Annotated in this window: 52 protein-coding genes and 5 pseudogenes (1 of these 57 only partly in view); 34 read left to right on the top strand and 23 right to left on the bottom strand. The window is 66.4% G+C overall.

The window, feature by feature from the left end:
• Positions 1-112: 112 nt before the first annotated feature.
• Positions 113-1,177: an FUSC family protein gene (locus OUO20_RS16845; protein ID WP_134164882.1), complete on the top strand. Its 1,065-nt coding sequence runs from the start codon at positions 113-115 to the stop codon at positions 1,175-1,177.
• A gap of 52 nt (positions 1,178-1,229) precedes the next feature.
• On the opposite strand, the gene OUO20_RS16840 is transcribed toward OUO20_RS16845, so the two are convergent.
• Positions 1,230-2,399 (bottom strand): MFS transporter, encoded by a 1,170-nt coding sequence (locus OUO20_RS16840; RefSeq protein ID WP_018769778.1) that lies wholly within the window; start codon positions 2,397-2,399, stop codon positions 1,230-1,232.
• A gap of 215 nt (positions 2,400-2,614) precedes the next feature.
• Between OUO20_RS16840 and OUO20_RS16835 the strand changes: the two genes are divergently transcribed.
• Positions 2,615-3,358, top strand: coding sequence for an IclR family transcriptional regulator (locus tag OUO20_RS16835; RefSeq protein WP_268003456.1), 744 nt, complete (start codon positions 2,615-2,617; stop codon positions 3,356-3,358).
• A 113-nt stretch (positions 3,359-3,471) separates the two neighbouring features.
• Entirely contained in the window at positions 3,472-4,659 is a 1,188-nt protein-coding gene (locus OUO20_RS16830) for a 4-hydroxybenzoate 3-monooxygenase (protein WP_268002217.1), read from the top strand.
• Positions 4,660-4,699: 40 nt separating this feature from the next.
• Here the strand turns inward: OUO20_RS16830 and OUO20_RS16825 are convergent, their stop codons facing one another.
• The gene (locus OUO20_RS16825; protein ID WP_223993116.1) at positions 4,700-5,239 is read right to left on the bottom strand and encodes a TetR/AcrR family transcriptional regulator; all 540 of its coding nucleotides are present in this window, start codon (positions 5,237-5,239) and stop codon (positions 4,700-4,702) included.
• Positions 5,240-5,296: 57 nt separating this feature from the next.
• Between OUO20_RS16825 and OUO20_RS16820 the strand changes: the two genes are divergently transcribed.
• Positions 5,297-6,352: an FAD-dependent monooxygenase gene (locus OUO20_RS16820; protein ID WP_268002216.1), complete on the top strand. Its 1,056-nt coding sequence runs from the start codon at positions 5,297-5,299 to the stop codon at positions 6,350-6,352.
• 1 nt (position 6,353) lies between these two features.
• Here OUO20_RS16820 and OUO20_RS16815 read toward each other — a convergent pair whose 3' ends face one another.
• The 5 genes and pseudogenes from OUO20_RS16815 to OUO20_RS16795 form a co-directional block, all read right to left on the bottom strand.
• Entirely contained in the window at positions 6,354-8,174 is a 1,821-nt protein-coding gene (locus OUO20_RS16815) for an ABC transporter permease (RefSeq protein ID WP_268002215.1), read from the bottom strand.
• On the bottom strand, positions 8,171-9,235 hold the full coding sequence (locus OUO20_RS16810; RefSeq protein ID WP_018769772.1) for an ABC transporter ATP-binding protein: 1,065 nt from the start codon (positions 9,233-9,235) through the stop codon (positions 8,171-8,173). Before OUO20_RS16810 ends, OUO20_RS16815 begins: the two co-directional genes overlap by 4 nt.
• A 45-nt stretch (positions 9,236-9,280) precedes the next feature.
• Positions 9,281-10,356, bottom strand: a pseudogene (locus tag OUO20_RS16805) (extracellular solute-binding protein).
• Positions 10,357-10,524: 168 nt separating this feature from the next.
• Entirely contained in the window at positions 10,525-10,959 is a 435-nt protein-coding gene (locus tag OUO20_RS16800) for an acyl-CoA thioesterase (protein ID WP_018769770.1), read from the bottom strand.
• 77 nt (positions 10,960-11,036) lie between these two features.
• Positions 11,037-11,540, bottom strand: a complete 504-nt coding sequence (locus tag OUO20_RS16795) for a GNAT family N-acetyltransferase (RefSeq protein WP_268002213.1) — start codon at positions 11,538-11,540, stop codon at positions 11,037-11,039.
• A gap of 156 nt (positions 11,541-11,696) precedes the next feature.
• Between OUO20_RS16795 and OUO20_RS16790 the strand changes: the two genes are divergently transcribed.
• The 3 genes from OUO20_RS16790 (at position 11,697) to OUO20_RS16780 (ending at position 13,592) form a co-directional block, all read left to right on the top strand.
• Entirely contained in the window at positions 11,697-12,212 is a 516-nt protein-coding gene (locus OUO20_RS16790; protein WP_043425008.1) for a MarR family winged helix-turn-helix transcriptional regulator, read from the top strand.
• A gap of 76 nt (positions 12,213-12,288) precedes the next feature.
• Positions 12,289-12,603, top strand: a complete 315-nt coding sequence (locus OUO20_RS16785) for a hypothetical protein (RefSeq protein WP_268002212.1) — start codon at positions 12,289-12,291, stop codon at positions 12,601-12,603.
• Positions 12,600-13,592 carry a serine/threonine-protein kinase gene (locus OUO20_RS16780; protein WP_268002211.1) on the top strand — a complete coding sequence of 331 codons (993 nt, stop codon included), beginning with the start codon at positions 12,600-12,602 and terminating at the stop codon, positions 13,590-13,592. The genes OUO20_RS16785 and OUO20_RS16780 overlap by 4 nt, the downstream gene beginning before the upstream one ends.
• Here the strand turns inward: OUO20_RS16780 and OUO20_RS16775 are convergent.
• Together OUO20_RS16775 and purB are read right to left on the bottom strand one after the other, a co-directional pair.
• Positions 13,589-14,266 (bottom strand): histidine phosphatase family protein, encoded by a 678-nt coding sequence (locus OUO20_RS16775; protein WP_268002210.1) that lies wholly within the window; start codon positions 14,264-14,266, stop codon positions 13,589-13,591. The two genes, OUO20_RS16780 and OUO20_RS16775, sit on opposite strands and share 4 nt — an antisense overlap.
• Positions 14,267-14,399: 133 nt before the next feature.
• Positions 14,400-15,841: pseudogene (purB, locus tag OUO20_RS16770) on the bottom strand (adenylosuccinate lyase).
• Between the two features lie 167 nt (positions 15,842-16,008).
• Between purB and OUO20_RS16765 the strand changes: the two are divergent.
• The 3 genes from OUO20_RS16765 (at position 16,009) to OUO20_RS16755 (ending at position 17,654) form a co-directional block, all read left to right on the top strand.
• Positions 16,009-16,311, top strand: coding sequence for a hypothetical protein (locus tag OUO20_RS16765; RefSeq protein WP_268002209.1), 303 nt, complete (start codon positions 16,009-16,011; stop codon positions 16,309-16,311).
• Entirely contained in the window at positions 16,311-17,201 is an 891-nt protein-coding gene (locus OUO20_RS16760) for a hypothetical protein (protein WP_268002208.1), read from the top strand. The genes OUO20_RS16765 and OUO20_RS16760 overlap by 1 nt, the downstream gene beginning before the upstream one ends.
• A 228-nt stretch (positions 17,202-17,429) precedes the next feature.
• On the top strand, positions 17,430-17,654 hold the full coding sequence (locus OUO20_RS16755) for a hypothetical protein (RefSeq protein WP_268002207.1): 225 nt from the start codon (positions 17,430-17,432) through the stop codon (positions 17,652-17,654).
• Positions 17,655-17,834: 180 nt separating this feature from the next.
• On the opposite strand, the gene OUO20_RS16750 is transcribed toward OUO20_RS16755, so the two are convergent.
• Together OUO20_RS16750 and OUO20_RS16745 are read right to left on the bottom strand one after the other, a co-directional pair.
• Complete coding sequence (locus tag OUO20_RS16750; protein WP_268002206.1) at positions 17,835-18,584, bottom strand: hypothetical protein; 750 nt, start codon at positions 18,582-18,584, stop codon at positions 17,835-17,837.
• A gap of 203 nt (positions 18,585-18,787) precedes the next feature.
• A complete protein-coding gene (locus tag OUO20_RS16745; RefSeq protein ID WP_018769761.1) occupies positions 18,788-19,213 on the bottom strand; it encodes a phage holin family protein in 426 nt (141 codons plus the stop codon).
• A gap of 105 nt (positions 19,214-19,318) precedes the next feature.
• Here OUO20_RS16745 and OUO20_RS16740 point away from each other — a divergent pair, with 105 nt between their 5' ends.
• From OUO20_RS16740 to OUO20_RS16720, 5 genes are all read left to right on the top strand, one after another.
• Entirely contained in the window at positions 19,319-20,437 is a 1,119-nt protein-coding gene (locus OUO20_RS16740; RefSeq protein ID WP_268002205.1) for a histidinol-phosphate transaminase, read from the top strand.
• Positions 20,438-20,587: 150 nt separating this feature from the next.
• Complete coding sequence (pdhA, locus tag OUO20_RS16735) at positions 20,588-21,820, top strand: pyruvate dehydrogenase (acetyl-transferring) E1 component subunit alpha (RefSeq protein WP_018769759.1); 1,233 nt, start codon at positions 20,588-20,590, stop codon at positions 21,818-21,820.
• The gene (locus tag OUO20_RS16730) at positions 21,820-22,800 is read left to right on the top strand and encodes an alpha-ketoacid dehydrogenase subunit beta (protein ID WP_018769758.1); all 981 of its coding nucleotides are present in this window, start codon (positions 21,820-21,822) and stop codon (positions 22,798-22,800) included. The genes pdhA and OUO20_RS16730 overlap by 1 nt, the downstream gene beginning before the upstream one ends.
• 7 nt (positions 22,801-22,807) lie before the next feature.
• Positions 22,808-24,277, top strand: coding sequence for a dihydrolipoamide acetyltransferase family protein (locus OUO20_RS16725; protein ID WP_056392469.1), 1,470 nt, complete (start codon positions 22,808-22,810; stop codon positions 24,275-24,277).
• A gap of 15 nt (positions 24,278-24,292) precedes the next feature.
• Positions 24,293-24,910 (top strand): phosphatase PAP2 family protein, encoded by a 618-nt coding sequence (locus tag OUO20_RS16720; protein WP_026265843.1) that lies wholly within the window; start codon positions 24,293-24,295, stop codon positions 24,908-24,910.
• Between the two features lie 4 nt (positions 24,911-24,914).
• Here the strand turns inward: OUO20_RS16720 and OUO20_RS16715 are convergent, their stop codons facing one another.
• From OUO20_RS16715 to OUO20_RS16695, 5 genes and pseudogenes are all read right to left on the bottom strand, one after another.
• Complete coding sequence (locus OUO20_RS16715) at positions 24,915-25,250, bottom strand: hypothetical protein (protein WP_018769754.1); 336 nt, start codon at positions 25,248-25,250, stop codon at positions 24,915-24,917.
• A 178-nt stretch (positions 25,251-25,428) separates the two neighbouring features.
• On the bottom strand, positions 25,429-25,857 hold the full coding sequence (locus OUO20_RS16710; protein ID WP_268002204.1) for a universal stress protein: 429 nt from the start codon (positions 25,855-25,857) through the stop codon (positions 25,429-25,431).
• 43 nt (positions 25,858-25,900) lie between these two features.
• Positions 25,901-27,192 (bottom strand): annotated as a pseudogene (locus tag OUO20_RS16705) (aminotransferase-like domain-containing protein).
• A gap of 69 nt (positions 27,193-27,261) precedes the next feature.
• Positions 27,262-27,864, bottom strand: coding sequence for a GerMN domain-containing protein (locus tag OUO20_RS16700; protein WP_268002203.1), 603 nt, complete (start codon positions 27,862-27,864; stop codon positions 27,262-27,264).
• A gap of 278 nt (positions 27,865-28,142) precedes the next feature.
• Positions 28,143-28,700 carry an NAD(P)H-dependent oxidoreductase gene (locus OUO20_RS16695; RefSeq protein ID WP_018769750.1) on the bottom strand — a complete coding sequence of 186 codons (558 nt, stop codon included), beginning with the start codon at positions 28,698-28,700 and terminating at the stop codon, positions 28,143-28,145.
• A gap of 119 nt (positions 28,701-28,819) precedes the next feature.
• Between OUO20_RS16695 and OUO20_RS16690 the strand changes: the two genes are divergently transcribed.
• The 7 genes from OUO20_RS16690 to OUO20_RS16660 all read left to right on the top strand — a co-directional run bounded on the left by OUO20_RS16690 (position 28,820) and on the right by OUO20_RS16660 (position 36,906).
• Entirely contained in the window at positions 28,820-29,431 is a 612-nt protein-coding gene (locus OUO20_RS16690) for a TetR/AcrR family transcriptional regulator (protein WP_442781094.1), read from the top strand.
• A 136-nt stretch (positions 29,432-29,567) separates the two neighbouring features.
• A complete protein-coding gene (locus OUO20_RS16685) occupies positions 29,568-29,696 on the top strand; it encodes a hypothetical protein (RefSeq protein ID WP_018769748.1) in 129 nt (42 codons plus the stop codon).
• A gap of 90 nt (positions 29,697-29,786) precedes the next feature.
• Positions 29,787-30,770: an ABC transporter permease gene (locus tag OUO20_RS16680; protein WP_268002202.1), complete on the top strand. Its 984-nt coding sequence runs from the start codon at positions 29,787-29,789 to the stop codon at positions 30,768-30,770.
• 2 nt (positions 30,771-30,772) lie between these two features.
• On the top strand, positions 30,773-31,762 hold the full coding sequence (locus OUO20_RS16675) for an ABC transporter permease (RefSeq protein WP_018769746.1): 990 nt from the start codon (positions 30,773-30,775) through the stop codon (positions 31,760-31,762).
• The gene (locus OUO20_RS16670; protein ID WP_268002201.1) at positions 31,759-33,957 is read left to right on the top strand and encodes an ABC transporter ATP-binding protein; all 2,199 of its coding nucleotides are present in this window, start codon (positions 31,759-31,761) and stop codon (positions 33,955-33,957) included. Before OUO20_RS16675 ends, OUO20_RS16670 begins: the two co-directional genes overlap by 4 nt.
• Before the next feature lie 49 nt (positions 33,958-34,006).
• Positions 34,007-35,722: an ABC transporter family substrate-binding protein gene (locus tag OUO20_RS16665; protein WP_268002200.1), complete on the top strand. Its 1,716-nt coding sequence runs from the start codon at positions 34,007-34,009 to the stop codon at positions 35,720-35,722.
• A gap of 122 nt (positions 35,723-35,844) precedes the next feature.
• Positions 35,845-36,906 carry a Gfo/Idh/MocA family protein gene (locus OUO20_RS16660; protein WP_268002199.1) on the top strand — a complete coding sequence of 354 codons (1,062 nt, stop codon included), beginning with the start codon at positions 35,845-35,847 and terminating at the stop codon, positions 36,904-36,906.
• A gap of 84 nt (positions 36,907-36,990) precedes the next feature.
• Here OUO20_RS16660 and ald read toward each other — a convergent pair whose 3' ends face one another.
• A complete protein-coding gene (gene ald, locus OUO20_RS16655; RefSeq protein ID WP_268002198.1) occupies positions 36,991-38,109 on the bottom strand; it encodes an alanine dehydrogenase in 1,119 nt (372 codons plus the stop codon).
• A gap of 234 nt (positions 38,110-38,343) precedes the next feature.
• Between ald and OUO20_RS16650 the strand changes: the two genes are divergently transcribed.
• Positions 38,344-39,564: a PucR family transcriptional regulator gene (locus OUO20_RS16650; RefSeq protein WP_442781093.1), complete on the top strand. Its 1,221-nt coding sequence runs from the start codon at positions 38,344-38,346 to the stop codon at positions 39,562-39,564.
• Between the two features lie 16 nt (positions 39,565-39,580).
• Here OUO20_RS16650 and OUO20_RS16645 read toward each other — a convergent pair whose 3' ends face one another.
• From OUO20_RS16645 to ptsP, 3 genes and pseudogenes are all read right to left on the bottom strand, one after another.
• Entirely contained in the window at positions 39,581-40,390 is an 810-nt protein-coding gene (locus tag OUO20_RS16645; RefSeq protein WP_268002197.1) for an alpha/beta fold hydrolase, read from the bottom strand.
• 5 nt (positions 40,391-40,395) lie between these two features.
• Positions 40,396-40,812, bottom strand: coding sequence for a helix-turn-helix domain-containing protein (locus tag OUO20_RS16640; RefSeq protein ID WP_268003454.1), 417 nt, complete (start codon positions 40,810-40,812; stop codon positions 40,396-40,398).
• Between the two features lie 49 nt (positions 40,813-40,861).
• Positions 40,862-42,546: pseudogene (gene ptsP / locus OUO20_RS16635) on the bottom strand (phosphoenolpyruvate--protein phosphotransferase).
• Between the two features lie 190 nt (positions 42,547-42,736).
• On the opposite strand from ptsP, the gene OUO20_RS16630 reads away from it, so the two are divergent.
• The 7 genes from OUO20_RS16630 to OUO20_RS21575 all read left to right on the top strand — a co-directional run bounded on the left by OUO20_RS16630 (position 42,737) and on the right by OUO20_RS21575 (position 49,150).
• Positions 42,737-43,435 (top strand): TetR/AcrR family transcriptional regulator, encoded by a 699-nt coding sequence (locus OUO20_RS16630; RefSeq protein ID WP_018769737.1) that lies wholly within the window; start codon positions 42,737-42,739, stop codon positions 43,433-43,435.
• An 87-nt stretch (positions 43,436-43,522) separates the two neighbouring features.
• Entirely contained in the window at positions 43,523-45,580 is a 2,058-nt protein-coding gene (locus tag OUO20_RS16625) for a PTS mannitol transporter subunit IICBA (protein WP_268002196.1), read from the top strand.
• Positions 45,580-46,743: a mannitol-1-phosphate 5-dehydrogenase gene (locus tag OUO20_RS16620; RefSeq protein ID WP_018769735.1), complete on the top strand. Its 1,164-nt coding sequence runs from the start codon at positions 45,580-45,582 to the stop codon at positions 46,741-46,743. The genes OUO20_RS16625 and OUO20_RS16620 overlap by 1 nt, the downstream gene beginning before the upstream one ends.
• Before the next feature lie 179 nt (positions 46,744-46,922).
• Positions 46,923-47,414 carry a GNAT family N-acetyltransferase gene (locus OUO20_RS16615; RefSeq protein ID WP_018769734.1) on the top strand — a complete coding sequence of 164 codons (492 nt, stop codon included), beginning with the start codon at positions 46,923-46,925 and terminating at the stop codon, positions 47,412-47,414.
• 41 nt (positions 47,415-47,455) lie between these two features.
• Positions 47,456-47,896 carry a MarR family winged helix-turn-helix transcriptional regulator gene (locus OUO20_RS16610; RefSeq protein ID WP_134164900.1) on the top strand — a complete coding sequence of 147 codons (441 nt, stop codon included), beginning with the start codon at positions 47,456-47,458 and terminating at the stop codon, positions 47,894-47,896.
• Positions 47,897-47,924: 28 nt separating this feature from the next.
• Positions 47,925-48,782: an MFS transporter gene (locus OUO20_RS16605; protein ID WP_326498046.1), complete on the top strand. Its 858-nt coding sequence runs from the start codon at positions 47,925-47,927 to the stop codon at positions 48,780-48,782.
• Positions 48,668-49,150 (top strand): hypothetical protein, encoded by a 483-nt coding sequence (locus tag OUO20_RS21575; protein WP_326498097.1) that lies wholly within the window; start codon positions 48,668-48,670, stop codon positions 49,148-49,150. Before OUO20_RS16605 ends, OUO20_RS21575 begins: the two co-directional genes overlap by 115 nt.
• Before the next feature lie 120 nt (positions 49,151-49,270).
• On the opposite strand, the gene OUO20_RS16600 is transcribed toward OUO20_RS21575, so the two are convergent.
• The 3 genes from OUO20_RS16600 to rraA form a co-directional block, all read right to left on the bottom strand.
• Positions 49,271-50,710, bottom strand: coding sequence for a sugar porter family MFS transporter (locus OUO20_RS16600; protein ID WP_026265837.1), 1,440 nt, complete (start codon positions 50,708-50,710; stop codon positions 49,271-49,273).
• Positions 50,711-50,910: 200 nt separating this feature from the next.
• Entirely contained in the window at positions 50,911-52,575 is a 1,665-nt protein-coding gene (locus OUO20_RS16595; protein ID WP_268002195.1) for an MDR family MFS transporter, read from the bottom strand.
• Positions 52,576-52,646: 71 nt separating this feature from the next.
• Entirely contained in the window at positions 52,647-53,168 is a 522-nt protein-coding gene (gene rraA / locus OUO20_RS16590) for a ribonuclease E activity regulator RraA (RefSeq protein WP_268002194.1), read from the bottom strand.
• Between the two features lie 143 nt (positions 53,169-53,311).
• Between rraA and OUO20_RS16585 the strand changes: the two are divergent.
• The 4 genes and pseudogenes from OUO20_RS16585 to OUO20_RS16570 form a co-directional block, all read left to right on the top strand.
• A pseudogene (locus OUO20_RS16585) lies at positions 53,312-54,594 on the top strand (MFS transporter).
• Between the two features lie 137 nt (positions 54,595-54,731).
• Positions 54,732-55,340 carry a TetR/AcrR family transcriptional regulator gene (locus OUO20_RS16580; protein ID WP_134164906.1) on the top strand — a complete coding sequence of 203 codons (609 nt, stop codon included), beginning with the start codon at positions 54,732-54,734 and terminating at the stop codon, positions 55,338-55,340.
• Between the two features lie 288 nt (positions 55,341-55,628).
• Positions 55,629-56,828, top strand: a complete 1,200-nt coding sequence (locus OUO20_RS16575) for an NAD(P)-dependent malic enzyme (protein ID WP_142070184.1) — start codon at positions 55,629-55,631, stop codon at positions 56,826-56,828.
• 94 nt (positions 56,829-56,922) lie between these two features.
• Positions 56,923-56,925: the 5' end (the start) of a DUF456 domain-containing protein gene (locus OUO20_RS16570; protein ID WP_018769725.1), read on the top strand. The gene runs 501 nt beyond the window's last position; the window shows 3 of its 504 coding nt (coding positions 1-3); the start codon lies at positions 56,923-56,925; the stop codon falls past the right edge of the window.

The raw sequence follows: 56,925 nt of genomic DNA, 5'->3' as shown, positions 1-56,925 counted from the left end.
CCGATTCCATTCATGGGAACGCGCCGGGGGCCTTCCGGGTCCCGCACCGTAGGATTTATCAGGAACGTCAGCGCGGCCGCCCGTCAGAATCCACCCCAGGAAGGCGCTGCCCGTGAAGTTGTTTGCTGAAATGTTCAGCATTGCCCCCGGCAACAAGGACCACCACCCCGCGTTCAGGTGCGCCGTGGGCGTCTTCGTTCCACTGATCACGCTGGTGCTGCTCGGCAGGCTGGACCTGGCAATTTTCGCGTCCTTCGGCGCCTTCACCGGAATCTACGGCCGCGGCGAACCCCACGCCGTCCGGTTTATCCTGCAGCTGCGCGCCGGTCTGCTGATGCTGCTCGTCATGCTCCTGGCGGCGCTGGCGGCGCGCATGGGTCCCGCCTGGGGCCTGGACGCCCCCACCCACACGTGGCTGCTGGTCCTGGCCACCACGCTGGTGGCCGGCGCCTGTTCGGTTGCCATTTCCTGGCTCAGGCTGCGCCCCGGCGGCTCGCTCTTCCATATCTTCGCCTTCGCCGCCATCGCATCCATTCCCAACCAGCCGCCGCTCTGGCAAGGCATGCTGGTGGCCGTCCTGACCACGGTGTTCGCCCTGCTGGTCGGCTTCTCGTCCCGCATCCTTCCCAGCCACAGGACTCCCTGGGCCAGGCCTCCCCGCATCCGCCGCACTCCCGCGGAGAAGCGCGCGGCCTGGGTTGAAGGGCTCGGCTACCTGGTGGCCGCAGGCCTTGCCGGCACGCTGGCAACGTGGGCGGGGGAGCGCCTGGGGTTCGGGCACAACTACTGGGCCATGGTTGCTGCCGTGGTGCCGCTGGTGGGCCACACCACCAGGCACCGGGTGCGCCGCGGCATACAAAGGATCATCGGCACGGTCCTGGGCCTGCTGGTCCTCGCGGCCGTGCTGCTGGTGGGCCTGCAGCCGTGGCAAACCGTGCTGGTGATGGCGCTGTGCCAGTTCGGGGCCGAGATGTTCATCATCCGCCAGTACCTTCTGGCCCAGGTTTTCGTGACACCCCTCGCGCTGGTCTCAACACTGCTGGTGGTCCCGGCGTCACCCTCCATCCTGCTGCGCGACCGCATCATCGAGACCGTGATCGGCGCCGCCGTCGGCATTGCCGTGGTGCTGGCGCCCGGCGCATGGCGCCGGATCAGGCAAAGGACGACGGCGGCCTGACCGCCTTGTGCCCGCCCCTGCAACACCAGGGGCAGGGGCGGGTGGTGACCCGTTACGGACGTTCCGCGGCTGATGCTTCCCGGACCGCAGCGATGGTGTGCGGCACCGTCACCAGCGCTACCACGGCAATCGCGGCAGCGGCCGCAAAGACGTAGAAGCCCCAGGGGTAGGCGATGTTGGCAGCGACCAGCGTGCCGGTGACGGCGGGGCCCATGATCGCGCCGAGCCGGCCCACCCCGGCGGCGAAGCCGAGGGCTGTAGCACGGAGGGTTGCCGGGAACAGCTGGCTGACCCATGCGTAAACCAGGACCTGTGCGCTGAAGACGAACACGCCGGTGACAAAGACTGCCGCGTTGAGCAGCAGTTCATTCTGGATCTTGACGCTCAGGACAGCCAGGAAAACCGCGGAGAGTCCGAACCACAGCAGCACCACACGCTTGGTGCCGTGTTTGTCGGCCAGGATCCCCGCGATCACCAGGCCCACCACGGCCCCTACGTTGAGGACCAGCAGGAGAACCAGGCCGGTGCTGACGGTGTACCCGGCGCCGGCCATCAGCTGCGGAAGCCAGGTGTTCAGGCCGTAGACCAGGAGCAACCCCATGAAGGACGCGGCCGCGATGGCCAGCGCCACCAAGGGGTAAGGCTTCCGTGCCAGGTCCCGGAAGCCCGTGCGGGCTGCGGCAGGTTCTGTTCCTGCCGCCGCCGGGGGAAGGGTTTCGGGGAGCTTGAACCACAGGAAGGGTGCCAGGGCGAAGCCTGCCAGCCCGCCCACGATGAACATCATCCGCCAGTCCGGGATCAGCAGCAGGGCAAGGAAGGCCGTGGCCACAGCGCCGGCGTGGTAGCCGGTCATGGTCCGGGTGGTCGACTTTCCGGCGGTACCTGCCGGAGCGTAGTCGTTCATGTAGGCCAGGGCGGCCGGGAGGCAGGCGCCCAGTCCCAGCCCGGCAAGAAGCCGGAAGGCGCAGAACACCGCCACGTTGGGTGCGAACACCACGGCGATGGTGAAGATCGAAAACCACAGGACGCAGGCCACCAGGAGGCGGCGCCGGCCAAAGCGGTCGGACAGCGGGGCGATGAACAGGGCACCGGCGCCAACGCCCACCAGTGAAATTGTGGCGGCCAAGGTGGCACCCACCGCGTCGAAGCCAAGCTCATGGGTCTTGATCAGTGTGGGAATGACGGTGCCCAAAACCACCAGGTCAAAACCGTCAAGAACCATAGCCAGCCAGCAAAGCCAGACTGGCCACTTGGAACGGTGCTGGGATGGCGCAAATGACATAGAAATACCTCGGTGTATCTTCCAGGAGTTTTGAGCGGCAGTCTGCTTTGCCGGTAATGGGTGGGCAGCATTGCCCACATCCCCAGTGAGGTTTGTATCACTATCGGGTGTAATCTGGGACAACTTTTCCCATTCAACGGAAGCAGGTGTTCACGCTGGCCAACTCCCCGTCCGGCGACTCCGTGGTGGACCGGATCGTGCGGCTGATCTCCGCGTTTCCCCAGGACGTCAATGCCCTCCAGTTGTCTGACCTTGCCGGGCGGGCAGGCCTTCCGCTGACCACCACCCACCGGCTGGTGGGCCAGCTGGCAGGTCACGGACTGCTGGAGACTGCTCCCGGCGGGATGGTGCGGCCTGGACTCAGGCTGTGGGAACTGGTGAACCGTGCCTCGCCGGCGCTGGCGCTCCGGCAGGCAGCCATGCCCTTTATGGAGGACATCCAGCAGGTCCTGAACCAAAACGTGAACCTCGCGGTGCTGGATGGCTGGGAGGCGCTCTTTGTGGAACGGCTGTCCCGCCGGGGCTCGGTGGCCAACCGGGCGCAGGTAGCGGGCAGGATGCCCATCCATATCTCGTCCGCTGGACTGGCGCTGATGGCCCACCAGGACAAGGCCATGCAGCAGGAGTACCTGGGCCAGTTCACCGATCCCGAAGGAAGGCTGGCTCCGGCCGACGTCCGGGCGCTGCTGGCAGAGACCGCCCATCAGGGCTTTGCGCAACTGAAAGGCGTGGTGGATGCGGGCACCTGGGGGATCGCGGTGCCCGTGCTGGACCGCCGGCAGCGGGCCGTAGCCTCACTGGGCGTCGTGGTGCCCCTGCAGGAGATGCGCCTGCAGGCACTGGTTCCGGCACTGCAAACCGCCGCCCGGGGCATTGCCCGGCAACTTGCGGACGCCTGAACCATTCAACGGAATTTCTGTAACGCCGGTCACCCGGCTTCCCCCACACTGATGGCAGACAAACCGATCCGGTGCCGCCCGTGGCGGGACCCGCAACGAAGCGAGACGCAGTCATGGCACGAAAAACCATCACCACCCAGGTGGCCATCATGGGAGGCGGCCCGGCAGGGCTGATGCTGTCCCATCTCCTGGCGAAGGCAGGCATCGAGTCAACGGTCATCGAGGTCCGCAGCCACGAGGAGATCGCCCACACCGTCCGCGCCGGCATCCTGGAGCACGGGACGGTCAACCTGCTGGTGGACAGCGGTGTCTCGGACCGTGTGCTGCGCGAGGGCGACCGGCACGATGGCATCGAACTGCGGTTCAACGGCGAGAGCCACCGCATCGACTTCAAGGACCTCGTGGGCGAGTCCGTCTGGCTGTACCCGCAGACGGACGTCTTCCTGGACCTCGCCGCGCGGAGGAAGGACGACGGCGGCGACGTCCGCTACAGCGTCACCGACACCACTGTCCACGACCTGGAAGGCAGCCCGAAAGTCCGGTTTACCGACTCCGAAGGCGTTGAGTTCGAGATCCAGGCGGATTTCCTGGTGGGTGCCGACGGCTCCCGCAGCCACTGCCGGTTCCAGATCCCGGAAGCCCGCCGCAAGTGGTACTTCCACGAGTACCCCTTCGCCTGGTTCGGCATCCTGGCCGAGGCCCCGCGCAGCTCCGATGAACTGATCTACGCCAACTCGGCCAACGGATTCGCCCTGATCAGCCAGCGCACGGAGACAGTCCAGCGGATGTATTTCCAGTGCGACCCCAAGGAGAACGTGGCCGACTGGGACGACGAGAGGATCTGGGCCGAATTCCGGAGCCGCGTCAACGGCAACGGCTTCGAGCTCAAGGAAGGGCCCGTCCTGGAAAAGATGGTGCTGCCGTTCCGCAGCTTCGTCCACACCCCCGTGCGCCACGGCAACCTCTTCCTCGCCGGCGACGCCGCGCACACCGTGCCGCCCACCGGTGCCAAGGGCCTGAACCTTGCCATCAACGACGTCAAGGTCCTCTTCGAGGGGCTGGACAGCCACTACAACTCCGGTTCCGGCCGCCTGCTGGAAACCTACAGCGACCGGGCCCTGGAGCGTGTCTGGAAGGCGCAGCAGTTCTCGTACTGGATGACCACCATGCTGCACACCCCCGCCGACGCGGACGATTTCTCCCGCGCCCGCCAGCTCGGCGAGCTGAACTCGGTGGTCTCCTCCCGCCACGGCATGGCCTACCTGGCCGAGGCCTACACGGGCTGGCCCGGCGGCGCCTAAAGCCGCGGGAGAAGGACGACGGCGGTCGGCCGGGGTGGGTTCAGGGGCCTGCCAGTCGCCGGACGGCCGCCGCGATGGCGGCAGCGTCAGGCTGCTCGTCGCGCCTGACGGTAAGCAGGTGCAACAGCACCCCGTCGCCGTAGTCCGCGATATCCCGGGCGCGTGCTGCTGCGTCAGCCACCCCCAGGGTTGCAAGAGCCTGTTCCAGCCTGCCCACCAGCAGGTGGTGCCCGCCGGTCACCGCCTCCGGATGGTCCAGGGACAGGGCCAGCCGGGCCCTGGTGAGGCCGGCATGCTGCCGGGCCAGCGCGAGAACCATCGCGGCCAGTTGCCCGGCCAGCTGGTCGACGTCCCGTGGGGGACCGGCCGGGCCAACGTGCTGCAGGAGCTCTGCGTCCAGCTGCAGCAAACGGTCCAGGACGCCTTCCACCAGTGCTGACCGGTTGCGGTAATAGTTTGACGTCGTGCCTTCGGACACGTCGGCGGCGGCATCCACGGCCCGGTGCGTGAGGCCTTTCAGCCCCTTGTTTGCCACCACGGACAGCGCGGCATCAAGGAGCTGGGTACGTCTGTCGCGCATGGCCACAGTCTAGTGGGACTCCTTTCAATTCACTACAAAAGTAGTAGAATCCTGCGTATGGAGACGATCACCATCGTGGGCGGCGGCATCTCCGGGCTTGCCCTCGCGGCGGCGTTGGACCCCAACCGCTTCCACGTGACGGTGTACGAGAAGCGTCCGGAACTGCCCGCCGTCGGCAACGCTCTCGGGATGTGGCCCAACGCCCAACGCGCCCTGGCCCGGCTGGGGATACTGGACCAAGCGCGGGCGGTGAGCCCGGTGCTCGGGAGCGGGTCGGTACGTAACGCCCAGGGGGAGCCCTGGGTTACGGTCGATGCCGGGGAAATGTTCGGCATTTCCCGGACCGACCTGCTGCGGCTCCTGGACACGGCCGTCCCGGGGAGCGTCCGCCGGGCCACCAGCCAGATACGGGGGCTGCCCGCGGACGGGGGACTGGTGGTTGGCGCCGATGGCGTCCACAGCGTTGTCCGCAGCACGGCCTGGCGTCCCGGCGCGGACGCACGTCTGACGCCCTACCTCGCCCTCCGCGGGACCCTGCCTACTCCAGTTGCCCCGGACGAGGTGGGCGAGTACTGGGGCCGCGGGGACCTGTTCGGCATGGCCGCCGCCCGGGGCGGGTCCTTCTGGTACGCCAGTTACCGGTCCGGACTTGGCCCCTACGGGATCGACGTTCCGTCAGCGCTGGAACAGGCCAGGGAGCGCTATGCGGGCCACGCACCTGCCATCCGGCGCGCCCTTGCTGCAGCCACGCCGGAGGAATGCCTGGTCCAGCGCCTGTGGACGGTTCCGCGCCTGGGCTCCTACGTCAGTGGCAGGATTGCGCTCATCGGTGATGCGGCCCATGCCATGATGCCCACACTTGGCCGCGGCGCCTGCGAGTCGCTGGTTGACGCGGTGACACTTGCGGACCTGCTTAACACGCTGCCCGAAGACCAGGCACTGCGCGCCTACGACCGGCAGCGGAGGTTCCGGACCCGCGCGGTGAGCCTGGCGTCCTCGGCGCTGGGCCGCGTCGCGCTCACCGAACGCGGCCAGCCGCTGCGTGACGGCCTGCTCAACCTGGCCCGGCGGCGCAACAAACGCGCCGCCGTCGGCAGCAGTTCCGGCAGGTGATTCAGCGCACGGCCGCGGCAGGCCGTGTTGCGTCGTCCCCGCCCGGGGCCTGGGCGCCGGGGAGTCCTCCAGGAGCCTGCTGGACGGGCGGTACCGCGGGCAGTCGTTTCCTGGTCCGCCTCCGCCCCGACCTGCCGTAGACCAGGTACATCGTCACGCCGGTGATGATCATGAGGAGCACCGTGTAGACGAACGTGTTGGCAATACCCTCGGTGCCTTCTGCGCCATCGGTGTTGGCCTTGATCACCAGGCCCAGCGGCTGTACCAGAGGGTGGGCCAGGAAGATGGCTGTGTCATAGTCGTCCAACAGGCTGTTGAAGTTCAGGGCGGTTATGGCTGCTGCCGCCGGGAGTACCAACGGCAGGAGGATGCGCCGAAAGACGTACAGCGTCTTGGCGCCCATGATGGATGCAGCCTCCTCCAGCGATGAATTCACGGAGGCAAAGGACGCTTTGAGCATCCGGAGGGTGAACGGAATCTTCACCGTGACGAATGCGATGAGCAGGATCACCGTTGTTCCGGTGAGCACGGCACCGCCCACCAGCGGGCTGGGGTGGTCGTAGCTGACGATCAGGCCCAAAGCCAGCAGCGCAGACGGCAGGATCCAGGGAATGTGCAGCAGGTACTCGAAGGCCGAGGCCACCCAGTTTTTGTATTTCTGCAGCAGCCGGGCCACGAAGAGCAGTCCGCCGACGGCAATAACGGCCGCCAAGGCGCTGTACACAACACTGACGACAAATGGACGGAGCCCGGACTGCTGGGTGAGGACGCGCACGTAGTTGTCCAGCGTGAGGTTGGCCGGCGACAGCTGCCCCGTCTGGATGGCCGCGCCGTCGGCAAACGAGTAGAGCACGATCAGGGCCACCGGGAGCGTGTAGATGGCAAAGAGGAGATATGCCACGGCGTGGACGGCCATGTTGGCTGCGGGGTTGGTGATGTCCTGCTTCTGCAGCTCGGAGGACACCTTGGACACCGAGAAGTAGGTGCCGCCCTTCTCAAGCCGGGACATGACGGCGAGCATCAGCATGGTGGCCAGGCCCAGGATCACTGCCAGCAGCGCTGCCAGGTCCCTGGACGTGGGGCTGTTGGTGAAGGTCAGGATCATCGGGGTAATGGTCTGGAATTCGCGGCCGCCCAGCACCTGCGGTGCGCTCAAAGCCCCCAGACCGGTCAGGAACGACAGGATGGTGACGGCGAACAGCGTGGGCTTGAGCATTGGCAGGACGATGCGCCGAAGAATCGTCCAGGGGGATGCGCCAAGGTTCCGGGCGGCCTCGATGGTTTGGTAGTCGATCCCCTTGAGTGCGTTGGCCACGAAGAGCATGTGGTTGGTGGTGGTGGCAAAGGTCATGACCACCAGGACGGCGAAAAACCCGGAGAACCATCCCGGGTCCATTCCGGGGATCAGCTTGACCAGCAGCGAGGTGACGATGCCCTTGTCCCCATAAATGAATTTGTATCCCGCAGCCAGCACGATGCCGCCATAGATGAAGGTGGATGCGTAGCCAAGGAAGAGGATGCGCGAGCCGCGGATCCGGAAATAGTGCGTCACCAGGACGATGAAGACCCCCACCAGGTTGACGGTGACGGAAAGGGCCACGGCCAGGAGGAAGCTGTTGCCGAGTGCCTTCATGGCCCGCTGCGACGAGAACAGCTTCTCCGCGGCGCGCCCCGAGAAGCTGCCGTCAGGAAAGAAGGTGGCAATCAGGATATTGACGTTGGGCCAGACCAAAAACGCGGTGATGAACCAGGTGAGGACGACGCCCACCACCAGGACGAAGGGTGAACGGCCCATGCTGCGCACAGTGGCGTTGGCGCTCATGGCAGGGCAACTGCCCGGTCCCGGCGCAGCGACGCACCGGTTTCCGGATGGTACTGGAGGATGTGTTCAGGCTGGACATAGACGGTGGTGTTCGTGCCCGCCTCCGGGTGCGTGCCTCCGTTCTCCCTGACAAGGAGGCGGATGTCCGCGCCGTGGCTGCGCACAACGTAGCGGCTGTGGAGGCCATGATAGGTGCGGGAGACCACAGTGGCCGGAAGCCCGACGGCGGTGCCTCCGCCGGAGGGCCGGTCCAGTGAAGCCTTTTCCACGCGGAGGTAGGATCTGGCGTCGGTGCTGAGGCCGGCCCCCGAAAGTTGGTTCACCTCGGAGACAAAGTCCGGAGTCAGGGTTGAGCTGTCGCCGATGAAGTTACAGACGAACTCCGTGGCGGCATGGTCATAGATGTCCTGGGGTGTCCCCACTTGCTCGATGACGCCCTTGTTGAACACCGCGACGCGGTCACTCATGGCGAGTGCCTCATCCTGGTCGTGAGTGACATAGACGGTGGTGATGCCAAATTCACTCTGCAGGTCCTTGAGCTGCTGGCGCAGCTGGTGGCGGAGCTTGGCATCGAGATTCGACAGCGGCTCATCCAGCAGCAGGATCTTGGGCCGCAGCACCAGGGCGCGGGCCACGGCAACGCGCTGCTGCTGGCCACCGGACAGCTCCGCCACGTTCTTCGCCAGCTGCTCATCACTGAGCTCAACGCGCCGCGCGATATCCCGCACAAGTCGGTCGCTCTCGGCAGGTTTTTCTTTCCGGACACGGAGCCCGAAGGCGATGTTTTCCCACACGCTCATGCTGGGGAACAGGGCGTAATTCTGGAACACCATCCCCACCTGCCGCTTGTCGCTGGGAAGCCGGGTCACGTCCTTCCCATCCACCCGGACCGTACCCTTGGCCGGCTGGATGAAGCCGGCCAAGGTGCGCAGCGCCGTCGTCTTTCCACAGCCCGAGGGCCCCAGGAGGGTGAAGAACTCGCCGGGGCGCACATGCAGGTCCAGCTGCGGAATGGCGGTGAAATCGCCAAAGGTAACTTCGATGTTTTCCAAGCGGATCATGGCATACCTGTCTGATGGAAAGCGGAACGGTGACTGGCAGGACGGTTACGTCATGTACTCGAGCTCGATCTTCTCCACCCAGGCACCCATGTTCTTCTGGACGAAGTCCCAGTCGATGTCCTGCTGCTTAAGATCCGCGAAGAAGCCCACCACCTCGGGATTGGCCTTTGCCTGGGCGCCCTTGTTGACCGGCATGGAGTTGAACTTCTGGGCGAACTCGCCTTGGACCTCGGCGCTGCCAAACCAGTCGATGAACTTCTGCGCCTGGTCCTTTTTCTTGGTCCCCTTCACCAGCGCGATCTGCTCTACCGCCAGCGGGACGCCAACCGCAGGGATCACCGTGTCGACGTTCACCTTGAAGGACTTTTCGCGATCGGCAATGATCGAGGACGGCATCTGCCCCATGTCCACTTCACCGGATGCGATGCGGGCGAACAGGTCGGTTTTCGCCACGGCGGGACTTCCGTTCTTGAAGTACTGCTCAACCTGCTTCCAACCGTCATCGGAGATTCCCAAATCCCCTGAGTCGTCCCGGTAGCGCGAGAGGATGCCGGCAAAGACCAGCTGGGCTGTGGCGGTGCCCAGGCCGGTGACCCTTTCATAGCGGCTCTTGAACTCATCCTTGGCCCACAGGTCAGTCCAGTCCTTCGGTGCTGCATCCTTGGCGAACTTGTCAGAGTTGTAGCCAAGGAGGATCGCCTGCTTCACGAGGGGCCAGTACGTCTCGCCGTCACCGAGTCCCTTGTCTACGTCACCTGCCCACGCCGGCTGATAGGCCTCCAATGCGCCCTCGTTCTTGATCTGCGAGAAGTACATGTTGTTCAAGCCGAATGCGACGTCCGCGATCGGGTTGTTCTTCTCGGCAATGAGTTTATTGGTGGCATCAGCGCCGCCGGCCCCCACGATCTCAATCTTGAATCCGGCCTCGGCCGCCTTGGCGGCCAGCCAGTCACCCCGGCCTTCACCGTTGGAGTTGGTGTAGACAACCAGGGTGTCCCCGGACGCACCTTGCGGAGCTTTGGAAGCTTCCCCGTTGAAGTTGGTGGGTTCGATCCACCACCGCATCCGGCGAGGAGGGTGACGGCGACGGCGGCGGCAACCAAAGTCTGCAATTTACGCACGATCAGGACTCATTTCTGGACTGGAATCGGAGCATGTCCGCACAGCCTATAGCCGCGCATGACAAAAACCGGGCTGTTATACCTATCGATTCGATAAACAGCCCGGCTGTCCACTTTGGACCAGATGGGGAAACTCTGGGGGCCCGCGGCGTGAACCGGGGGCGAACGTTAGTCCTTGACCGTGGTACCGCTGAGGTGGTGCGTGGGAATCCGGTCCCGGTCGTAGGTGATCTCCGTGTAGCCGTGCGGCTCGGGCTTGCCGTCCTGGTTCAGGTTCACGAACACGATCTCCTCGATGGTGAGGATGCTTTGCCGCGTGATCATGTTGCGGACCTCGGCGCGCATGGTGAGGGAGGTCCGGCCAAACCGGGTGGCCGTGAGGCCCATCTCGATGAGGTCGCCCTGGACGGCCGAGCTGACGAAGTTGATCTCCGAAATGTACTTGGTGACGGCGCGGCCGTTTCCCAGCTGGAGGATGGCATAGATGGCGGCCTCTTCGTCAATCCATTTCAGCAGGCTGCCGCCGAAGAGCGTCCCGTTGGCGTTGAGGTCCTCGGGCCGCACCCACTTGCGGGTCCGGAAGGTGATGTCCGCTGTTTCCATAGGCTGAGATTAGCCGACGGGGCGGTGCGCCCTTCCAGTGTGACGGCGCGCCGGCACCGGCGCCACAGGCTCTACTGCTAGGCCATGGCGGTTTGCGCCGCGCTGCGGGCATTGATGCTCTTGGCGTAGCAGTACGAGTGTTCCACCCCGATGTAGGGCCCGAAGTTCGGGATGGCCTCGAATCCCGAATTCTCGTAGAAGTTCCGGCCGTCCGGCTGCGCGGACCCCGCCTCTGCCTTGATGCGGGTAATGCCCTGCCTGAAGGCCTCCGCTTCCAGGGCCGCCAGGATGGAGCTGGCCACCCCGGATCCCCGCGTGTACGGCAGTACGTAGAGGCGCTTGATTTCCGCCGTCGATCCGTCCAGGAGCCGCAGCCCCCCGCAGCCCACAGGCTGCCCCGAACCCTTGTCGTACGCCACCAGGAACACCGCACAGTCGGCGCCCGACGGCGGCGGGCCGGGTTCGTGGTCGGGTCGGCCAAAGCGGGCGTCAAGTTCGGCCTGCTGGGCGCGGCGGAGGTCGGCGCCCACGGGGTTGGACCAGGGGACCTGCCGGATGTTCAGCCTGGGGTTGGTCTGCATATCTGCCTCGATTCGCCGGAGGGGTATGCCTGATAAGGCTAGGCGCGGGGAGTTACACAGGTGTTTCCTGGCGGTAAGCACCTGGATAACGCGGATGTTGACGCGGCTGGGCAGGTTACTTGGCAGCCTAGTTACCAGCTGGTCTAAAATAAATCCATGGCTTCTATGGGCAACGAGGGATCCGGCTACTGGTACGGGCCCGACGGGCAGCTGGACTACAGTGCTGCGGTGCTGAAGTCGCTCCGCGACTACCGCGCGGCCGAAACCGAAATCCGCCGCACCACCAGGGACTCCATGGGCATGGGGGAAACCGACATTCTCGCGCTGCGGTATCTGCTGCGTGTGCAGGCCTCAGGCAAGCAGGTTGTCCCCAAGGACCTGAGTCAGTTCCTCAATATTACTAGCGCTTCCACAACCTCGCTGATCGACCGGCTGGTGGCCAGCGGCCACGTTCGCCGCGAGGCGCATCCCTCGGACCGCCGGTCCGTGGTGGTCATCCCCACCGTTGAATCGGACAAGGAGGTCCGCGAGACGCTCGGCGCCATGCACCGGCGCATGATGCAGGTGGCGGAAGGCCTGACCGCGGAAGAGGCCCGGGTCGTGGTCGATTTCCTCCAGCGGATGACAGACGCGCTCCAGGCGCCCGAAGGCAAGGACCAGAAAATTCACTAGGTGGACTAGCTAGATCAACTAGTTATATGTAAGCTTACGATTGTTCCCAAAGTTGCTTCCCAACGGAGTCGTGAGTGTGTTGGTTACTTTCACCGAAGTTTCACCGCCTGAACCCCGCTTGGCCGGGGCGGTCCTGACAAGCCACCTGCTGGAATCCACCTTGGACGGCACCACTGCGCCGCAGGGAGATCCGGCAGTCCACTGTGGTGCCGCCATGCAGCTCGTGACGCCGGCTGTGGGATGGCACCGCGCCAGCTACACCTTCACGCCGGCCGACGCAGGGGGTACGGAGCTTCCGCCCGTGTGGCGCTGCGCCTGCGGATTCCAGCTGGATGCCTGGCAGCCGGCCGATGTCCGCGCCACGCACACCTCCGCTGCCCTTTCAGCATGAGCATCGCCGGGACGGCAGCGCCTGTACTGCCGCTCAGCCCGCAGAAACCTGGCCCGGACGGTCTCATTGCCGGGCGCTACCAGCTCAGGGAACGCCTGGGCCGCGGGTCCGCTGCCGAAGTCTTCCGTGCGGTTGACCTGGAGGGCGGTCCTGATGCCGCAGTCAAGATCGCGGCAGTCAACGGCCGGAAGCAGCACCAGCGCATCCGCAATGAAGCAAGCGTGCTGGCGGGGCTCAACCACCCGTCCATCGTGCGGCTGCTGGCCCAGGGCGTCATGCCCGACGGCGGGCGCCATTCCGGGCGCCCCTTCCTGGTGGAGGAACTTGCGTTGGGCGCGAGCCTGGCCGAAACCATCCGGCTGCAGAATTCGGGGCCCGGGGATGTTGCACTCTGGGCACAGGGTTTCTTCCGTGCACTGGCGCACCTTCACTCCAGCGGGCTTGTGCACCGGGACATCAAGCCTGCCAACCTGATGCTGAGCGGGCTGCGCAGGAGTCCGGTCCGGATCATCGATTTTGGAATCGCCGCCGCGGCGGGGTCGGCTCCCGAGCCCGGAATTTCCTCCGGCACCGTGCATTACATGAGCCCCGAGCAGGCCTCCGGCGGCACTGCTGACCCCTCCTGGGATGTGTACGCCATGGGCCTGGTCCTGCTGGAGCTTCTCACCGGCTCCAAGGCGTTTCCGGGCACCGCCATCGAATCCCTTGTGGCCAGGACCCTGCGGTCACCGGATGTTCCGGACCACCTCGGTGAATGGGCCATCCTGCTGCGGTCCCTGACAGCCATGGATCCCATCGAACGGCCGACGGCGGCAAGCGCCGCGGCGATGGCAGCTCGGCTGATCCCCGCGGCCCCGGTGCAGGCCCAAGACAGCCGGCCCGGCGGGGACGACCAGCGCAGCCGTGTAAGTCAGCGCGTGGAGCCGGGTGCCGTCCCGTGCAAGGCAATGCGCATCTTCTCTCCCCGGCGCCACCGGCAGCAGGTCTAGGGGGCGCCCGCGTCCCGCCCTGTCGGGTCCTCGGCGGTCGGGTCCGCCAGGGCGAGGCCGCCCACCGGGCTGCCGTCCCAATGGATCAGGTTCCAGCCGGTACGCAGGTCGCCCTCCAACGCCACGATCCCGGTATTGGCAAGGACATGGCGGGCGGCGAACTCGTGGTCAACGCCGTCGGCCCGCAACCCGGCCCACGTGCGGATGGCTGCACCATGGCTGACGACCGCAACGGTGCCGTGCTGGTGATGTTCGGCCCGCTCCACCACCCGGGCGATGGCACCGTCAAACCGTTCGAAGAAGGCGTGGCCGTCCGGACCCGCCGGCATGCGGAGATCCAGGTCCCCGGCGGCCCAGGAGATGACCGTCCCCATGTAGCGCTTGTGGGATTCGTGGTCGGTGAGCTTCTCCAGCGATCCGGCCTCGATTTCGTGCAGCCCTTCCAGCACTTCGACATCGAGGGTCTGCAGCCGCGCCAGCGGGGCGGCGGTGATCTGGGTCCTGATCAGCGTTGAGGCGTAGAGGGCCCCGATGCGTTCGTTGGCCAGGGCCCGCGCCATGGCCTCCGCCTGGCGCTCGCCCAGTTCGGTCAGCCCAGGGCCGGGATGGCCGGTATCAAGCTGGCCCAGCACGTTGCCGGGGGTTTCGCCGTGGCGGATCAGGAGCAACTTCATGATCCCAGTTTCGCACTCCGGAATGCTGCCGGCGTACGGCCGGAACGGGCGTCACATCGCCGGGGTCGCAGAAAGGCGCCGGGCCCTGGGGAGCCCGGCGCCGCCGTCGTAATCTGCTGCGCTGGTGCGGAGCCTACTTCAGATGGTCCACCAGCTGGTCAGCGATGCCCGTGTACTTGCCCGGGGTAAGGGCAAGGAGGCGTGCCTCGGCATCCGGGGAAAGGCCCAGTCCCTGAACGAACTCGCGCATGCGCGCTGCGTCGACGCGCTGGCCGCGGGTGAGGTCCTTGAGGCGCTCGTACGGGTTCTCCATGCCTTCGACGCCGGCAATCGCCTCCGCGCGCATGACCATCTGGATGGCTTCACCCAGCACTTCCCAGTTGGTGTCCAGGTCCGCCGCCAGCACGTCCCCGGCAACGTCCAGGCGCTCCAGGCCCTTGGCCACGTTGGAGATGGCGAGAAGGGAATGGCCGAATGCCACGCCGATGTTGCGCTGGCTGGAGGAGTCGGTCAGGTCGCGCTGCCAGCGGGAGGTGACCAGCGTCGCGCCCAGGGTGTCCAGCAGGCCGTTGGAGATCTCCAGGTTGGCCTCGGCGTTCTCGAAGCGGATGGGGTTCACCTTGTGCGGCATGGTGGACGAACCCGTCGCGCCGGCCACCGGAATCTGGGCGAAGTAGCCGATGGAGATGTAGCTCCAGATATCCGTGCAGACGTTGTGCAGGATGCGGTTGAAGCGCGCCACGTCGGCGTAGAGCTCGGCCTGCCAGTCGTGGCTCTCGATCTGCGTGGTCAGCGGGTTCCAGGTCAGGCCCAGCCCCTCCACGAAGGTCTGGGACACCTGCTGCCAGTCAGCGCCCGGGACGGAGGCCACGTGCGCGGCGTAGGTGCCCGTGGCACCGTTGATCTTGCCCAGGTACTGCGTCTTTTCGATCCGGTCCAGCTGGCGGGTCAGGCGGTGCGCGATGACAGCCAGCTCCTTGCCCAGGGTGGTGGGCGTGGCCGGCTGGCCGTGGGTCCGGGACAGCATGGGGACGGCGCGGTTGTCTTCCGCCATCCTGCTGATCTGTTCCACCAGGGCGCGGGCGGCGGGCAGCCACACATCCTCCACGGCGCCCTTGATGCCCAGCGCGTAGGAAAGGTTGTTGATGTCCTCGGAAGTGCAGCCAAAGTGGACCATGGCGGTCAGGTTTTCGATGCCGACAGCGGGCAGCCGGCGGCCGATGTAGTACTCCACGGCCTTCACGTCATGGACGGTGACGGCCTCGATCTCTGCGAGTTCGGCTACCGAGGCGGCGTCGAATTCGGTGACGACGGCGCGGAGCTGGTCCTGCTGCTCCTTGCTGAGGGGACCGGCCCCCGGCAGGACGTTGTTGCTGGTCAGGTGGATGAGCCATTCAACTTCCACAGCCACCCGGTCGCGGTTCAGGGCGGCCTCGGACAGGTAGTCCACGAGGGGGCGACGGCGGACTGGTAACGGCCGTCCAGGGGTCCGAGCGCGATTTTTTCCGATGACGCGGCGAGGGCCAGGCGTCCTGAGGGCGTACGGGTATCAGCTGTGGCGGCAGTTTCAGGCATGTGCTGATTCTTTCATGAAGTCCGGCACCGCCTTAAGCCGGGCAGCCACGTTACTTGTCCACATAGCCGACGGCGGTGCTTACCCCGCGGGGGCTGCCTGCCTAGCGTTGGACACAGCAGGGAGATGGCGAAACATCTGGCCGGGAAGGCCGTGACGGGAAGCTGGCATGGGGAACGATCTGACGGACGGGATATGGGGCAACGGGCTGGGCGTCAGCCTTGAAGTCCAGGAACTGGGGCGAAGGGTGGCGCAGTGCTGTCACATGGCGGAAGAGGTGCTCGCAGGATTCCACGACATCCAGTTGGCGAACTGGGAATCACCTGCCGGGCAGGCATACCGCGATTCGGTCAGCCTGCAGGCGGTGGCGGTCCGCAGGGCGCTTGACCGGGTGCGGGAGGCGTCTGCCGCGGTGGCCGCGCACGCCAGCGCGGCATTGACGGCCGAGTGCTCGCCGGGCAGCCGGTTCTGATGGCCGATGTGACGCCCTCCGGTTCAGGAGGTCCCATCCACGTTTCACCACCGCCCCCGGACGGCATCCTGACCATTTCCGGTGGCGTGGGTGGAATCACCGTCCAGCTGGAGGAACTGGATGCGGGGGCCGCGAAGCTCGATGGACTCGCCGGCCGTCTCGCCGCCATCGAGGCGGAGCTTTTCACGGTCTGGCGGGAGCTTGGTGAGTACCAGAACCAGCCGCGAACCACGGGGACTGCAGCGCTTATTGCGGTGGGGGAGTCAAGGGAGGCGGTCCTCAGGGTCCGGCTGGAGCTCCAGCGGATCAGCGGCCAGGTACGGAGCTGCAGGTGGGATTACCAGATGGCCGAATCCATTGCCCACACGCAGTGGATGCTGGGCCTGTCGAATCCGGACGTTGAACTCCGGAAGCATGTGGACTTCTGGCGGACGGGATTCCTCAATGGGGATGCCATGGAGATGCTGGTGGCCAATGCCGTCACCACCCTTCCCTTGATCAAGTCTCTGGTCGAAGGCGTCAACCCCGCGCTGCGTCCGGGCCCGGTGACGGCCAGGCAGGAAGAGCGCGTGCCCATCGACCTCCACGCCACCCCCGCCGGGCTGCTTGAACGGGTCAGGCTGGTGGAGGAGCGCGGCAGTGGCTATATCGAAGTCATCGAGGTGGACAACGGAGGCGGAAAGGCCTACGTGGTGGTGGTTCCGGGAACCCAGGTCCATGACGAAGACGAAGGCACTAACCCGTTCGATCTTGCCGGAATCGTCGACGGCCTGGGCAGCAATTCCCGGCAGGTGAATGCCGCAGTCCTGCAGGCACTCCGGGAGGCCGGCGCCGAGCCGGGGCGGACGTCGTTGCGGTGGGGTACAGCCAGGGCGGAATCCATGCCATGAACCTGGCGGCGGACAAGGAGTTCCTCAAGGAGTACGACATGAAATACGTCCTGACTGCGGGATCGCCCATTTCGCGCATAACGCCTCCCCCGATGTCAGCACTCTTCACCTGGAACACCGCACGGACTGGGTGCCCGGCAGCGATGGCCTGGACAACCGGGATGCCAGGAACCAGGTCACGGTGACCGTGAACAACGACCTCTACGTGCGCGGGGAGAAGACGCCGGCTTGGGGCCGGGCCACCGCCTCACCGGCTATGAGGAGGCAGCCCGCCTGGTGGGCGCCAGCAAGGACCCGTCCCTGGCCCAGTCCACGGCGGTGCTGGGCGGGGTCCTGGGTGCCGGCGGTGCTGCCACTGCCACCAGGTTTTCCCTGTCCAAGCCGCCACCGCCTCCTCTTCCCAGGGAACGCAGGGACCCCTTTTCGGGGCGGCCGCAGCCGGGTGCCAGGTAAAACCTGCATCCAGCCAAAGCAGGGCAGGGCCTCAGGAGATCTGGGCGGCGTGCATTTCCGCGAACCTCTTGGTGCGCGTCTTTCCCTGCGGGTCCGGCTGCGGGGCGGGCTTCGGGGCCGGCGCCGGCACGGCGGCTGTGCACCGGTAGTTGTAGTCCAGGTCGCCTTCGGTGAACTGGGTCAGCGTGACGGTCCCGCCCGGCGCCAGGGGGAAGCCGAGCAGTATTCGCGGGCAGAGTCCGTGGATTCCGCACCCGCCAGCCAGTTCCTCAGCCGGTAGAGGTTGCTGCCGGGGCCCACTTCCCCCACAATTTCACCGAATTGATAACCGGTGGAATAGATCCCCACGTCCAAGCCAGTGCCCTCCAGGAACGCGGTCATGCCCTCCAGCTCCGCAGCATTGGCGGTCTTGTCCCACAGCCAGCTGTTTCCGGTTTCAACATCCAGCCACCACATGCGCCGCAGCTCCCCGGCGCCCGAATCCTTCAGGATGGCAACGTCATTGGCGGCCATGGCGTACCCGTGCACGTAGGCGCAGGCAGGTGCCCCCGTGCCGTCACACACTCCGTAGGGGTTGCTGACGTCCATGCCACGGTAGCTGTTGCTCGCGGGCCACCACACCGACTCCACCGGTCCTGTTGCGGCGGTGTTCACGTACACCGCCGCCGGAGTTCCCCCGGCGGCATCCGACGTCTGGTCCGCCCACGCCAGTTGGGCAGCCAGGCATGGGTTGACGGTGTCCGGCCGTCCCCCGTTGACGCCCACGATTGCGAATGACGGGGGTGCGGGGAGGTCTGCGCCGCACTGGGGCCAGGAGATGTCGTTGCCAAGCGCGGTCATGCTCCGCGGTGCCGGCCCTGTTTCGGCATCTGCGTGTGCAGGGCCTGCCTGCCACGCCAAAAGCAGGCAGGCGGCAAGCAGGAGTCTCATGGGCTTCATGCGTGGGCCCCCGTGGTCCGGAACTGACAGCAACAGGGCCTCTGGAGGCCCCGGTTCGCAGCCTAAGCGGCCCGTCCGGCAGGGGTCATGGGTGGCGGGTACTGCTGTTTTGGGAGCTGGGTGGCGAAACGGCACCTGCCGGGTACCTGTTTCCGCCCGCCTTCCTACTTAGAGGCTGGATCCCGGACCGGGGGTCAGCGCCTGCCGCCCGGGAGCAAACCTGCCACCAGTGAGACCAGGGAGATGATGATCGCCGCCAGGACGGCGGTCCAGAAGAAGGAATCGATAGTGAGGTGCACCGGTGTGTAGCCGCTGATCCAGGCTGTCAGGTACAGCATGGCCGCGTTGATGACGATCGCGAACAGGCCCAGGGTCAGGATGGTGATGGGAAGCGCCAGGAGTCTGACCAGCGGCCGCACGAAGGCGTTCACCACCCCGAAGATGAGGCCGATGAAGAGGTAGGCCAGGACGATCCCGATGGCATCGGTGTCCTGTGAAATACCACTGCGGGCCACGGCATCCGATGCCGCCGTGCTGGAGATGTCCATGCCCGGCAGGATCCAGCTGGCCACCCAAAGAGCTGCGGCATTGACGATGACCCGGAGGATGAATGAACCCATGGCACCATGCTTCCACATGGTGCTGATGTGCGGCCGGCAGCGTGCCCTGAATTTCGGTGCATGGTCCCCCGATTCCCGTGGGGGCTTGGAAGTAGGCTAGAAGCCATGACCTCATCTGAGACCAGGGCAGGCGGCATTGCACCCCGCCCGGTGCTGGAGCGGCTGCCCCGCTACGCTGCAGGAAAGCCACCGGCCGCCGTCAGCGGGCTGGCCAGCTACAAGCTGTCGTCCAACGAGAACCCGCTGCCCCCGATTCCGGCCGTCCTCGAGGCGATCGCCCGGCAGCGGGACTTCAACCGGTACCCGGATCCGCTGAGCAGCAGGCTCCGCGCGGCGCTGGCGGAATTCCTTGGCGTGCCCGCCGAGGACATCGTCACCGGCGCCGGGAGTTTGGGCGCACTGAACCAGATTCTGGCTGCCTTTGCGGGCCAGAACGAGGACGGCAAGGCGGACGAGGTCATCTATGCGTGGCGTTCCTTTGAGGCGTACCCCATCAGCGTGGGCCTGGCAGGTGCGGAAAGCGTGCGCATCCCCGTGACCGCGGACGGACGGCATGACCTGGAAGCGATGGCGGCTGCAGTAACGGCCCGCACCAAAGTCATCCTTCTCTGCACGCCCAACAATCCCACGGGCCCGGCACTCGGCGCTGCTGAAACCGAAGCCTTTATCCGTTCCGTGCCGGCGGACGTGGTGGTGGTCATCGACGAGGCCTACCAGGAGTTCGTCAGGGCCCAGGACGCCGTTGAGGGGATCGACCTCTACCGCAAATACCCCAACGTGGTGGTTTTGCGGACCTTCTCCAAAGCCCACGGACTGGCCGGCCTTCGGGTGGGCTACAGCGTCTCCCAACCGGAACTGACGCAGTACCTCCGCGTTGCCGCCACCCCGTTCGCCGTGTCCCAAATTGCCGAGGACGCAGCAATTGTTTCCCTTGGGAATTACGCCCAGATTGTGGAAAGGGTACAAAAGCTCGTGGACGAGCGGGCGCGGGTAACCGCCGGCCTGAAGGAGCTCGGATGGGCCGTCCCGGATGCCCAGGGCAACTTCGTATGGCTGGCACTCGGTCCTGAAAGTTCAGCCTTTGCGGAGCTGGCGGGGACGCGTGCCCTCTCCGTGCGGGCCTTCCCCGGGGAGGGCGTCCGGGTCAGTATCGGGGAACCCGAGGCCAACACCCGGTTCCTCCAGTTGTGTGCCGACTATACAAAGGCACCGGCAACTTCCTAGCACTTAACAAGTAGCCCTCCCGCTACTTACCGAAGATAAAGTTAGGATCAGTAAGCCAATGTATATGCCGCAAGGGGAATGTATTCCTTTTGAGGCATATATCCCAGCGACATTTGCATTGCATCCGGATGCGGCAAGCAAGGAGACGGTATGGGCACTCATCTGCCTTCCACCGAGTTCGACGGAACAGCGGTAGACGATCAGCGGGAAGCCGATGCTGAAGCCGTCATGGGCGAGCCCGCGGCCCAGATGGTGCAGCTGCTCGGCCCCGACGGGAAGCTCGGCAGCGATCCGGTCTTCAGCGGCTACGCGGACAAACTGACCCCGGAGGACCTGCGTGGGCTGTATGGGGACATGGCCGCTATCCGCCGGTTCGATATTGAAGCCACCGCCCTCCAGCGCCAGGGCCAACTGGCACTGTGGGTACCGTTGACCGGCCAGGAGGCAGCGCAGATTGGCTCGGGCCGTGCCAGCCAGCCGCAGGACTACATTTTCCCCACGTACCGGGAGCACGGCGTCGCGCTGACCCGCAACGTGGACCTGGCCGAACTCCTGCGCCAGTTCCGCGGAGTCTCCAACGGCGGCTGGAACCCCAAGGACACCAACTTCCACCTGTACACCCTGGTCCTGGCTGCCCAGACCCTCCACGCCGTGGGCTACGCGATGGGGATCCAGCGCGACCAGAAGCTCGCCGCCGCCACGGATGCGGCCAACGAGCAGCCGAACGCCGCCGTCATCGCCTACTTCGGTGACGGCGCCAGCTCGGAAGGTGACGTGCACGAGTCCATGGTGTTCGCCTCCTCCTACAAGGCGCCGGTGGTGTTCTTCTGCCAGAACAACCACTGGGCCATCTCCGTACCCACCAACGTCCAGACCCGGGTTCCGCTGTCCAACCGCGCCAAGGGCTATGGTTTCCCGGGGATCCGGGTGGACGGCAACGACGTGATCGCCGTGCATGCAGTCACCGAATGGGCCCTGGAGCATGCCCGCCAGGGCAACGGACCCGTCCTGATCGAGGCCTTCACCTACCGGGTGGGCGCGCACACCACCGCCGACGACCCCACGAAGTACCGCCCATCGACGGAAGAAGACGCCTGGCGGGCCAAGGATCCGCTGACACGGCTCGAGAAGTACCTGCGTGCCGAAGGCCTGGCGGACGACGACTTCTTCGCCAAGGTCAAGGCCGACGGCGACGAGCTGGCCGCGTATGTCCGGCGCACCGCCCATGATCTTGAAAACCCGGACATCCGGCAGGCCTTCGCCAACGTCTATGCCCAGGCGCATCCGCTGGTGGCCGAGGAACTGGCATGGTTCGAGGAGTACAGCGCAGGATTCGCCGGCGAGGAAGAAGCCGCCGCGCAGGAAGCAAAGGCAGGCCACTGATGACCACCATGACCATTGCCAAGGCCATCAACGAGGGCCTCCGGGCCACCCTGGCGGCAAACCCCAAGTCGCTGCTGATGGGCGAGGACATTGGTCCCCTGGGTGGTGTGTACCGGGTGACCGACGGGCTGATCGGCGAGTTCGGCCCGGACCGCGTGGTGGACACCCCGCTGGCCGAATCCGGCATCATCGGCACCGCCATCGGCCTGGCCCTGCGCGGCTACAGCCCCGTCTGCGAGATCCAGTTCGACGGCTTCGTCTTCCCCGGCTTCAACCAGATCACCACCCAGCTGGCCAAGATGCACGCCCGCAGCCACGGCAACCTCACGGTTCCCGTCGTCATCCGCATCCCGTACGGCGGCGGCATCGGCTCCGTGGAGCACCACTCCGAGTCCCCCGAGGCGCTGTTCGCGCACACGGCAGGCCTGCGCATCATCACCCCTTCCAACCCGCACGACGCCTACTGGATGATCCAGCAGGCCGTGGAATGCCAGGACCCGGTGATCATCTTCGAACCCAAGCGGCGCTACTGGCTCAAGGGCGACGTCGACGTTGACGCTCCGGGCCCCTCGGAGGACCCCTTCAAGGCCCACGTGCTGCGTGAGGGTACTGATGCCACCATTGTTGCCTACGGCCCCCTGGTTCCCGTGGCGCTTGCGGCCGCCAACGCCGCGGCGGAGGACGGCAGGAGCGTTGAGGTCATCGACCTCCGGTCCATCTCGCCGATCGATTTCGACACCGTCACCGCCTCCGTCCAGAAGACCGGACGGCTGATCGTGGCGCACGAGGCGCCCACCTTCGGTGGAATCGGCGGCGAAATCGCCGCCCGCATCAGTGAACGTGCCTTCCATTCGCTCGAGGCCCCGGTGATCCGCGTTGGCGGATTCCACATGCCCTATCCCGTTGCCAAGGTGGAGGAAGACTACCTTCCGGACATCGACCGCATCCTGGAGGCGCTGGACCGCGCCCTCTCCTACTGAGGACACCATGACCCTGAACAAGTTCAACCTGCCCGATGTCGGCGAGGGCCTCACCGAAGCGGAAATCGTCTCCTGGAAGGTCAAGCCGGGCGACGCCGTCGCCATCAATGACGTCCTCTGCGAGATCGAAACCGCCAAGTCCATCGTGGAACTGCCGTCCCCGTTCGCCGGGACGGTCACCGAACTGCTGGTGGGGGAAGGGGTGACCGTGGACGTCGGCACGGCCATCATCAGCGTCAGCGACCACGTGTCCGGCGATCCCACACCCGCTGACGTCCGTGCACCGGAAGCACCAGTGCAGCCGCTCTACGGCAAGCTCCCGCAGGATGCGGCAGTGGACACAACGGCCGACGGCGGCGCTGGCGGAAGTGCCCCGGCCGCCGGCCCGCTGGTGGGGTCCGGCCCCAAGGCCGACGCGGTCAAGCGGCGCCCGCGGAAAACGGCGCCGGCCGCTGCCGTGACGGTCAATGCCCCGCAGGTTGAACCTGTCCAGCCGGGCACGCCGGCTGCAGTGTCCGCCACCGAACCCGCCGCCGTCGACAACCGTCCTACCCTTGGCGGCACCATCACGGGCCTGGTCAACCGGGTCCTGGCCAAGCCGCCCGTCCGGAAAATTGCCCGTGACCTGGGCATCGACCTGGCAGATGTTGTTGCCACCGGTTCACGGGGTGAAGTAACGCGCGAGGACCTGGTCAGCTACCAGTCTCAGCGCGATGCCGAGCTGGACAAGGCGGACGGCTTCTGGGGCAAGGCCGGAAAGCCGCAGGACCAGCGCGTGGAGCGGATTCCGGTCAAGGGCGTCCGCAAGGCCACCGCAAAGGCGATGGTGGAATCCGCCTTCGCAGCGCCGCACGTCAGCATCTTCGTGGACGTGGATGCCAGCCGCACCATGGAATTCGTCAAGCGGCTCAAGGCCTCCCGGGACTTCGAGGGCATCAAGGTCTCGCCGCTGCTCATCCTGGCCAAGGCCGTCATCTGGGCCGCGGCCCGGAACCCCAGCGTGAACGCGTCGTGGGTGGACAACGAAGACTCCGACACCGCTGAAATCCATGTCAAGCACTTCATGAACCTGGGGATTGCCGCCGCAACCCCGCGCGGCCTGATGGTCCCGAACATCAAGAATGCCCAGGACCTGTCCCTGAAGGAGCTGGCGCTGGCGCTGAACAACCTGGCCACCACCGCCAGGGCCGGGAAGACCCAGCCGGCCGAGATGCAGGGCGGCACGCTCACCATCACCAACATCGGTGCCCTGGGCATCGACACCGGCACGCCCATCATCAACCCGGGCGAGGTGGCCATCGTTGCTTTCGGAACCATCAAGCAAAAGCCCTGGGTCCTGGACGGTGAGGTGATTCCCCGCTGGATCACCACCTTGGGAGGATCCTTCGACCACCGCGTGGTGGATGGTGACCTGTCCGCACGCTTCATGGCCGACGTCGCAGCCATCCTGGAAGAGCCCGCGCTCCTGCTGGACTAGGGCCCGGACCAGGACGTGACGGTAAGCAGCGGCTCAATCCGGGCCAGGAACCACACCGCCAGGTGGCTGACTGAGGTCTTCCAGCCGCCGGTGGTGGTGAGCATCCAGCTGTTGATCAGCCCCCTGACGGAGGCAGGATTCCCCGGGACCATGGGTTACGGGGCGCTGGCGGCCCTCTTTGTGTGCGTGCTTCCGCTTGTGGTGCTGCTGGTGCTGGTCAGGCTGGGGAAGGTGACGGACCATCATGTGAGCGACCGCAGGCAGCGCGCCCCGGTGCTGCTGATGGCGCTGGCCTGCATTGCCGTGGGGCTGCTGGTGCTGGACACCGTGAACGCCCCGCAGAGCGTGACCGCCATGGTCCTGGCGGTGGTGGGCGGCGTGGCCGTGCTGGCAGTCGTCAGCCCGTTCTGGAAAATGAGCGGCCATGCCGCTGCAGTGTCCTGTGCCGCCGTCGTATTGGTGCTGATGCTTGGCGCGGCCTGGGCCCCGCTGCTGCTCCTGGTTCCGGCGGTGGGCTGGTCACGCGTTGTCCTGCGGGCGCATACCCCGGGGCAGGTGGTGGCAGGTTCGCTCTTTGGCGGAGTAGTGATGGCCGGGATCTGGTGGCTGCTCCAGGGCTGGCTGGTGGGCTGAACGCCTAGTACGCGGAGTAGGCCGTGAGGGCCTCAAGCAGGGCAGGATCAGCTGTGGTTCCCAGAACCACAGCGGCTGCGGTCATCAGGCCGCCCATCAGGGCCGCCATCCCGGCCCAGGCGCCCAGCAGCTTCCAGTCCTCGCGCAGGACGCTCCGCACGGTCTGGGGAAGCTCGAGTCCCGGCGCGATCAGGTTGGGGGCGCTGTCCAGGCTGCCGTCGTCAAGCAGCGCAACTACCCTGCCGTTGCTCCGGTCCACGCGCATGGAGGAGATGTGGTTTCCGTGGCGGGCCAGGAGGATGTCGTGGCCAACGAGCTGCCGGCGCTGCAAGGTGATCAAGGGGGAGCCCTTCGATGGGGGTGGATTTGTCAATGTCCACGCCTTTGGGGCCTTTTCCAATTTTATCGTTGGAGAACGCAGCGAAACCGGTTTCAGCCGGTGAGAACGGACACCCCCGCAGCGACATGCACCACCACGGGGAGTGTCCGGCATTACGCCGGCGGCCGGTCCTGACGGTTCAGTCGGCGTCGTAGGTGTTGGCGATGTACACGTCGCAGGGTGCGTTGTGGGCAACGCTGTTGGCCACGCTGCCAAGGACGCGCCCGATGCCGTGCATGCGCCGGTTGCCCACCACGATGATCCTGGCGTCCATGCGGATGGCTTCCTTGATGAGGGCGTCGGCCGGGCGCCCGCGCGCTGCCGAATACGTCACCGTGATGTCGCGGCCCAGCGCTTCCGCCACCGTCCGGGCCACCTGCTCCGCGGCGTCCGCGTCGGAGACGATCCAGCGGTCGCTGCCGCTGCCGAACACCTCGGTCCGGTCGCTGTCGAAGGCGGACACGACGTGCAGGGAAGCGCCCAGGGCCGCAGCCAGGTCCCTGGCTGACTGCGCCGCCTTCTTCGCCGTCTCGCTGCCGTCAACCCCTACAACGATGATTCCAGCCATATGCATGCTCCTTTGCTAGGTTTCGGCACTCGTGTGGCTTACGCTACAGCGCGGCGATGGCTTCCTGCAGCACCGGCGCCAACCGGCGCACTCCCTCGGCGATGGCATCTGGTGGTACGGCGCTGAAGGCGAGCCTGAGCTTGTTGGACGGTTCGTCCGACGGCGTGAAGGCGGCGCCGGGGATAAACACGACGCCGGCATCGATCGCCTTGTGCAGCAATGGGTAGGTATCAACACCCTCCGGCAGCGTCACCCAGACGAAGAAGCCGCCCTGCGGGTTGGTCCAGGTGGTTCCCGCGGGCATGTATTCCCTGAGGGCGGCCAGCATGGCGCGGCAGCGCTCGGCGTACAGCCGGCGGTAGGTCTCGACCTGTCCCTTCCAGTCGTAGTCGCGCAGGTAGGCCGAGACAAGCATCTGGTTCAGGGCGGGCGGGCAGAGCGTCACGGCTTCGGCGGCCAAGTAGTAGCGGCGCTGCAGGTGCTCCGGCACGAGGGCCCAGCCAATGCGCAGGCCGGGCGCGAAGATCTTGGAGAATGATCCCAAATAGATGACATCGTCTGGGTTTGCGGCCCGTAAGGGAGCCAAGGGCTCCCCCTCGAAGCGGAGCAGGCCATAAGGGTTGTCCTCGAGGACAAGGATATTCGCCCTGCGGCATATATCGACCACCTGCTGCCGGCGTTCCCGGGCCAGGGTGATGCCGGATGGATTGTTGAAGTTGGGGATGGTGTAGAGGAACTTGATGCTCCTGCCCGCCAGCTGCAGGGCGGCGATCCGCGCCTCCAGCAGTTCCGGAACCAGGCCGTACTGGTCCATCTCCACGGTCTCCACCTGGACCTGGTATGCCTCGAACGTGTTCAGTGCGCCCACGTAGGTGGGGTCCTCCACCAGCACCACGTCGCCCGGATTGCAGAACAGCTTGGTGGCAACGTCCTGGGCGGACTGGGAACCTGCGGTGATCACCACGTTCTGCGGACGGGCATCCAGGATTCCTTCTGCAGCCATGACATCGCAGATCTGTGCCCGGAGTTCCGCTGTGCCCTGCCCGGCCCCGTACTGGAGGGCGGTAAGGCCGTCCTCCGCGATGATTTTCGCCGCCGTGGCTGCGAGCCGGTCCAGGGGGAGCGACTGCAGGTACGGGCTTCCCCCGCCAGCGACACCAAGCCGGGCCGCATGGAGATGTCGAAGACATCCCTCACCGCCGACTGCCGGATGTTCGCCGCGCGCTCGGAGAACAGTTCCTCGTGCCGGTGTGCCGACGTTGCCGCCCGCTCGATTGCATCAATGGCTTCCGCCGGCAGCGTGCCTGCCGCGGTGTCAAGTGTCTCGTGGGTCACAGAGTCAGGATACAGCCAGTTGTTGCTCTAAAAGCAACATATGTTTATTACTGATTTACCGGCGGCCGGCTACTTCAGTTTCAGGGAGTCCGCCAGGGTCTTTCCGTTGATGTAGATATCAGCCCGGACTGCACCCACTGCCTCAAGGGCGGTCTGGGTGAGCTGGGCGTCAATGCGCGGAAGGTCGCAGGTTCCGCCGGGCTTCAGCGCGCCCGCCAGGTAGACCGTGACCGTGGTGCCGTCAAAGCTGCCGGACAGGAACTTCAGCCTGGAGCCGCCCAGCGCGTTGTACAGTCCATCCGCCTGCTGTCCGCCGTCAAGGAGCGCAGCGATTGCAGCCTTCAGCCGGCCATCCCCGGCGCCGGCCAGTGGGGCGGAGGCGACCAGGCTGTCATTGCAGCCAAAGCGGATACCGTGCCTCCCGCCGTCGTCCACCATCACGAAGTAGGCCGTTACCGGCGGGGCCGTGGCGGCGGCGCTGGCCCGGGACCTGCGGGTGCCGCTGCCTGGGGCGTACTTTGCGGCCTTCCGGCCGGTCTTCCTTGCTCCGCCCCCGGAGGGCTGCTTTCCATCGTCGCCGGAAGGAGGGCCAGCGGCGCTGCGCTGGTTCCGGCATTTCCGCCGGTGGCAGGCACGGATGGCCCTTCCGGTTGGGGGAGAGGGGCGCTGCAAGCGCTGAGCAGCAGCGCAAGGCACCCTGCTGCCGCTGCCAGGCTGCCGCTGCCACCGCCGCCCCAACTCCGTCTCTTTGCCATGCGGCACGCAATCCCATCCGGTAGGTCCAGTGGATTAACGCTACGGCGGCCCTGGTCCGCGCAGATGTCCGGAAGGTACCGGTTGGGACAAGAGTTGGTCACGGCTGGGAAGTGCCCTTTGCCGGCAGCGCCCGGCATGCAAAGCTGCATGCCGGGCGCTGCCGGGCTCCCTAAGCTGCCAAGTGGCGCGGGAGGTTAGGCTGCCGGTGCTGCGGCGGCCAGGGTGTCGAAGATGCCCTTGATCTGCTCCACGATTTCGGCGTCGTCCTTCGGGTGGACCTCGGCGAAGCGGACCATGGAGCCCGGGACGGCCAGCTTGACGTCGTCGAGGATCTGCGCGCCGGCGATGCCGGCGGCCTTGCGTGCCTCATCCTGGGCCCACACGCCGCCGTACTGGCCAAATGCTGTACCGACGACGGCGGTCGGCTTGCCCGCCAGGGCGCCGGCACCGAAGGGGCGGGACAGCCAGTCAATGGCGTTTTTCAGGGCGGCGGGAACGGTGCCGTTGTGTTCGGGGGTGACCAGCAGGAGGGTGTCGGCCTCTTCGGCGGCGGCGCGCAGTGCCGCGGCGGCAGCCGGGACCTGGCCTTCCACGTCCAGGTCCTCGTTGTAAAAGGGGATGTTGCCCAGGCTCTCGTGGATCACCACGTCCACCTGCTCGGGCGCGTTGAGCTGGATGGCTTCCGCCAGCTTCTGGTTGGTGGACTCGGCGCGGAGGCTGCCGACAAGGGTAAGGACTGTGCTCTTGGTCATGGAATCTCCTGGCTAGGGTCGCGGCGGGGACCGCGTTCGGGTGAACAGAGGCTCATGGAGCCTTCACCGTACTAAACGGACCGCAGTCCGCTTATATTCCCGGTGGCTACACTGTCTGTGTGAGTTCCATCCCAGTGCGGCCGGGAATGACCCCGGTAACGGCCGCGGAACGCAGCGACGCTGCCCGGAACCGGGAACGTCTCCTGCTGGCTGCCCGGGAGCTGATTGCGCAGGGCGGAGCGGCGGCGCTCACCATGGACCGCCTCGCCGGGCACGCCGGGGTGGGCAAGGGCACGGTCTTCCGCCGCTTCGGCAGCCGCGCCGGACTGATGCTGACATTGCTGAACGATTCGGAGGCCGCCTTCCAGGCCCGCGTCCTGTTCGGCCCGCCGCCCCTGGGCCCAGGGGCTGCGCCGCTGGACCGGCTCATCGCCTTTGGCGCCGAGCGGATCGCTTACGTACTGGAATACGGCGACCTGGTCCTCGCTGCCGGACACGCCTCCCGCAGCAGGTTTGACGTCCCGGCCGCCGCCCTCTGGAACCGGCACGTGGAGATGCTCCTGCGCGAAGGCGGCTTCGAGTCCCCCGAACCGTGGCTGATGGCCGGATCCCTTAATGCCACCCTGGACCCCGAGCGGCTCCTGCACCTTGTCCGCGAACATGGGGTCACCAGTGAACGGCTGGCAACTTCCTGGCGCGATCTTGTCACACGCGTGGCGGGCGGCGCGTAGATTACGCGGTGGAACGCCCTTGCGTCCAGTCAAACCAACTTCACAGAACTATTCATAACGATCTGATACGGCCCGCCTGATTTCGGGGGATTGCGGCGCTTTTCCGGTGAATGCTTGTGATAGTTTCCTCTGGAATGTGACCCGCGACATAGTCCACCAGGACCTGCCCATGGGGCTGCGGGAGGCCAGCTACCCGCTGGTGCAGAACCCGGTGAGGCGGCACAACCCGTGCTTGTCCGGGGACGACGGAAGGATCCAGCAGTGATGGTTGACTTGGCCAGCGGCACGGCACGACATCGGACATTGGAGTGTTCCTCCGTCCAGCATCCGGCGGCGCGGCCAAAGAAATAGCCCCATGCTCAAGTACCTCGCCAAACGCGGCCTCACGTATGTGGTGATGATCTTCCTCACCACATCCGCCGGATACTTCTTGGCTGTCAGCTCGCTCAAGCCGGCGCTGCTCGAGCAGGAACGCATCCCCCGGCCCACCCCGGAGCAGGTGGCCAACTCCATGCGGCTGAAAGGCCTGGACCCGGACCTCAGCCCGTGGGAGCGCTACGTTGACTGGCTCACCGGGATCGTCACCCGCTGGGACTGGGGCCGGAGCCCCAACGGCGCCTACATCAACGCCGAGTTTGGGGACCGCGTCTGGATCTCCACCCGGCTCTTCCTGGCGTCCATCATCCTTACCCTGGTTATCGGCGTCGCGCTCGGCGTCCATTCGGCCGCACGGCAGTACAAGTTCCAGGACCGCGTCATCACGTCCTACAGCTACCTCGCATACATCGTGCCCGCGCCCATCGCGTACTTCCTGGTTCAGCTGGGAGCCATCAACATCAATGAGTCCGTGGGGGACCGGATCTTCTTCGTCACCGGCATCTCCACACCGGGCGTAGCGGCCGGCTGGCCCCAGGCCATGGACCTGGCCGCGCATTACGTGGTGCCTACGGTGGCCATCACACTCGTGGGCTGGGGCGCCTACCAGATTGCGCAGCGGCAGTACCTGCTGGACAACGTGAACGCCGACTTTGTCCGCACCGCCCGGGCCAAGGGGCTCAGCCGGAACCAGGCAATCGCCCGGCACGCCCTCCGCGTCTCCTTCATTCCGGTGGCCCAGAGCATCGCGTTCACCATCCCGGCCATCTTCGCCGGCGGCTTCTTTGCCGAAAAGATCTTTGCCTGGCCGGGTGTTGGCTCCTGGAGCATTGATGCCATCTCGCTGCAGGACGTCAACGCCGCCACGGCCACCCTGGCCTACGGCTCCGTGATCTTCGCCCTGGGCGCCATCCTGGCGGACTTCGCCACCACGCTTGTCGACCCGAGAGTGCGGGTGCAGTAGCCATGACCAACCTGAACGCCGTTGACCCGGCAGCCGTGGCGCAGGACGCGCACCTGGAGAGCGCCGACGTCGTCATCGGCAAAAACACCATTATCTTTCGCCGCTTCCTGCGGAACAGGACCGCAGTGGCGGGCCTGGCCATCTTCCTGGCCCTGACGGTTTTCTCGTTCATCGGGGGATTCTTCACCCCGTGGGACAAGGAAACCATCGACCCCTTCAACATCGGAATGCCGCCATCGGCCGACCACTTCCTCGGTACGTCCCAGGCCGGAATCGATCTCTACGCCATGACCGTCGAGGGCACCAGGATCTCCATCCTGATTGGCCTGGTGGTAGGCCTCGTGTCGGTCCTGATCGCCGCCGTCTACGGCTGCAGCATGGCCTACTTCGGCGGCAAGGTGGACAAGGTGATGCTGTTCATCCTGGAGGCCCTGATCATGATGCCGGCACTCCTGGTGGTGGCCGTCGCCACCAGCGGCGGCGCTGCGGGCCTCAAGCGGGACCTTCCCTCATGGCTGCTGCTCATCATCGTGCTGCTGGTATTCAGCTGGATGGGGACGGCCCGCCTGATCCGTTCCATGTCCATGTCCCTCATGCAGCGTGACTTCGTCAAGGCCGCCCAGTACATGGGCGTGCCGCCGCGGCGGATCGTCTGGCGCCACCTGGTTCCGAACATCGGCTCGCTGCTGATCCTGGACATCACCCGCGGGGTCACGGCGGCCATCCTCGCCGAGGTGGCCTTTTCCTTCATCGGCATCGGGATCAAGGTCCCGGACGTGAGCCTCGGCGTCCTGATCGGCGGTGCCACCTCCCAGGTGCAGACCTTCCCCTGGATGTTCTGGGTACCGCTGACCGTCATGTTCCTCCTGACCGGCTCGCTGGCCATGATGAACGACGGCCTGCGGGACGCCTTCGACCCCAGCTCCAGTTCCACCGGCAAGGCCAGGAAGGCCAAAGCCCGGACCATCCCCGCGGAAAAGAAGACGGCATGAGCAGCGAAACCACCACCGGAGCCATGGAACCCGCCCGGTCGGACGTGGAGCGCCTGCACGTGGCAGGACTGCACGCCCCTGCCGACGCAGTGCTGTCCGTCCGCGACCTGAATGTCCGCTTCAGTTCAGAGAACGGCGTGGTCCACGCCGTCAGGGGCGTCGACTTCGACCTGATGCCCGGCAAGACCCTGGGGATCGTTGGTGAATCAGGCTCCGGCAAATCGGTCACCTCGCTGGCCATCATGGGACTCCTCCCGCCCGCGGCCCAGGTCTCCGGCTCCGTCCGGCTCAACGGCAGGGAACTGCTGGGGCTGAGCGACAAGGCCATGTGCCAATTCCGCGGGAACGACCTTGCCATGGTGTTCCAGGACCCCCTCTCCTCCCTTACTCCCGTCTTCACGGTGGGCACCCAAATCATCGAAGCGCTGGCCATCCACCACCCCTCCATGAGCAGGAAGGCCAAGGAAGCCCGCGCCGTCGAGCTTCTCGCCATGGTGGGGATCCCCAGCCCCCGTGAACGGCTGAAAGCCTTCCCGCACGAGTTCTCCGGCGGCATGCGCCAGCGCGTCATGATCGCCATCGCCATCGCCAACAACCCGCGCGTCCTGATCGCGGACGAGCCGACGACGGCCCTGGACGTCACCATCCAGGCCCAGGTCCTCGAGGTGCTCCACGCGGCACAGGAGGAGACCGGTGCCGCCGTCGTGATGATCACGCACGACCTCGGCGTGGTGGCCGGGATGGCAGACGACATCATGGTCATGTACGCGGGCAAGCCGGTGGAAACCGGTGCCGTGGACGACATCTACTACAACCCGCGGATGCCCTACACCATGGGCCTGCTGGGCGCCGTGCCCCGGGTGGACGTGGCGGAGAAATCCTCGCTCGTCCCCATCGAGGGAATGCCGCCCAACCTGCTCCACGCCCCCACCGGATGCTCGTTCGCACCCCGCTGCCCCCTTGCCTCGGAGGCCTGCCTTGACGGCGAGCCCGCCCTCGCACCCGTCGACGGCGGCGCACTGCACCGTGCCGCCTGCATCAAGTCCGGATCGCTGGGCGGAACTGTGGATGTCCACGACGTGTTCGCCGCCCCGCCGGTGCCTGTGTCCCGCTTCGACGCCATCCCCCGTGCCCAGCGGGACACCGTGCTGAGGCTCAAGGACGTGCGGAAGCATTTCCCGCTGACCAGGGGCGCCTTGATCAAGCGCAGGATCGGCACGGTCAAGGCCGTGGACGGCGTGACCTTTGATATCCGCGAAGGTGAATGCTTCTCCATCGTGGGCGAGTCCGGATCGGGAAAGACCACCACGCTCCTGGAGATCATGGAGTTCCATCCGGACCAGGACGGCGAGGTGGTGATCGGCGGGCTCAGCAACAAGCAGGCTGCCGACGCAAAGACCCAAGCCAGGATGCGCCGCGAGCTCCAGATGGTGTTCCAGGATCCCACTGGCGCCCTGGATCCCCGGTTCACGGTGTACGAGGTCCTTGCCGAACCCCTGCAGAACGCGGGCATGGACCGGGCGGCCACCAGGAAGCGGATCATGGAGCTGATGAAGCTCGTGGGCCTGCAGCCGGACCACGTCAACCGCTTCCCCAACCAGTTCTCCGGCGGCCAGCGCCAGCGGATCGGGATCGCCCGGGCGTTGGCCGTGAACCCCAAGCTGGTGGTTTTGGACGAACCCGTCTCCGCCCTGGACGTATCGGTCCAGGCCGGCGTGATCAACCTCCTGGACCACCTGCGCGCCGAATTGGGCCTGAGCTACCTGCTGGTGGCGCACGACCTCTCCGTGGTGCGCCACATCTCCAACCGGGTGGCGGTGATGTACTTGGGCAAAATCGTGGAGATCGGTGCCGTGGACCGGGTGTTCGACAACCCCCGCCACCCCTATACCCGTGCGCTCCTCTCCGCCATCCCCGTGCCGGACCCCCAGCTGGAACGCACGCGCGAACGCATCATCCTGCAGGGTGACCTGCCCTCGCCGCTGCAGGCACCCAAAGGCTGCAACTTCGCCACCCGTTGTCCTGTCTTCGCGGCGCTGCCGCCGGCCAAGCAGGAAAAGTGCCTCACCCTGGAACCGCCCCTGGAAACTGCGGCATCCGCCACGGACCAGCAGTTCGCCTGCTTCTTTCCGGACGGGGAACTGGATGAGGACATGCTGGTGGTCCACGAACCGGCGGACCACCATGCGCCCTAGGACTTCTCGACCCACACGCACCACCACTCGCACCAATGAAGGGAAAACCATGAGGAAACTGAACAGGATCGGCGGAGCTGCAGCTGTTGCTGCGGCCCTGGCGCTGACGGCCTGCGGCGGTGGCGGTGCCAGCGGCCCCGAAACGGCCAAGGCACAGGCATCGGGAAGCGACCTGGCCAAGCTGATCAGCATCAACGAGAAGCCGGCCGCCGACCTGCAGCAGGGCGGCAAGGTTACCCTTCCGTTGGGCAACATCGGGCCGGACTTCAACGGGTTCTCCAACAACGGCAACAGTGCGGACAACTCAGCGCTGCAGGTTCCCATGAACCCGGTCGCCATGAACGGCGGCGGAATGGGCGGCTGCTGGAAGGTGGACTTCAAGGGCAAGGTCACGCCGAACACGGATTTCTGCGAGTCGGTGGACAGCGTGGTCAAGGACGGCAAGCAGACCATCACCATCAAGGTGAACCCCAAGGCCACTTACAACGACGGCACGCCGATCGACGTCAAGGCCTTCAAGAACACCTGGAACATCCTCAAGAGCCCGGATGCCGGCTACGACATCGTCAGCTCGGGTGCCTACGAGTTCGTTGACTCCGTCGAGGCGGGCAGCAACGACAAGGAAGTCATCGTCAAGACCAGCCGGCCGGTCTTTCCGGTGGATTCGCTGTTCTTCGGACTCATCCACCCTGCCGTCAACACCCCCGAGATCTTCAATGAGGGATTCAACGGCAACATGCACCCCGAGTGGATGGCAGGTCCCTTCAAGCTCGACCAGTACGATACCGCCGCCAAGACCGTAACCCTGGTGCCGAACGACAAGTGGTGGGGCCAGAAGCCGGTCCTTGCCAACGTAACCTTCCGGCAGCTGGAAACCAGCGCCCAGATCGCCGCGTTCAAGAACGGCGAGATTGACGCGATGTCGGCCAACACCATCTCCCTCTACAAGCAGCTCGACGGCACCAAGGACTCCGACATCCGCCGCGGCCAGCGACTGTTTGCCGGCGGCCTGAACCTGAACGCCCAGCGCATCACCGACGTCAACGTCCGCAAGGCCATCTTCGCCGCCGTCGACCGTGAAGCCCTGCGCAAGGTCCGCTTCAACGGGTTGAACTGGGAGGAGCCCAGCTCCGGTTCCATGATGCTCCTGCCGTTCTCGGACTACTACCAGGACAACTACCCGGTCAAGGAAACCGGCGCGGACGCCGCCAAGAAGGTCCTCACCGACGCCGGCTACACGGCCAACGCCAACGGGATCATGGAGAAGGACGGCAAGCCCGCCGCCTTCAAGATCAGCAACTTTGGCGACGACCCCACCACCCTGGCAGTGGCCCAGACGCTCCAGAAGCAGCTCCAGGCCGGCGGCATGGATGTCGGGATTGACCAGCGCGCCTCCGCCGACTTCGGCAAGGTCCTGGGCAGCCGTGAGTTCGACCTGAGCATCTCCGGCTACACGGTTGGTCCGGACGCCACCGATGCCGTCAAGCAGTACTACGACTCCAAGACCAACGAGAACAAGCTGGGCGACGCCGAGCTGGACAAGAAGATTGCCGACCTCGCCTCGATCGAGGACAACGCCGCCCGCAACAAGGCAGCCATGGATGTGGAGAAGGAGCACATGGCCAAGTACTACTCCATGGGCGTGGTCTTCAACGGCCCGCAGATCTCCTTCGTCCGCACCGGCCTGGCCAACTACGGCCCGTCCCTCTTCAAGAGCCTCTCGCAGGTTCCGGACTGGACCACCATCGGCTGGGAAAAGAAGTAACGTCCCTCCCGCGGGTAGCCGCACAACGCCGAAAGACGGCACCCCTGGTCACCAGGGGTGCCGTCTTTCGGCGTTGTGCGGGTCTTGTTCGACGCCGCCACGCCAGGGGTAGCGTTGGTTCCATGACCGGAAATGAAGGCGACCAGCGCACCATCCGTACCGCCGTCGTCGGCTATGGGCTAGCCGGCAGCGTGTTCCACGCGCCGTTGCTCGCGGCCAACAGCAGCTACTCGCTGGACGCCGTGGCCACGTCCGATGCCGGGCGGAGGGCGGCTGCCTCATCCAGGCTTCCAGGGGTGGAGGTAATGCGGGACGGGGCCGCCGTCCTTAAGCGGGCAGCCGACCTTGACCTGGTGGTCCTGGCGACGCCGCCCGCGACGCACCATTCGCTGGCCACGGCAGCGTTGGAAGCGGGGCTGGACGTGGTGGTGGACAAGCCATTTGCGGTCACCAGCGGGCAGGGGCAGGAACTGATCGACCTGGCGCGGCAGCTGGGCCGCGTGCTCACGGTGTTCCACAACCGGCGGTGGGACGGGGACTTCCTCACGCTGCGAAAGCTGCTGGCCGCGCAGTCGCTGGGAAGCGTCACCAGGTTCGAGTCGCGTTTCGAACGCTGGTCCCCGGCCATCAGCAAAGCCTGGAAGGCCCGGGCCACAGCCGTCGACGGGGGAGGCATCCTGTTTGATCTTGGCAGCCACCTGATCGACCAGGCGCTGCAGCTGTTCGGCCCGGCCGCCGTGCTCCACGCCGAGCTGAAGGCGCGGCGCTCGGATGAGCGGACGGATGATGACGTCTTCCTGGTCCTGCGGCACGATTCGGGGGTGACCAGCCACCTGACCATGAACATGCTGTGCGCGCAGCAGGGTCCGCGCTTCCGGGTGCTGGGCTCGATAGGCGGCTTCACCAAGAACGGTGTGGACCCCCAGGAGCCCTACATGGCGGCCGGCGGCAGCCCCCTGGATCCCGCCTACGGCCAGGAGGCGCCGGAGTGGGCCGGCCTCTTGGGCCGCGACGGCCACCTGGACCGGCTCCCCACCGAACGCGGCGCGTACCCCGAGTTCTACCGGATCCTGGCGGACAAGATCCTCGACGGCGGCACCGCGTCAGCCCGTCCCCTCCCGGTAGACCCGGAAGACGCGGTCGCGGCCCTGAAAATCATGGAAAAAGCGCGCGAACTGGCTTAGGCCCGTCGATTGCTCCCCACAGGGCCCCCGTAGACGGCGTTTTGAGGGCTCAAAAGGGCGAGTAGGAGCAATCGACGGAGGGGCTTACGCGGAGACCAGTTCGTGCCAGTCCTTGACGAGGGGCAGGTTGTGGGCTTCGGACACGGAGTGGTGTGCCACGTGGCCGGCGGCGATGTTCAGGCCGGCGGCGAGGGCGGGGTCGCGGTCGAAGGCGGCCCTGACCCCCAGGTTGGCCAGGGACACGGCGTAGCGCAGGGTGACGTTGGTCAGCGCGTAGGTGGAGGTGTTGGGCACGGCGCCGGGCATGTTGGCCACGCAGTAGAAGATGGTGTTGTGCACCTTGTACGTGGGTTCCTGGTGCGTGGTGGGGTGCGTGTCCTCGAAGCAGCCGCCCTGGTCCACCGCGATGTCCACCAGGACCGAGCCGGGCTTCATCCGGGCCACGAGGTCGTTGGTGACCAGCTTGGGGGCCTTGGCGCCCGGGATCAGGACGGAACCGATCACCAGGTCGGCGTCCACCACTGACTTTTCGATCTCGTACTTGTTGGAGGCAACCGTCTTCAGCCGTCCCTGGTACTGGGCGTCCAGTTCGCGCAGGCGGTTGATGTTGATGTCCAGGATAGTGACGTCGGCACCCAGGCCCAGGGCCATGGCTGCGGCGTTGGTGCCGGCAACACCGGCGCCCAGGACCACCACTTTGGCGGGGCGCACGCCGGGAACGCCGCCCAGCAGGACGCCCTTGCCGCCGGCCGGAGCCATCAGCGAGGTGGCGCCCACCTGGACGGAGAGGCGGCCGGCAACCTCGGACATCGGGGCCAGCAGCGGCAGCGAGCGGCCTTCCTGCACCGTTTCGTAGGCGATGGCAGTGACGCCGGAGTTGATGAGTTCGCGGGTGAGTTCCGGCTCGGCAGCCAGGTGCAGGTAGGTGAAGAGGATCAGGCCCTTGCGGAAGCGGTGGTACTCGGACTTGATGGGCTCCTTGACCTTCATCACCATGTCGGCGCGGGCCCAGACATCGTCCGCCTCGTTAACGATCTCGGCGCCCGCGATCGAGTATTCCTCATCGGTAATGCCTGATCCAAGGCCGGCACCGCGCTCCACCAGGACGGTGTGTCCGTGGGGGCGGAATTCGTGGACTCCGGCCGCGGTGATGGCCACGCGGAATTCGTTGTTCTTGATTTCTTTGGGGACGCCGATGATCATCGTCTGCTCCAGTGTGCGGGGCCGGTGGGCCGAAAAAACGGAAAGGATTTCGTGTTTCAACGATAAATCCGGCTGTGAGCCACGTGACACGGAGCGGGCTTGCAGCCATGCCAAGGACCCCCGTGATTCCGCGGTTTTGACGCTTCAGTGCTCGACAGGTGTCGAGCACTGAAGCGTCAGGTGTCGCCTCGTGTCCGTTCGTCTGTAGAGCTTCCAGCGCAGTAGTGTTGCCCCATGCAGCAGCAGGGTGTGGAACAGCTCGTCGAACAGGTGGCGCAGAAGCTGGGGCGCGGCCTGTCCCTCGAGGACCTGGACGGCCTTTTGCTGGCCTACAGCTCCAACCAGTCCCACGCCGACCGGGTGCGGGTGAACTTCCTGCTGAGCAAAAAGGTCCCGGCGGACGTGAGCGCGTGGCAGCTCTCGCACGGCATCGCCACCGCCGTGCGGCCCGTTGTGGTCCCGGCCAACCCTGATCTGGGCATGCTGGGCAGGGTCTGCGTTCCGCTCCTGGTGCGGGGCTTCCGCGTGGGTTACCTCTGGGTGCAGCAGGACTCCGCGGAGGAAAGCCCGACGGCGATCCTCACCCAGCTGCCGGGCGTGAACCATGAGCTTGAGCTGCTGTCCGGCCTCCTGCTCGATTCGAATACGGCCGAATCCGAATTCCGGCGGGGCCGGGAGCGGGAGTTCCTGGCCGCCTGCGCGGGAGAACCCAACGCCGTGGCCGCCGTGGCCGGATGGAAGGAAGTCCAGGGCCGCGGTCCGTGGCAGATGGTCACGGTCCTCGATGCGGACGGCTGGGCCAGCGGCCCGGACCCCATCGCGTCCACCCTGATCCACCGCTCCACAGCGCTCCAGGCAACCGTGGGCGTGGACGCCGCCCTTTTCAGCGCCGGTACGGAAACCCACTCGGTGGTGCTGTTCCGCGAGTCGACGGGCCGGGCCAACCACGCCCAGGTCCTGGTCCACTACCAGCTGGAGCTGGCCAAACGGTCCGGCCGCCCGGTCCACCGGATCATCCTGGGCATCAGCGAGGGCTTCTCCAAGACCCGCCAGCTCTCCGAGGCATACCGGCAGTCGCGGGTGGCAGCGCAGGCGGCAGCCGTGGACCCGCAGCTGGGTGAACTGGTGGACATCCGCGCAACGGGCGTCTACCAGCTTCTCGCTTCGGCCGGGGGAGGGGTGGGGGCCTGGGCGGATTCCGGTTCGGTGTACTTCCGGATGCTCGAGGACCACGACCGCAACGACGAGCTCATCCCGGTCCTTGAACTCCTGCATGACAACGATGGGTCCGTGCAGGATGTGGCCGGCAAGCTCCACCTGCACCGCAGCAGCATCTACAACAGGCTGGGCCGGATCCGGCAGCTGCTGGGGGTGGACCCGCTGAAGGGGATGCCCCGCCTGGAGCTGCACGCCGCGTTGAAGATGCGGCGCTGGGCGGCGAGGCCAAGGATCTGAGTACCCAGACCTGGCGTTAGGCACCGGCCTCGTTGAAGGACATGATGGCGGCCGCTACCTGCCGTGGCCGCAGGTGCTGGGCCACGTGTCCTGCCCGGTCGATCTCAACAAAGCGTCCCTGCGGCACCACCTGGGCGAGGAGGCGCGACCAATCCGCGCCCGCCACCGGGTCCTGTTTCCCGCGCAGGACCAGCACCGGCACATTGATGCCCGCCAGCCGCAGCTCCGTGGGGTAGCCCATCATCACGGGGAGCACGGTGAAGTACCATCGCGGACCGCAGCGGAAGTAGTCCGACACCACCAGCCAGTTGGAGGAGGCGCTTTCCCGGAGGAGCGAGTCCAGGAACAGCGCCAGGCCCTGCCGCCCCACGCTGCGGTGCCGCGAATCGACCACGGGACCCATCAACACCAGCCGCAGTGCCTGGTCCGGTGCGCAGAGTGCCGCCTCGATGGCGAACTGGACGCCCATCGAATGTCCCACCAGGATGTACGGGCCAATGCCGCTGGCCTTCAGAGCCTGCGCGATGAAGGCGCCGTAGTCCTCCACGGACAACTGCCTCCCCGGCCTGGGGGTGCCGGCAAAGCCCGGCAGGTCCAGGGAATAGGTGGGGGCAGTGGCGGCGAGCTCACCGTGCAGGCGGCGGAGGTAGCGGTGGGAAACGCCGATGCCGTGGATGAGGATGTATGCGGGCTCTCGCGAACCGTCCGCGCGTTCCATCCCCGGTGCAGGTGTTCCATCAGCCCAGAGGATCCGGCCTTTCAGCCCGTGGGCTTCCAGGTCGGCTGACTGCAGCGGAGGGCTTGTCCGGCCTCCGGCCTTCGCCATGGGCACTATTCCCCCGGGCCAGCGTCTGCGCCGGCGTTCTTGTCCTGCCTGCGCTTGTGTTCGGCAAGTTTCTGGCTTTCGAGCCACGCCATGATGTCAGCCTGCCGGATCCGCCGGTGCGAGCCGCGGTACTCCACCGGGATCTCACCGCGGTCCGTCATGTTGCGCAGGTAGGTGTGCGAAATCCCCGCCAGCTCTGCCGCCTGCGACGTGGTCAGCATTTCCGCCACGCTGCTCACGGTCACCGTTTCGCCGCGGCCCAGCCGGGCAAGGAGGTCCACGACGGCGTCCCGCGCCTGCCCGGGCAGCCGATGGACCGTTCCGTCGACGAAGACAGTGATGTCATTGCTGTCCTCGAGGGCGCGCGTCAGGACGCGGGCTTCGCCGGCGGGCAGGCCGGCCGTGACGCGGGGGCTGTCAATGCCATGGACGTAGCCTATCCCGGCCGCAGCCCGCGTGGCCGCGGACCCGTCAGAGCCCCAGCTCCTCCAATACCGGCAGCTTTTCCCGGACCCACGCCCGCGCCTCGGTGGCGCTCGGCGCGGACAGGGCGAGCTTGGCCAGGTCCTGGGCTTCGGACAGGGTTACCGTCTTCAGGACTGCTGCCACCGCGGCGAGGGACCGCGCCGTCATGGACAGGGTGCTGACGCCCAGGCCGGTGAGGACAACGGCGAGGGCGGGATCGGCGGCGGCCTCGCCGCAGACACCCACCGGTTTGTTGTGGCCCTCGGCCCGGGATCCTTCAACCGTCAGTCCGACCAGCCGCAGGACGGCCGGCTGCCACGGGGTGTTCAGGTTGGCCAGCGGGCCGAGCTGGCGGTCGGCGGCCATGGCGTACTGGGTGAGGTCGTTGGTGCCCAGGCTGGCAAAGCTGACTTCGCGGAGGATGGCCTCGGCGGTGAGGGCCGCGGAGGGGACCTCCACCATCACGCCGGGGGTCTTGATGCCCGCATCGGCGCACATGGAGGCGAACCGGGCCGCTTCTTCCGCAGTGGAGATCATCGGGGCCATGACCCAGACGTCGGCCCCTGACTGCTTCTGAGCCAGGGCAATGGCTTCCAGCTGCCGGTCCAGGACGCCGGGGGTGGTGAAGTCGGTGCGGTAGCCGCGGACGCCAAGGGCCGGGTTGGGCTCCGTGGAATCCGTCAGGAACGGCAGCGGCTTATCCGCACCGGCATCCAGCGTCCGGAGGACCACCTTCTTGCCGGGGAAGGCATCAAAAACGCTCTTGTAGGCAGCAGCCTGCTCTTCGACGCTGGGTTCGGTGTCGCGCTCCAAAAGCAGAACTCGGTGCGGAACAGGCCCACGCCCTGGGCGCCCAGCTTGGCGGCCGCTTCGGCGTCCTTGCCGCCGCCCACGTTGGCGAGCAGCGGCACCTCGTGGCCGTCCGCCGTCGCGCCCGTGCCGGTGAATTCAACCAGCAGCGACGCCGTGGCGGCCCATGCTTCCGCTGTTGCCCGGAGGGATTCGTCGGGGTCGGAAGTGATGAGGCCGGCCGCGCCGTCCACGTACACCTCGGTGCCGTCCGGCAGTTCGTCCACTCCCACGGCGGCAACCACGGCGGGCAGGCCAAGGGACCGGGCGATGATGGCGGTGTGGGACTGGGGGCCGCCGCCGGCGGTGACCAGCGCCAGGACCTTGTTCGGGTCAAGCGTTGCGGTGTCCGCGGGGGCCAGGTCCTCGGCCACCAGGACGAACGGGGTGTTGGACGCGGGAATGCCGGGCGCGGGCACGCCGCGGAGCTCGGCCACGATGCGGGCGCGCACGTCCAGGACGTCGGTGGCACGTTCGGCCATGTAGCCGCCCAGGTTGTGCAGCATTTCGGAGACGGAGGAGCCGGACTCCCAGATGGCGCGTTCGGCAGAGGTGCCGCGGGCCACCAGCTTGGCCGCACCCTTGATCAGCATGGTGTCCTTGGCCATTAGGGCGGTGGCCTCCAGGACGGCCTTGCCGTCGCCGGTGGCATGGGCGGCGCGGTCCTTCAGTTCGTCGTGCACGGCCTGCGCGGCGGCCTTCAGTGCTGCGGTGGCTTCTTCTGCAGTGGTGTCCGGGGCCAGCTGTTCACCGGCGGGAGGCTCACTGATCGGTTTGGGCATCTGCCGGATGGTGCCGATGACGCGGCCTGGACTGACGCCTACTCCTGGGAAGTTCTGCACTGAAGGTCCTCATTCTCTGCCGGTAGACAGGCCCGCCAAGTTCCCCCGGCGCCGTGCCGGGTCCGCCGGAGGACTGCTACGTCCAGGGCGGGAAACGTGCCTGAAAAAATTGTATGTGATTCAGTTCATATAGCAACGCTATAGGTGCTAGGGTAGCGGTTATGAGTTTGGATGGCCAGCTTCCCCCAAAATGCGGCTGCTCCGTGCTGCCGCGGAACTGCTGGCAAAATCCGCGGGGGCTCCGGTGTCCACGCGCCAGATCACGCAGCTGGCCGGGGTTTCGGCTCCTACGCTGTACCACCACTTCGGTGACAAGGAAGGTTTGTTCGACGCCGTCGTCGCCGCAGGGTTTGAAGAATATGTCGCGGGCGAAAGGGATTTCGCCCCCTCCGGACAGCCCATCGAGGACATCCGGAGAATGTGGGACAACCACGTCCAGTTCGGACTGAACCAGCCCGAGCTGTACCTGGTGATGTTCGGCAATATCCGCCCGGAGAGCCGGCCTGCCATCGTGGCGGACGCTGAGGCGCTCATGGAGGAGATGCTGAACAAGGCAGCGGCGGCGGGCCAGCTGAACGTCCAGCCCCGGGAGGCAGCCAGGTCCATCCTGGCCGCCAACGTGGGCGTGACGCTGATGCTGATTGCGGAGCCCGCTTCCGAACGCAACCTCGAACTGTCCACCATGACCCGGGACGCCATGATCTTCGCGGTGTCCGCCGAGCCCGCCAGCGGCCCGGCCCCGGGCGGCACCGGAAAGTCCTCGGTGGTGGTGGCAGCGATCGCCCTGAACGCCGCACTTCAGGCTTCGCACTCTGACCAGCTTTCCAGCTCGGAACTCAAGCTCTTCCTCGAATGGCTTCACCGGATCTCCACCAGCCCTGCCGGCTAGCCCCGGACCCCCGTAGTACCCAGCAGTACGTCGTCGTAATCATCGGACCACTCCTGCGGAGCAGCAGGAATGAGGTTAGGAAATCACATGGCAACAGAGACAGTTGCAAAACCCCGCACCAGCGCGCGCGTGCACGTCCAAAAGTTCGGGACATTCCTGTCCGGCATGATCATGCCCAACATTGGGGCGTTTATCGCCTGGGGCATCATCACGGCCCTCTTCATTGAGAAGGGCTGGCTGCCCGTACCCGTCCTCGGTGGCTTCGGTGAGACCGGCGGGAAGCCCAACGTCGGCCTTGTGGGCCCCATGATCACCTACCTGCTGCCACTCCTGATCGGATACACCGGCGGCAAGAACGTCTATGACGTCCGCGGCGGCGTGGTGGGGGCCATCGGCACCATGGGCGTGATCGTCGGTGCCGGCATCCCCATGTTCATCGGCGCCATGATCATGGGCCCGCTGGGCGGCTGGACCATGAAGAAGATCGACATGCTGTGGGAGGGCAAGATCCGCCCCGGCTTCGAGATGCTGGTCAACAACTTCTCTGCCGGTATCTGGGGCGCATTGCTCGCGATGCTGGGCTTCTTCGGCATTTCACCGCTGGTCACGGCCTTCAGCACCGGTGCCGGGAACGTGGTGCAGTTCCTGGTCAACAACGGCCTCCTGCCGCTGACCAGCATCTTCATCGAGCCCGCCAAGGTCTTGTTCCTGAACAACGCCATCAACCACGGCGTGCTGACCCCGCTGGGCGTCCAGCAGTCGCTGGACCAGGGCAAATCCATCCTGTTCCTGCTTGAAGCCAACCCGGGTCCCGGCCTGGGCATCCTGCTGGCCTACATGTTCTTCGGCCGCGGTGCCGCCAAGGCGTCGGCGCCCGGTGCTGCGATCATCCACTTCCTGGGCGGCATCCACGAGATCTACTTCCCGTACGTGCTCATGCGCCCGCTGCTGATCCTGGCCGCAATCGCAGGCGGCATGACCGGCATCGCCACCCTGGCCGTCACCGGCGCGGGCCTGGTTGCGCCGGCCGCTCCGGGATCCATCCTCGCCGTGCTGGCCCAGACGTCCCGCGACAGCTACCTCGGCGTGATCCTGTCGGTGGTGCTCGCCGCCACGGCATCCTTCCTGGTGGCCTCCGTCATCATGAAGACCACCAAGCACAGTGACGAAACAGGCCTGGGCGACGCCACCGCCCGCATGGAGGCAATGAAGGGCAAGAAGAGCTCGGTTTCCTCCACCCTGACCGGTGCAGGTGCAGGCGCTTCCGCAGGTGCCGCGTCCGGCGGCCGCGGCGGAGTGGGCGTGCTGGCCGGACCCGTCCGGAACATCGTGTTCGCCTGCGACGCCGGCATGGGCTCCAGCGCCATGGGCGCCTCGGTGCTGCGGAACAAGATCAAGGCGGCCGGGTTCCCGGACGTCAAGGTCACCAACGCCTCCATCGCCAGCCTCAGCGACACCTACGACGTGGTGATCACGCACCAGGACCTGACCGAGCGGGCCAAGCCGGCCACGTCCAGTGCCGTCCACTACTCGGTGGACAACTTCATGAGCAGCCCGCGGTACGACGAGATCGTCGAGCTGGTCCGCGAGAGCAACACGGAAGGCGGAACGTCCGACGCCGGCACCGCCCACGGTGCGCACGCCGCCGAGGCGCCGGTGGACGCAGCGCCTGCCGCAGCAGGTGCGGCAGCGGCAGCTCCTGCCGCCGGCAGCTCCGACATCCTGGCCCGCGAGAGCGTGGTCATGCGCGGTTCGGCCACCACCCGCGACGCCGCCATCGACGAGGCGGGCCGGCTGCTGCTGGCCCGTGGCGCCGTGGATGAGGGCTACATCGCCGCCATGCATGAGCGGGAAGAGTCCGTATCCACCTACATGGGCAGCTTCCTGGCCATCCCGCACGGCACCAACGCCGCCAAGGACCACATCCGCAAGTCGGCGGTTTCCGTCATCCGGTACCCGGAAGGCATCGACTGGAACGGCAAGCAGGTGAAGTTCGTGGTGGGCGTCGCCGGCATCAACAACGAGCACCTGCACATCCTGTCGTCCATCGCCAAGGTCTTCACCAACAAGGAACAGGTTGCCCGGCTCGAGGCCGCCACGTCCGAGGATGAAGTCCTGGAGCTTTTCGGAAAGGTCAACGCATAGTGAAGGCAGTACATTTTGGGGCCGGCAACATCGGCCGCGGCTTCGTGGGGCTGCTCCTGCATGACGCCGGCTACGAAGTGGTGTTCGCGGACGTGGCCGAAGACCTGATCAACCGGCTCAAGGAAGCGGACAGCTACGCCGTGCACGAAGTGGGGGAGAATCCCGCCGTGCGGACCGTGGACAACTTCCGGGCGCTGAACTCCAACGCCCAGGAAGCGGAACTGGTCTCCGAGATCGCCACGGCGGACATCGTCACCACCGCAGTGGGCCCGCACATCCTGAAGTTCGTGGCGCCGGTGATCGCCAAGGGCATCGCCGCAAGGGAGCCCGGCCGGGCGCCCCTGCAGGTGATGGCCTGTGAGAACGCCATCAACGCCACGGACATCCTGGCCAAGGAGGTGGCCGCCCAGCCAGGGGCCACCGCCGCAGTGCTGGACGGCAAGGCAGTGTTCGCCAATACTGCCGTGGACCGGATCGTGCCCAACCAGGAGGCCGGGCAGGGGCTGGACGTAACAGTGGAGACTTTTTACGAATGGGTCATCGACCGCACCGCGTTCGGTGACTCCGCTCCGGCCATTCCCGGCGCCACGTTCGTGGACGACCTCTCGCCCTACATCGAGCGGAAGCTGTTCACCGTGAATACCGGCCACGCCTCGGCGGCATACTTCGGGTTCGAGGCGGGCCTGGAGAAGATCTCCGACGCCATGGCGGACCAGGACGTGGCGGAGGATGTCCGGGCGGTGCTGGAGGAAACCAAGCAGCTCCTGGTGGCCAAGCACGGGTTCAGCAACGATGAGCAGGAAGCCTACGTCCAGAAGATCCTGGTCAGGTTCTCCAATCCCTATCTTCCGGACACCGTCAACCGGGTGGGCCGTGCTCCGCTGCGGAAGCTGAGCCGGAACGAGCGCTTCATCGGCCCCGCCGCCGAGCTGGCCGAACGTGGCGTGGTGCCGGAGGCCCTGCTTGGTGCCATCGCATCAGCGCTCCGGTTCAACGACCCCGCTGATACAGAGGCCACGGAGCTGGCAGAAATCCTTCGCTCCACCAGCCCCGCCGACGCCACGGCAAAAATCACCGGGCTGGCGCCTGGCCACCCGCTGTTCGCCGCCGTTGCCACCCTCGTCGAGGAGCGGCAGGCCGAAATGGCCGGCACCCCCGCCTGACGCGCCAACTGACACGCTCCATCATTACCTGCGCCCTCAAGCGCAACGCTCCATCAGATCCTGCAGGAATTCCGGCGACGCTCCATCAGAACGACGCCGGCACTTACCCAAGTGCCGGCGTCGTTCTTTGTCTGTGCCAAGCTGGGCGGGTGAACCAGAACCCAAATGCCGCGCCTGCTTTGCTCACCGCCGACGTCGACGGCGGGACGTTCCGCCTCAGGCACGCGACGCGTGCCGACATCCCGGACATGGTGCGCCTGCTGGCCGACGACGCCCTGGGCGCCGGCCGCGAGACCGCGAAGGATATGGAACCCTACGAACGCGCCTTTGACGCGATCCACGCCGACCCCGCCCATCTCCTGCTCGTCGGCGAAAGGGTGCCGCAGGGGGAAGAGGAGGGGCCGGTGGTTGCAACCTTCCAGCTGAGCTTCCTTCCCGGCATCTCCAGGCAGGGCGCGTGGCGCTCGCAGCTCGAAGGTGTCCGCGTGGCCGCGTCCCTTCGCGGGCAGGGCCTGGGGAGGCTCATGGTGGGCTGGGCCATCGCGGAGTCGCGGCGCCGGGGCTGCGACCTGATGCAGCTGACAACGCACCATAGCCGTTCGGCAGCCCAGCGGTTCTACCAACAGCTGGGCTTCGAGGCCAGCCACGTCGGCATGAAGCTGGCCCTCTAGGCCTTGACCGTTAGGTACCCTAACTGTTAGGGTACCTAACGATGACTGACGACGATCCCCAGCTCCACGAACTTGCCGCCGCCTTCCGTGAAGCCCTGCGGCACAGCGTCTACCTGGTCCGGCGCCTCGACGCGGACGGCGAACTCAGCGCCGCCCAGCTCAGTACCCTCAAGATGCTGCTCGGCGAGGGCCAGCGCGTCGGTGAGATCGCCCGGAACCTCGGTGTCCGCGTGCCCAGCGCTACCGAACAGATCATCAAGCTCGAACGCGCAGGCTTGGCGCGCCGGGAACCGGACCCGGATGACTCCCGCGCCGTCAGGGTGATCCTGACCCCCGAAGGCCGTTCCGCCGTCGACTCCGCAAACCGGCGGCGCAACCAGGTGATGGCCGCCATCCTCAGCACGCTCACCGACCAGGACCGCCAAGCCCTGGCGGAGGCCCTGCCGGTCATCGACAAAATCAACGCATCCCTCCAGAACTGAACCAGCCACGAACTTAGGAGCACCCTCCATGGACGGCCAGCTCGCAGAAACCCTGCAAGCACCAGAATCAACCTTGACGGCCGAAAAGGCCTCATTCCTCAAACAGCCGAAGGCGGTATGGGCCACCGCCCTCGCCGCAGTGTTCGCCTTCATGGGCATCGGCCTGGTGGACCCCATCCTTCCGGCCATCGCCACCAACCTGGACGCCAGCCCCAGCCAGGTCTCCCTCCTCTTCACCAGCTACTTCCTGGTCACCGCGCTGGCCATGCTGATCACGGGGTTCGTCTCCTCCCGCATCGGCGGCAAGCGGACGCTGCTGATCGGCCTGGCCGTCATCGTCGTGTTCTCCTCGCTGTCCGGCCTGTCCGGCAGCGTCGACGAGCTGGTGGGCTTCCGCGCCGGCTGGGGACTGGGCAACGCCCTGTTCGTCGCCACCGCCCTCGCCGTCATTGTTGGGGTGGCCAGCGGCGGCGCCGGCACCGCCATCATCCTCTACGAAGCCGCACTGGGCCTGGGCATCTCGCTCGGCCCGCTGCTCGGCGCCCTCTTGGGCGGCTGGCAGTGGCGCGCCCCGTTCTTCGGCACCGCCGTCCTCATGGCCGCCGCCTTCATCGCCCTGATCGCCCTCCTGCCCAGGACGCCGCTGCCTGAGCGCAAGGTGCGGTTGCGGGACCCCTGCTGGCGCTGGGCCACAAGGGACTGCGGACGACGGCGGCAAGCGGCTTGTTCTACAACTACGGCTTCTTCACCATCCTGGCTTTCACCCCGTTCATCCTGGGCATGGACGCGTACGGCATCGGCGGCGTCTTCTTTGGCTGGGGTGTGGCTGTGGCGGTATTTTCCGTCTTCGTTGCACCGGTCCTGCAGACCCGCTTCGGCGCGGTGAAGGTACTGACCGGCACTTTGTTCGTCCTCATGCTGGACCTGGCCGGGCTGGGACTGGCCGCGGGGCACTCGGTGCCTGCCGTCGTCGTCCTGGTCATTGTTGCCGGCGCGCTGCTGGGCATCAACAACACCATCTACACGGAACTGGCCATGGGCGTCTCTGATTCGCCCCGGCCGGTGGCTTCCTCCGGCTACAACTTTGTCCGCTGGATGGGCGGTGCCCTGGCCCCGTTCGCGGCGGCGCAGCTCGGTGAGCACTTCGGCCCGCAGGTCCCGTTCTTTGCCGGGGCGGTGGCCATGGTGATCGCCATCCTGGTCGCGTTCGTTGGCCGGGCCTACCTGTCCTCGCACGAACCGCACGTCGTGTAGCCGCTGCCGGCGCACCAACGGACAAACCCTCCATCACGGCATGTGATGGAGGGTTTGGTGTTTTCCTGCGGAAGCTGATGGGGCGTTCCAGGGAAGGCCGCCAAAAGTGATGGGGCGTTGCTAGGCCTTGGCGGAGCCCTTGGGTACGAACAGCGTCTCGGCCTGCTCCAGGGACATGCCGTTGGTCTCCGGGACCTTGAACATGACGAAGAAGAAGGAAGCCGCAGCGAACAGGGCGTACATGGCATAGGTCAGCGGCAGCGAGCCCGCTGCCATGACCGGGAAGCTCAGGGTGATCACGAAGTTGGCCACCCACTGGGCCGCTGCGGCCAGGCCCAGCGCCCGGGCACGGATCCGGGACGGGAAGATCTCGCCCAGGAGGACCCACACCAGCGGTCCCCAGGACGCGCCGAAGCTGATCACGAAGACGTTGGCGGCCACCAGGGCCACGGGGCCCCACGCGCCCGGCAGGCTGATGTTCTCGCCGCTGCCTGTTGCCGAGGAGAACGCCACGGCCATGGCGCCCAGGGACACGGCCATGCCCACGGACCCGGCCAGCAGGATGGGCCGGCGGCCCACGCGGTCCACCAGGGCGATGGCCACGAGGGTTACCAGGATGTTGGTGACGGAGGTTGCCACCGAGATGGCCAGGGAGTCCTTCTCCTGGAAGCCCACCGCCTTCCACAGGGTGGTGGAGTAGTAGAAGATCACGTTGATGCCCACGAACTGCTGGAGCACCGACAGCGTGATGCCCACCCAAACCACAGCCTGCAGGCCAAAGGCCTTGCCGCGGAGGGACCCCTTTTGCCCGGCCAGCTTGTCTTCCTCAATGGCTTCCCGGATGTCCCGGATATGCCGACCGGCATCCTCGGTGGGTGCGATGGACTCAAAGACTTCCCGGGCCTGGTCCTCTTTGCCCTGGAACACCAGGAACCGCGGGGACTCGGGCAGGGTGAACGCCACCCAACCGTAAACGACGGCCGGGACGGCGGCGGCCAGGAACATCCAGCGCCATGATTCAATGCCCAGCCAGAAGGCCTGGTCCGCACCGCCGGCACTGGTGGCCAGGAGCGCGTCAGACAGCAGCGCGGCAAAAATACCCGTAGTGATGGCCAGCTGCTGCAGCGAAGCCAGGCGGCCGCGGACCTTTCGCGGCGAAATCTCGGAGATGTAGGCGGGCGCGATGACGGAGGCCAGCCCAATGCCCAGGCCGCCCACCAGGCGCCAGAACACCAGGTCCCAGACGCCGAACGCGAAACCCGTGCCCACGGCGCTGACCAGGAACAGCAGGGCGCCCAGCTTCATGGCCGGAATGCGGCCGTAGCGGTCCGCCACCTTGCCTGCCAGGAAGGCGCCGGCCGCGCAGCCCAGCAGGGCAATGGCTACGGCGAAGCCCGTGACGGCCTCTGACAGGGCAAATTCTTCCTTCATGGCGTCCACGGCGCCGTTGACCACCGATGAGTCGAAGCCGAAGAGGAATCCGCCCACCGCCCCCGCGAGCGCCAGCCAGATCACCCGCCGCGGTATCCCGGTTGTGGTCTGCTCCTGTGCAGTGGGCATGGTTCTCCCTGGGTTTGGGGGTTTTATGGATGCGGTGCGGACGTCGTCGGCTGCGGTACCGGCAGAATGGCCGGCGCACACGCGCTAAACAGTGTGGCACGTCACCGCCCGAGGTTCCACTTGGCGCCGTTTGCCCCGTTAACGCAGGACGACGACGGCGGGCTGTGCCGCCGTCGTCGTCCCACCCGTGCGCTTGCGGGCTAGTGCGCCGGAATCTCCATGCTGTCCTTGTCCTGCGGGGATGCCTTCTGGTCGGTCAGCTTCTTCCGCGGAAGGGCGAAGCTGATGAGGAACGCCAGGCCGGTGAGCGCCGCGGCCGTCAGCATCACGGTGTCGATGGCCGTGGCGAAGCCCTCGGTGATGGGCCTGGTCAGGGTGCTGTTGGCGGTATGCAGCCAGCTGGTGTCGTTCAGGGAGTCGTTCGAGGCGCCGTTCTTGAAGAATTCGTAGAGCTTGGCGTTGGCAGGGTCCGACGCGACGGCAGGGTCCTTCAGGACGGCCAGGTAGGCGGGGTCCGTGGTGGCGGCCTTCATGCCGTCGGCAATGCGGCTTGCCGCCATGCTGAAGAGCATGGAGATGAAGACGGCGGTGCCCACGGCGCCGCCCATGGAGCGGAAGAACGCTGCGGAGGAGGTTCCCACGCCCATGTCCCGCGGCGGTACCGAGGTCTGCATGGCCAGGGTGAGCGGCTGCATGCAGAAGCCCAGGCCGACGCCGAAGAAGACGGCGATGAGTCCGGGGACCCAGAGTTCGGTGTCCACTGCCAGTGAGAAGCCCATCACCAGGGCGGCGGCGGTCAGGATGCCGGTACCCATGATGGGGAAGATGCGGAACGTGCCGGAGGCCGAGATGGTGCGGCCGGCGGTGATGGAGCCGAACAGGATGCCCACGGTGAAGGTGATCATCATCAGGCCGGCCTCGGTGGGGGTGAGGCCCTTGACCAGCTGGAGGTACATCGGAAGCATGGCGATTGCGCCGAACATGCCGATGCCGATGATGAAGTTCAGCAGCGAGGACAGTCCGAACGTGATGTTGTGGAAGAGCCGGAGCGGGATGAGGGCGTAGTCGCCGGCGCGCTTCTCCGCCAGCAGGAACCAGGCAATGCCCACCACACCCAGGCCGTAGCAGAGGAAAGAGTTCACGGAGGTCCAGCCCCACGTGCGGCCCTGCTCAGCCACCAGGAGGAGCGGAACGATGGCCACGGTGATGGCGGCGGCGCCCCAGTAGTCGATTTTCTGTTTCAGGTGCTTGGCGGGCAGGTGCAGGAACAGGAACACCACCGTCAGCGCGGCAAGGCCAATGGGAATGTTGATGAAGAAGACCCAGCGCCAGCCGTCAAAACCGAGGATGTTCGCCGAGCCGGCGAATGCCCCACCCACCACCGGGCCCAGGACCGAGGAGATGCCGAACACGGACATGAAGTAGCCCTGGAACTTGGCGCGGTCCTTGAGCGAGACGATGTCGCCGATGATGGTCAGCGCCAGGGCCAGCAGGCCGCCGGCGCCAAGGCCCTGGATGCCGCGGGCAACTGCGAGTTCGGTCATCGAGTGGACCGAGCCGGCGTAAAGCGAGCCCACCAGGAAGATGAGGATCGCGGTCAGGTACAGCGGGCGGCGTCCGAAGATGTCACTCAATTTGCCGTACAGCGGGGTGCTGACCGTGGAGGTGATCAGGTACGCGGTGGTGGCCCACGCCTGCAGGGAGAGCCCGTCCAGGTCATTGGCAATGGTGTAGATGGAAGTGGAGACGATGGTCTGGTCAAGGGATGCCAGGAACATGCCCAGCATCAGGCCCACCATCACGGTGACGATCTGGCGTTGCGTCAGGGTTTCTCCGGGGCCGGGCGCGGCAGTGGTTTTGGACATGGGTGCTCCAAGGGGAAGGAAAGGATATAAGCAGCGATAGTTGCTTTCAGTAACTATCTTACTCGTTGTTTTTATTCCCCGCCCTGCCGGGCTTCCTGCTGGCGCTCCACGAGGATGCCGTCCGGATCGCACCAGACGATGGCTCCGGGGCGGAAGGTCACGCCGTCGATCACCACATCCACGTCAACCTCGCCGGCCCCCGCCTTCTGGCTCTTCCTGGGGTTGCTGCCCAGGGCCTTGACGCCAAGGTCCAGGTCCGCGATCGCCAGCCGGTCACGGATGGCGCCGTTGATGACGACGCCGGCCCAGCCGTTTGCCACGGCGCTTTCGGCGATCATGTCCCCCATCAGGGCCGTGCCCAGCGATCCGCCGCCGTCCACCACCAGGACCGCCCCGTTCCCCGGTGACCCCAGCGTGGACTTCACCAGGGCGTTGTCCTGGAAGCAGCGAATGGTGCGGACCGGGCCGCTGAAGTGCGAGCGGCCACCCAGGGACTGGAACTGCAGGGAGACGGACGCCAGCTCGTCGCCGCGCTCATCGTAGAGGTCGGCGGTATTGACCGCTGTGCCTTCGGTCGGGGTGGGTGCGCTCATCTGGTTCTCCTCGATACTCGGCAATTTGTTACCCGGCAACGTGATCCCCCGGGCGGCGTTGACCGCCGCGTGCCCGGTGGCCCGGTACCGCCCACGATAGTCTGATTCCACCGCCAGCCGGCCGCACCAGGGGGAGCACGCCAATGAGTCCGTTCAACACGCCCGCGCCGCCGGATGATGCCGCAGGCAAAACCGCGACGGCGGCGCTCGCCGAGCCGGTGCAGAAGGTCACCGCCCGTTGGGTCACCGGCCTGGTGCTGGTGAACGTGGGCATCAACGCGGCGTTCTTCGGTCCCATCAACGTGTTCATCGGCCAGCAGGCCATCAGCATTGATGCGCCTTCCAAGGAAGCCATCCTCTCGCTGGTGACGGCCTGCGGTGCGGGGGTTTCGCTGGTGGCCAACCCCTCTTCGGTGCCCTCTCGGACCGGACCACGTCCCGGTTCGGCCGGCGGGCCCCGTGGGTGCTGGCCGGGGCAGTCCTGGCCACGGCGGCGCTGCTGGCCATGTCCTTCTCTGCCGCGGTGGCCCTGATGGTGCTTTTCTGGTGCCTGGTGCAGCTGGGTGCAAATGCCGCGTACGCGGCCATTACCGCCGCCGTCCCGGACCGGGTTCCCGTCATCCAGCGCGGGGGAGTGGGCGGACTCGCGGCCATGGGGCAGACCCTTGGCATCCTCACTGGCGCGGTTTTCGGGGCAGTGGTCTCCGGCAACTTCATGGTGGGCTACTGGCTGTGTGCGGGCGCCCTGCTGGTGTCCGTGCTGCCGTACCTGTTCCACCGGAATGATCCCGCCCTGCCCAAGTCCGGGCTGGAGGCTTTCCGGCCCAGGGTTTTCCTCAAGGGTTTCTGGATCAGTCCCCGGCGCCACCCGGATTTCGCCTGGGCCTGGCTCACGCGCTTCCTGGTCAACGTGGGAAACCAGCTGACCATCGTCTACCTGCTCTTCTTCCTGCGTGACGTCATAGGCCATGAGGATCCTGCCGCGGGGGTTCTGGTCCTGACGGGTATCTACGCGGTGATGGTCATGGCCACCGCGGTGGTGGCCGGTCCCTGGAGTGACCGGGTGGGCAGGCGGAAACCGTTCGTCATCGCCTCCTCGGCCACAATCGCCATGGCCGGAGCCATCATGGCCTTCTTTCCCGTCTGGCCCGGCGCGCTCGCCGGCGCCGCCGTCCTGGGCGTCGGTTTCGGCGCCTACCTGGCCGTGGACTTTGCGCTGCTGACCCAGGTCCTGCCGTTCGCCGTCAGCCGCGGCAAGGACATGGGGATCATCAACGTGGCCAACTCGCTGCCGCAGGTGGTTGCCCCGGGACTGGCGCTGCTGGCCGTGGCCTACTGGGGTGGCTACCGGACGCTGTTCCTCACGGCGGCTGCCATCGGGCTGCTGGGTGCCGTTTTCGTGGTGAAAATCAAGGGCGTCGACTGACCTGCCGGTGCCCGAAACTAAGGCCGCTGACTAATTAGGGCACACGCCTGTGCCGTATAGTTGAACCGGGCTGCAGGGCGGTACGGAAGTGGGGGCGCTCCTGGCCGCAGTCCCTACGACACAACCCCGGAATGCTGATGCCCGAGACTTTTTCAGACCATCCGCCCATGGCCGCCCGGCCTTCCGCTCCACGCCAGCGCCTCCGCTACACGCGGATCCTGGACACCGCCGCAGGGTTCGCCCGCACGGGTCTTGACGCCGTGGAACTCTCCGAAGTCGCAGAAAAAGCGGACGTGCCACTGGGAACCCTCTACCGTTACTTTCCGTCCCCCACCCACCTGATGCTGGCGCTGTACCGGCAGCAGCTGGACGAGCTGCAGGCCGGTTCCCGGGGCTCGTCGCCGCGCTTCCGGGGCCGGGCGCTGTCCGGCCTGCTGATGGAAATCTTCCACATGCGCGTCATGCAGCCCGCGGTGGAGCAATGCCTCAGCCGGGGCGTGTACCACCCGGACAAGGACACCACCGCACTCCTGCGCGAGATTGATGCACTCAGCGAAAAGCTCGTTGCGGGTGCCTGCGGCGACGCCGTGGGAGCCAGGGTCCTCCTCCTGACCGTCACTGGTCTGGTCCAGTCCGTCCGGAACCGGCGACTGTCCCTCTTCGAAGCCGAGGAGGACCTGAAAAAGGCGTGCGGTCGGCTGTCCCCCGGGGCCGAGGCGGGCTTCACAGTGTCCCGGTCGGCGTAACTGGTCTAGACCAAAAGGCAATTAAATACGCCATAATGCCGTGATCTGGATCACAAATCGTCCTGCATAAACGTTTTGTCAGGCTAAAGCTGTGTCAAGCAGGACCCGGCAGCCCTTTCGGGCCTGCCTACCATTGGGGCACAGGAGCGGCAGGGCGGAAACATCCCCGGCGTTCCCGCGGACCCGCCACCCTTGGGTTTCCTGTCGCACTACCTTCCACGCCTGGGCCCGGGAGGGCCCGGTTCCCGATGTGCCGTGTGCCCACGGCCAGCACCAGGAGACAACGACGTGTCCATTGACGCAATCACAGCCACCGACGATTCAGCAGCCACGGCCTTGACCGAAGACGAAATCTTCACGGCCCACCAGGGCGGCAAGCTCTCCGTCACCAGCACTGTTCCGCTGTCCAACAAGCGGGACCTGTCCATCGCCTACACCCCCGGAGTGGCCGAGGTGAGCCGGGCCATCCACGCCAAGCCCGAACTGGCCCGCACCCTGACCTGGGCCGAGCGCCTGGTGGTCGTGGTCAGCGACGGCACTGCCGTCCTGGGCCTGGGCAACATCGGGGCCAGCGCCTCGCTGCCGGTCATGGAAGGCAAGTCCGCCCTCTTCAAGACCTTCGGCGACCTTGATTCCATCCCCCTGGTCCTCAACACCACGGACGTGGACGAGATCGTGGAAACCCTGGTCCGCCTGCGCCCCAGCTTCGGCGCCGTGAACCTTGAGGACATCTCCGCCCCGCGCTGCTTCGAGCTCGAGGAAAAGCTGATCGAAGCCCTTGACTGCCCGGTCATGCACGACGACCAGCACGGAACCGCCGTCGTGGCCCTGGCAGCGCTGACCAACGCCGCCAAGGTGACCGGCCGCGGCCTCGAGGGCCTGAAGGTGGTGGTGTCCGGCGCCGGCGCGGCGGGGATCGCCGTCGCCGAGATCCTGCTCGCAGCCGGGATCACCGACGTCGTCCTGCTCGACTCCCGCGGAGTCATCAACAGCGGCCGCGCCGACCTCGCTGCCAGCCCCGACAGCAAGAAGGCCGACATCGCCGGCCGCAGCAACCCCCGCGGCATCACCGGCGGACCTGCTGAAGCGCTGGCCGGTGCCGACGTCTTCATCGGCGTCTCCTCCTCGAAGCTGGACGAGGCGCACCTGGCATCGATGAACCAGGACGCCATCGTGTTCGCCCTGTCCAACCCGGATCCCGAAGTCCTGCCCGAGGTGGCCGTAAAGTACGCCGCCGTGGTGGCCACCGGCCGCAGCGACTTCCCCAACCAGATCAACAACGTCCTGGCGTTCCCCGGCATCTTCCGCGGTGCCCTCGACGCCGGCGCCCGCCGCATCACCCCGGCCATGAAGCTCGCAGCGGCGCGCGCCATCGCCGGGCTCGCCGCCGAGGACCTCTCGGCCGACTACATCGTCCCCAGCCCGCTGGATCCCCGCGTGGCACCGGCGGTCACCGCGGCCGTCGCCGCGGCGGTGGAAGCGGAGTAAATCCCCTTTCCGGCAGAAACCACGACGGCGGTGCCTCCTTCCCCGAAGGAGGCACCGCCGTCGGGCGTTAAGGGCCGGCCCTAGACTGAAGTCCATG

The sequence above is a fragment of the Arthrobacter sp. FX8 genome, from assembly GCF_026723805.1.
Taxonomy (GTDB): domain Bacteria; phylum Actinomycetota; class Actinomycetes; order Actinomycetales; family Micrococcaceae; genus Arthrobacter.
The sequence above is the reverse complement of the archived record's forward strand: the minus strand, read 5'-3'. Positions and strand labels throughout refer to the sequence as shown.

Bases quoted from the DNA above. Each gene is read 5' to 3' on its own strand.
- OUO20_RS16600 (WP_026265837.1), bottom strand. From the start codon at position 50,710: ATGCCCACTGCACAGGAGCAGACCACAACCGGGATACCGCGGCGGGTG.
- OUO20_RS16675 (WP_018769746.1), top strand. From the start codon at position 30,773: ATGACCAACCTGAACGCCGTTGACCCGGCAGCCGTGGCGCAGGACGCG.
- OUO20_RS16680 (WP_268002202.1), top strand. From the start codon at position 29,787: ATGCTCAAGTACCTCGCCAAACGCGGCCTCACGTATGTGGTGATGATC.
- ald (WP_268002198.1), bottom strand. From the start codon at position 38,109: ATGATCATCGGCGTCCCCAAAGAAATCAAGAACAACGAATTCCGCGTG.
- OUO20_RS16630 (WP_018769737.1), top strand. From the start codon at position 42,737: ATGCGGCTGCTCCGTGCTGCCGCGGAACTGCTGGCAAAATCCGCGGGG.
- OUO20_RS16740 (WP_268002205.1), top strand. From the start codon at position 19,319: ATGACCTCATCTGAGACCAGGGCAGGCGGCATTGCACCCCGCCCGGTG.
- OUO20_RS16725 (WP_056392469.1), top strand. From the start codon at position 22,808: ATGACCCTGAACAAGTTCAACCTGCCCGATGTCGGCGAGGGCCTCACC.
- OUO20_RS16670 (WP_268002201.1), top strand. From the start codon at position 31,759: ATGAGCAGCGAAACCACCACCGGAGCCATGGAACCCGCCCGGTCGGAC.
- OUO20_RS16750 (WP_268002206.1), bottom strand. From the start codon at position 18,584: ATGAGACTCCTGCTTGCCGCCTGCCTGCTTTTGGCGTGGCAGGCAGGC.
- OUO20_RS16790 (WP_043425008.1), top strand. From the start codon at position 11,697: ATGGCTTCTATGGGCAACGAGGGATCCGGCTACTGGTACGGGCCCGAC.
- OUO20_RS16840 (WP_018769778.1), bottom strand. From the start codon at position 2,399: ATGGTTCTTGACGGTTTTGACCTGGTGGTTTTGGGCACCGTCATTCCC.
- OUO20_RS16815 (WP_268002215.1), bottom strand. From the start codon at position 8,174: ATGAGCGCCAACGCCACTGTGCGCAGCATGGGCCGTTCACCCTTCGTC.
- OUO20_RS16745 (WP_018769761.1), bottom strand. From the start codon at position 19,213: ATGGGTTCATTCATCCTCCGGGTCATCGTCAATGCCGCAGCTCTTTGG.
- OUO20_RS16665 (WP_268002200.1), top strand. From the start codon at position 34,007: ATGAGGAAACTGAACAGGATCGGCGGAGCTGCAGCTGTTGCTGCGGCC.
- OUO20_RS16830 (WP_268002217.1), top strand. From the start codon at position 3,472: ATGGCACGAAAAACCATCACCACCCAGGTGGCCATCATGGGAGGCGGC.
- OUO20_RS16800 (WP_018769770.1), bottom strand. From the start codon at position 10,959: ATGGAAACAGCGGACATCACCTTCCGGACCCGCAAGTGGGTGCGGCCC.
- OUO20_RS16595 (WP_268002195.1), bottom strand. From the start codon at position 52,575: ATGTCCAAAACCACTGCCGCGCCCGGCCCCGGAGAAACCCTGACGCAA.
- OUO20_RS16780 (WP_268002211.1), top strand. From the start codon at position 12,600: ATGAGCATCGCCGGGACGGCAGCGCCTGTACTGCCGCTCAGCCCGCAG.
- OUO20_RS16765 (WP_268002209.1), top strand. From the start codon at position 16,009: ATGGGGAACGATCTGACGGACGGGATATGGGGCAACGGGCTGGGCGTC.
- OUO20_RS16605 (WP_326498046.1), top strand. From the start codon at position 47,925: ATGGACGGCCAGCTCGCAGAAACCCTGCAAGCACCAGAATCAACCTTG.
- OUO20_RS16660 (WP_268002199.1), top strand. From the start codon at position 35,845: ATGACCGGAAATGAAGGCGACCAGCGCACCATCCGTACCGCCGTCGTC.
- OUO20_RS16625 (WP_268002196.1), top strand. From the start codon at position 43,523: ATGGCAACAGAGACAGTTGCAAAACCCCGCACCAGCGCGCGCGTGCAC.
- OUO20_RS16810 (WP_018769772.1), bottom strand. From the start codon at position 9,235: ATGATCCGCTTGGAAAACATCGAAGTTACCTTTGGCGATTTCACCGCC.
- OUO20_RS16645 (WP_268002197.1), bottom strand. From the start codon at position 40,390: ATGGCGAAGGCCGGAGGCCGGACAAGCCCTCCGCTGCAGTCAGCCGAC.
- OUO20_RS16580 (WP_134164906.1), top strand. From the start codon at position 54,732: ATGCCCGAGACTTTTTCAGACCATCCGCCCATGGCCGCCCGGCCTTCC.
- OUO20_RS16610 (WP_134164900.1), top strand. From the start codon at position 47,456: ATGACTGACGACGATCCCCAGCTCCACGAACTTGCCGCCGCCTTCCGT.
- OUO20_RS16650 (WP_442781093.1), top strand. From the start codon at position 38,344: ATGCAGCAGCAGGGTGTGGAACAGCTCGTCGAACAGGTGGCGCAGAAG.
- OUO20_RS16795 (WP_268002213.1), bottom strand. From the start codon at position 11,540: ATGCAGACCAACCCCAGGCTGAACATCCGGCAGGTCCCCTGGTCCAAC.
- pdhA (WP_018769759.1), top strand. From the start codon at position 20,588: ATGGGCACTCATCTGCCTTCCACCGAGTTCGACGGAACAGCGGTAGAC.
- OUO20_RS16760 (WP_268002208.1), top strand. From the start codon at position 16,311: ATGGCCGATGTGACGCCCTCCGGTTCAGGAGGTCCCATCCACGTTTCA.
- OUO20_RS16775 (WP_268002210.1), bottom strand. From the start codon at position 14,266: ATGAAGTTGCTCCTGATCCGCCACGGCGAAACCCCCGGCAACGTGCTG.
- OUO20_RS16825 (WP_223993116.1), bottom strand. From the start codon at position 5,239: ATGCGCGACAGACGTACCCAGCTCCTTGATGCCGCGCTGTCCGTGGTG.
- OUO20_RS16695 (WP_018769750.1), bottom strand. From the start codon at position 28,700: ATGACCAAGAGCACAGTCCTTACCCTTGTCGGCAGCCTCCGCGCCGAG.
- rraA (WP_268002194.1), bottom strand. From the start codon at position 53,168: ATGAGCGCACCCACCCCGACCGAAGGCACAGCGGTCAATACCGCCGAC.
- OUO20_RS16730 (WP_018769758.1), top strand. From the start codon at position 21,820: ATGACCACCATGACCATTGCCAAGGCCATCAACGAGGGCCTCCGGGCC.
- OUO20_RS16820 (WP_268002216.1), top strand. From the start codon at position 5,297: ATGGAGACGATCACCATCGTGGGCGGCGGCATCTCCGGGCTTGCCCTC.
- OUO20_RS16710 (WP_268002204.1), bottom strand. From the start codon at position 25,857: ATGGCTGGAATCATCGTTGTAGGGGTTGACGGCAGCGAGACGGCGAAG.